Below are 57671 nucleotides of genomic sequence, written 5' to 3' on the forward strand. Positions count from 1 at the left end.
CCTTAGCGTGCCGGCCGACCCCGCGCAGCCCGCCGGGTGGCTTCAAACCGGGGTGTGGCGGCGGCCGGGGGGGCCCCGTGCGGGCGCGGCGCAACTGCTCGAACGCGCGATCGCCGTTCAGCCCGAACGGGCGATCTTCCACGCTGATCTGGGCCTCGCCCTGCAGGCGATGCACCGGCCGCAGGACGCGCTTGCGGCACTTTCCAGGGCACTCGCCCTGGCGCCCGCGTCCGCCGATATCCTGATCGCCCGCGCGAACCTGCTGCGCGATCTCGGCCGGCCGGCCGAAGCGCTGGACGGCTACGCTGCCGCGCAACGGCTGCAGCCGCAGCGCCCCGACGCGTGGGCGGGCCGCGGCGACGCGCTGCACCTTCTCGGCCGTCGTGCCGAAGCGCTCGCGAGCTACGACCGGGCCCTCGCGCTGCAGCCCGGTCAGGCCGCCGTCTGGTACAACCGCGGGACGTTGCTGCGCGGCCTCGATCGCCACGACGAAGCGCTGACCAGCTTGAACCGCACGCTGGAACTGGAGCCGGATTTCGTCGAGGCGCTAAACAACCGGGGCAACCTGTTGCGGCACTTCAACCGTCATGCCGAAGCGTTGGCGGACTACGACCGCGCGCTCGCGCTGCGCCCCGCGTATGCGGCCGCGCACGGCAACCGGGGCAACGCGCTACGCGAACTGAATCGTCTCGACGACGCGCGAAGCGCCTATCAGCATGCAATCGACGCAGCGCCCGGCGAGGTCATGCATTACCGCAATCTCGCCTCGGTCACGCGCCTGACGCGCGACGACCCCTGTTTTACGGCGCTCGCGCGCTTCGCGCAGCGCGAGGCGGAGCTCGGGCCGCAAGACCGTATCTATCTGCATTTCGCGCTCGGCGACGCGTTGATGGAATCAGGCGAACGCGACGCGGCGTTCGATCATTACCTGAGCGGCAATGCGCTGCAGCGTGCACGCCTGCGGTACGACGAAGCACAGACGCTCGCGGCTTTCGAGCGACTGCGGCACACGTTCACGCCGGCCCATCTGGAAGCGGTACGCGGCGGGGGCGATCCGTGCGACTCGCCGGTGTTCGTCGTCGGCATGCCGCGTTCCGGCTCGACGCTGATCGAGCAGGTGCTGTCGAGCCATCCGCATGTCTACGGCGCGGGCGAATGCGGGTTCTTTGGCGATGCGCTCCACGCGCACCTGCGGCATGGATCCCGCGCCACGCCTGGTCACGAGATCCCGTTCGGCGAACTGGACGCGAACGATTTCACCGCGCTCGGCGCCGATTACCTGTGCCGCATCCGGTTGCTGGGTGGCATCGACGCCGGTTATCGACGCGTCGTCGACAAATCGCTGCCCAACTTCATGAACCTGGGCCTGATTCACCTTGCGCTGCCGAACGCCCGGATCATCCACGCACGGCGGGATGCCGTCGACTGCTGCCTCTCGTCGTTTTCCCGATTGCTGACCATGATGCCGTTCAGCTTCGAGCTGGGCGAGCTCGGGCGCTACTACGCGGCGTACGAGCGGCTGATGGACCATTGGCGCGCGGTCTTGCCGCCCGGCGTCATGCTGGAGGTGCGATACGAAGACATGGTCGGCGACCTGCCGCGCGAAGCACGGCGGATGCTCGACCATTGCGGGCTCGAATGGGATCCGGCCTGTCTCGACTTTCACCGCACCGACCGCGCGGTCGCGACGGCAAGTTCGCTGCAGGTGCGCCAGCCGATCTACGCAAGCTCGGTGCGCCGCTGGCGGCCCGCGCCGGCACAGCTTGCACCATTGATCGAGGGGCTTGGTCTGTCGTCGGCGGACGGCGCGCCGTAGACGGCCGGCTTTTCGGGGCCACCCGCATCGCTGGATGCAGATGGCCCCCTGAGGTCAGAACGGCAGCTTCGCGTCCGGCTTCGCGGCGAGAATCACGCGCTTGAAGTCAGCCTGGATGCGGGCCAGCGCCGCGTCGTTGTCGGCCTCGAAGCGCATCACCACCACGGGCGTCGTGTTCGACGAACGCGCGAGGCCAAAGCCGTCCGGATATTCCACGCGCAGGCCGTCGATCGTGATGATCTCGTCCTCGCCCGTGAACTTCGCTTCCTTCTGCAGCTTCGCGATCAGCGCGAAGTTCTCGCCCTCCTCGAGCTTCAGTTGCAGTTCGGGCGTGGCGTGCGAGTTCGGCAGGCTGTTGAGCAGCTTGCTCGGGTCGGCCACGCGCGAGAGGATCTCGAGCAGGCGCGCGCCCGTGTACAGGCCGTCGTCGAAGCCGTACCAGCGGTCCTTGAAGAACACGTGGCCGCTCATTTCGCCCGCGAGCGGCGCGCCCGTCTCGCGCAGCTTCGCCTTCACGAGCGAATGGCCCGTTTTCCACATGAGCGGCACGCCGCCCTTCTCCTTCACCCACTTCGCGAGATTGCGCGTGCACTTCACGTCGTAGATGATTTCCTTGCCCGGGTTGCGCGAAAGCACTTCCTCGGCGAACAGCATGAGCTGACGGTCCGGGTAAATGATCTGGCCGTCCTTCGTCACCACGCCCAGACGGTCGCCGTCGCCGTCGAACGCGAAGCCGATCTCGGCATCGGTTTCCTTGAGCGCGCGGATCACGTCCTGCAGGTTCTCAGGATGCGCCGGGTCCGGGTGGTGATTCGGGAAGTTGCCGTCCACTTCCGTGAACAGCTCGACCAGTTCGCAGCCCATGGCCTTGAAGAGACGCGGCGCGAGCTCGCCCGCCACGCCGTTGCCGGTGTCGACGACGATCTTCAGCGGACGCGCGAGCTTCACGTCGCTCACGATGCGCGCCACATATTCGTCGGCGATGTCGTACTTCGTGTAGCTGCCCTCGCCCGCGTCGAAGCGGCTATCGACGATGCGCTGGTAGAGCGCCTGGATCTGGTCGCCATAGATCGCCTTGCCGCGCAGCACCATCTTGAAACCGTTGTAGTCGGGCGGGTTGTGGCTGCCCGTCACGACGATGCACGAATCCACCTGGCGCTCGCCTTCCGGCAGCTTCAGCGGCACGCTCGCGGCAAAGTAGCCCACCGGCGTGGGCACCATGCCCACGTCCACCACGTCGACACCCGCCTCGCACAGGCCGTCGGCCAGCGCGCGGATCAGGTCCGGCCCCGAAAGCCGGCCGTCGCGCGCGATCACGACGGCATCGCCGCCCTGCGCGCGCACTTCGCTGCCGAACGCCCGGCCAATGGCGCGGGCGGTATCCGTGTCGAGCGTCTTGCCGATCACGCCGCGAATGTCATAGGCCTTGAAAATCGATTGAGAGATCATGATGAGGCTCGCTTTCCATTGAAGTACGCGCTATTCGTAACACAGCCGGCCCGCGGTCTTCTGCAGGCGGTTACGAAAAGTCGAATCCGTTACAAACTATAATTGCCGTCTTTCGGCCGTCCGGCCGGACGTTGCACTCGACTTTGCACTGCCTGGCACTGTTTGGCCCTGTTAACCACCTATTTTAATGCCCCGCCGTTTCTCCCCGACGACAAAATTAATGTCGCAAAAAATCCTGCTGCCCGAGGGGCGCCCCCTGAGCACGCGGCGTGCCCGGCCGGGTAAGCCATGCTGAGCGTGAAACGCTACGCCAACCCCGACGTCGCCCGGGCCTTGAGCAATATCGTATGGCTCGGCCTCGAACGGGTCACGCAGATCGCAGTCGCCATCGTCATCAGCGGCGTGCTGGCGCGCGACTTCGGCCCGGACGTGTTCGGCAAATGGCAGTACGCGAACACCCTGCTGCTCGTGCTCGCGCCCATTACCTGGGTGTGCGGCGCGGAAATCCTCGTGCCGACCATCGTCAACCGGCCGCCGCAGGAGTTGGGCACGGTGCTCGGCAGCGCGTTCGCCTTGCGCATCGGCGTTTCGGCCGCCGCGCTCGTCGTCACCTGGATCGGCATCGCGGCGGGCGCGACCGATCCGCTCGTCGGGGCTATGCTCGCCGGGCTTGCCGTGACGATGCTGTTTCGCGAGCCCTTCGTCGGCGTCATCAACGCCTGGCTCCAGAGCATGACGTACAGCAAGCCGCAACTGCTGGCGAGCATGACGACCGCCGTGATCAAGGCGCTGCTCGTGGTCCTGCTTGCGCGGGCGGCGTTCCGGCCTGCCGGCTTCGGCTGGTTGTGGGCGCTCGAATCGGCCGCCATTGGCGCGGCGCTCGTGCTCTACTACCGGCGCCGCCACGGCGGCAAGCTCGGCTGGCACGTGGACCGCACGCTGTTCCGGCATTTCGCCACGGCCGGCACCGTGTTCTGGCTCGGGCTCATCTGCATGTATCTGTTCCTGAAACTCGACCGGCTCATGCTCGAACGCACGATCTCGTTCGCGGATCTGGGCCGCTACTCGGCCGCCCAGCAGCTCAACGAAAACTGGATCACGCTCGCGCTGATGCTCGCCCAGACCATCGCTCCCGCCTTCGTCTACCGCGTGCAGGAAACGGCCCGGCTCAAACGCAATCTGCTGCGGATCTTCGCGATGACGGCCGTACTGATGATCGCCGGCGCCCTCGTGCTCGACGCGCTGGCCGGCTTCATCATCGGCCGCGTGTTCGGGCCGGCCTATGCGGGCGCAACGGATATCTTCCGCTGGGCCGTGTGGCTCTCCGTGCCCGCGGGTATCGAGGCGATCGGCAATCTCGTCGTGCTCAAATACCAGGCCAGGTTCGTGCTGCTCGCGAAATGGCTGCTCGCACTCGCGGTAGCCTTTGCCGTGAACCTCGTGGCCATCGCACGCCTTGGCGCCTATGGCGCCCTCGTGGGACTCGCCGCCGGCTATGTTGCGGCCGCCTGCGTGAACTTCTATTACATCCGCCTCAAGCTCGCCTCATGACGAACACCCCCGGGACCCTGCGCGAGGGCGCGCTCGCCGACGTCGCTGTGCTGATGCCCGCGTATAACGGCCAGGCCGATGTCGAGCGCACGCTCGCGTCGTTCCGGGAAGAGGCGCCGATTTACGCGCTCGTCGTGGATGACGGGAGCACGCCCCCCATCGTCGCGCCCGAGGTGCCGGGCATGCGGGTCGAGATTCTGCGCATGCCGAAAAACGGCGGCATCGAGCGCGCACTGGAGGCCGGTATCGACGCGCTCGCCGCGCGCGGCTTTCGCTATGCGGCGCGTATCGACGCGGGCGACCTGGCCGTACCGCAGCGGCTCGCGAAGCAGCGCGCGCGCATGGAGGCATCGCCAAGGCTGGCCGCGCTGGGTATGTGGACGCAGGTGGTGAACCGCGCGGGGGAGCCGCTTTTCATGCTACGGCCGCCCGCCGATGCGCGGACGCTCAGGCGCACGCGTTTTCTTCGCTCACCGCTCGTCCATCCTTCGGTCATGCTGCGCGTGGAGGCGGTTCGGGCGGTGGGCAACTATCGCGTGAAATATCCGGCGGCCGAGGACCTCGACCTGTTTCTGCGGCTGATGGAGCGTTACGACTGCGAGAATCTGGCCGAGCAAGGGCTCTTCTACGAACTCAATGAAGGCGGGATCAGCGCCACGAAGCGGCGGCGTCAGATTGTTTCGACACTGCGGCTGCAACTCGCGCATCTGAATGTGCTGAACTGGCGCGACTGGGCCGGGGTTGCGAAGAGCCTGATGCACTTCGTGACGCCCTATGGGATGCTCCAGCGCGTCAAGCGAAGGATATTCGCGGCGCACCGGCGATGACCTCATCTGCTGCAGGCATTCTGGACAGAGATGAGTGTTAGTGTTTCACGGCAATTTTCCCCATGAGGCGGGAGGTTGGCGATGAAACGCAAAATCAGACGGTGGCCAGCATTAGACGCGCGGGCGCCGCGCCGATGTGTAATCCGTCGGTGCGGTTCGCCAGATAACGCCGGTTCAGTTCGTCCGGGGTCCAGCTGTTGCAGTGGCTGAAGCCCAGCGTGTTCAGCACCGCGGTCAACGCAGCGGGTTCAAAGAAGCTCTTCCACGGCTCGCCACGTTCGGCAAATTGTGCCGTCAACTGCTCCATGGCGATACGCATCATCGGGGGCAAGCTGGGCAGCGGTATCGCGTATTCGAATAACACTGCGCTACCTTTGGCGCAACCAGCGATGAAACGCAAGGTCTCGATGACCGCGGCCTCGTCGAGGTACATGGTCACGCCGAGCCAGCTAAACATGGCCGGCGCATTGGCATCGAAGCCGGCACGCGCCAGGCCCTCGGCAAGGCTGACGCTCTCAAAGTCGACCGGCACGAAATTCAGCGACGGCGGCACGGCGATTCCGGTCTCTTGCAGGCGCGCCTGCTTCCATCGCTGCATGGCCGGCAGATCGACCTCGAAGATACGACCCGGCGCGTCGGGCTGCCGGTACGCACTGGTATCAAGGCCTGCACCAAGGACGACATACTGGCGTATTCCGCGCTCGACGGCCTCGGCCCACACGTCGTCGGCGAGTCGGCTGCGCACGACCACCGAACTGCGCATCCCCAACGACATCGGATGGCGGAACCTGTCGAGGTTGTCACAAAGCGCTTGTGCCTCCGCCGCGCCGAGGATGGTCAACGCGACCGGATCGTCGAACACCAGCGGCCGATCCAGCAGTTGATGCGCAGCCCGCTGAGTTGCGACCATCAGCGCACTGGGCTTGGGTCCGGCGTTTTCCGGCGTCATGTCGTAGCCGGCAGCGTGCGCCTTGTGCAGATAGGCCAGCAACGTATCGTCGAAGCCGACTCCCAGTTGCAGATCCGGTTCGCGCGTCACGGCATCGCGCACACGCGCCTCCAGGACCGCGTCTTCGCCACAGAAGCTGTCGCGAAACAGTTGCTGCCAGCGCCTGACGATCGCCTGCACGGGCGCGGCGCCGGCTTCGACACCTGCCTCCATGTGCGCCCTCAGTTCCATCACCAGCGCCGGCCATGCTTGCATGCAAGTGTTATCGAGCTGGCGCCGCCGCACCTCGTTAGCCTGCGCCGGAGTCAGATACCTGGCGAACAGCGTGCAGCGCGCGTGCGTGAACGCTTCGTCGATCCATGCCAGCATCGCAGCCGTGACGCCAACGATGTGCTGGGCGCGTGGCTCGCCAATCTGCATCTTCATCAGCTTGGTGGCGAGCGTCGGGTCGTTGCGGGTCAGGCGTATCACGAGCCGGGTCCAGCGCCACGCCAGCGCCTCGGCCGCGTCGCTGTCAGCGGGCAGCGCTTGCTGCATGGCATGACGAACTTCATCGATCAGCTCGATCCATGACGGATCCGTCGGAGTGACCGTATCCGGCCCCGAGGCAAACAGCGTGTCGAGTTCTTCGTCGTTGAGGTGCCTTTGATACATATTCATCAGCTCCAGAGTGTTCAACCAGTCAGTCGCCGGAGTCTCGCTGCCGCTGGCGACCATGTCGACGAGGTGTTGCAGATGGCGACTCAGGCGCTGCGCGCGCAACGCCTGTGCGTCGAGCTCCGCGATCTGGCGTCGCAGAATCTGTAGCGGCGTGCCGACCAGTTGGCCATCCAGGCTGGCCTTGATGTCGGGAAGCGAATATCCGAAACGTTTCAGCGCCTCTATGCGATGCAGGCGGATCAGGTCATCACGCCCGTAGAGCCGCGCGCCGCCATCCGTCCGCTGCGAGGGTGACAGCAACCCGATTGCATCGTAGTGATGCAGCGCCCGAACACTCAATCCCGCCTTCTTCGCCAGTTCTCCGATCTTGAGTCGCATGGTTCATCCAGTCGTCGGGAGCCAACTATAGGACGTGACGTAACGTCAGGTGCAAATGAAATTGGCACATTCACGGGCACTTGCCCTGTGGGTCAGGAACGCGAGCCGGTTCAGATTGCGTATGCTGCCCGTCGCCCCCTGGCCGCATCCAATGCGCCGCGTTGACCCACTCTTGCGGCGACCGCTCAGAAGCCGGTTCTGGCAATTGATTTTTTCAAATCGCGCATAAATTACAGCGTTTAATGGTTCGTAAGAGTTCGTTATCGAGCCATGCACTGCTTCGGATAGACTTCCTCGTTCTACCTCATCAGATGGGTGGAAAAAACCCGCACTGGTCAAGTGACGCGTACTCGCGTCTCTTTTGTGAGGTAGGGGCAAGGTGGCTACACTTTTATCGGCGGAAAGCGACAACCAGCAGGACTTCCTTGAATCTGTCATTGCGGCACCAGCGGCTACCGCCGATACCGGCACGCTGATCGTCGTTCTCGGCATGCATCGCGGTGGCACGAGCGCCATCAACCGCGCGATGGTCACCATGGGCGCCGATCTCGGCGACCATCTGGGCACGCCCAAAGCGGGCGAGAACGACAAGGGCTTTTTCGAGGATCTCGATATCGTCGAGATCAACGAGCAGATTCTCGCAGCCACCCATAGCAAGTGGCACACGCTGGCGCCCGTGGATTTCAGCCGTATCGATCCGGCAAAACTGGCTGCCCTGCGAATGCGGGCCGCCTCGGTCCTGCGCGAGAAGTGCCGCAACAGGACATTCGCACTCAAAGACCCCCGACTTTCACGCCTGCTGGCTTTCTGGCAGCCCGTGTTCGATCAGGCTCAACTGCGCGTCGCCTACGTCATTGCCGTCCGCAATCCGGTCAGTGTCGGCCTGTCGCTGCAAAAGAGAAACGGCTTCGCACCAGAAAGATCGTACGCGCTGTGGCTGGGCCACATGGTGCCCGCGCTTCAGGCCACGCACAACAAGCTACGCACGGTCGTCGATTACGACGGTCTGCTGGACTCGCCCCTCGACGAATTGACGAGAATGGCCGGGCAGCTTGGTTTCGCGCTCAACGATGAGCGAGTGCGGACATTCGAGAGCGAATTCCTGGACCGAAATCTCCAGCACTGGCGGTGTGCAACGCACGACCTCGCGGGCATGCGCGCGGTCCCTCAAGAGGTGCGCGAGCTGTTCACGGCGCTTGTCGCAGTCAGCCGTATCGATCGGTGCGCGAATGTATGCGACCTCCCGATCAAGAACCCGTAAAAATTCCGGACTCTTATGCCAGAACTGCCGTATATGCAAATTCATTACCCGAGCGAACAGGGGGTAACTCTGACGAATATCGTCGATTCTCAACATTGGCCCAATGCACTCAACGTCATTGAATGTATTGAGCATTGCCAGGTAGATTTCAATGGCATCCGCACCTACGCTAGCGAGTTCCACGTCACAGTCAGTAACTATATATGCATTGGGTTCGCGAACTGCAAAAACAGCAGAAATCGTTTCATCAACGAGATTCAACTCATCCGCATGAGTAATAGGTGGGCGCCTGAAAACCTGTAACCCGTCTCGCTCCAGGTCATCAAGAATCTCAAGTGTTTGCCGGTCATCACTGCCATTGTCATGCACAAAAATTTCCAATGGAATTGATTGCCGGCGATAAGAGGCAATAGCGCGACATAGCATATCCCCTCTATTGTATGAAATTATAATAAGTGGCAACGGCTTGAAACTCTTCTCACCAGGAAGAGATTCTCGCCTCTCGTACCGTATAACTTTGTATTGCCTTCTTTCGCCAATTCCGTGTTGAAGATAGTGCGTAGCAGCGTCAACACCTGCCGCACGCACATCGGGATTCAGGCGCAGATACTCCTCAGGAGAAAAGTCGGATGGAAGTTGGTCCATAGGTACTCCAAAAAAATGAAAAATCATGATCTGCGGAGCAAAACCAATCACAATAAGATTAATCAGTCCGCGTGGAGCAGGCGCGATGAAAATAGATTAAATCTTAACGATACGCTCAAAAACAGACCAATATCCACCAATTTTCCGCAACATGCAGACAAAAGATGCCGCACTGACCAGAAAATAAGAATTTGCTTACTGGTTAAGTTAGCGCAGCGCCCCCCGCATGACCCATCAGGAGATCGATTCTTCATGTACGCGCCGATCTGGGCAAAGTAATCGATATTATGCCGGACACCAACTGAACACGTCGAAATCACTACTGCGTCGTTGGGGCATACGCCCGGGCCGCCAGCCGGGCGATGGATCCCGTCGTTGCCTTATTCCGCAGATATTCCGACCACGACGACGAAAAATCGCACCAGCCCGACTGGAGCCCTTGCCGATCTCCAGTCGGCATAAAATGTACCCCGCACTTCTCACGGGAGCCGACGCCACACCTCCCGCGCGGTCCCGAACCAAACCTTACGCCGTCACTCGAGTGAACCTTTCTGTCGATCCCGTTACCCGATCCCCCTCGCCACTGCACATTGCTCTCGTCTGCAACACCGCATGGGCGATCTATACCTATCGGCCGGGACTGCTACGCGCACTGACGGAGGCCGGCGCACGAGTCACCGTCATTGCCCCACGCGATCGTACGTTCGCACCACTCACCGCAATGGGGTGTCGCTGCATCGACCTGCCAGTCGCATCGAAGGGCACAAATCCCCTGAGCGATCTCGGCACACTGCGTGCACTCTACCGCCACTATCGCGCGCTTAGGCCCGACGTCGTTTTTCATTACACGATCAAGCCAAATATTTACGGATCGATAGCCGCGTGGCTCGCACGCTTACCCTCGGTGGCAGTGACAACCGGGCTCGGCTATGTATTCATTCAGAAGAGCCGCGCCGCGCGGATCGCCAAGCGGCTCTATCGCTTCGCTTTCCGCTTCCCACGCGAAGTGTGGTTTCTCAACCGCGATGACGAAGCGGCTTTCAAGGATCAGAACCTGCTCGTTCACCCCGAGCGCGCTCGCCTCCTGCACGGCGAAGGCGTGGACCTCGACGAGTTCGCCTTCACGCCGCTGCCCACGGGCGACACCTTCTCGTTCGTGCTGATCGGCCGGCTGCTATGGGACAAGGGCGTGGGCGAGTACGTCGAAGCCGCGCGTGCCTTGCGCGCGCGCTACCCGCATGCGCGTTTCCAGTTGCTCGGGCCGGTGGGCGTCGACAACCCGAGCGCGATTTCGCGCGAGGAGGTAACCGCGTGGGAACGCGAAGGAGTAATCGAATACCTCGGTGAAACCGCCGACGTGCGCCCTTTCATCGCCCGCGCGGACTGCGTCGTGCTGCCGTCCTACCGCGAAGGCGTGCCGCGCACGCTGATGGAAGCGAGCGCGATGGGCCGCCCGATCGTCGCCACCGACGTGCCCGGCTGCCGCGAAGTGGTCGAAAATGGCGTCAACGGGCTGCTTTGCGAGGCACGCGATGCGGCGTCGCTTACGGCGCAGCTGGCGGCCATGCTGGATCTCCCCCAGGCCGAGCGACAAAAAATGGCGGAACTCGGCCGAAAAAAAATCGAGAAAGAATTCGACGAACGTGCTGTGGTACAACGTTACCGCGAACTGGTTCGTCAGATCACCGGCATGACGTTCTGAGCGAACCGGACCTCATTCAAAATTCGGGAATTCAGCATGGCAACGACGACCTCCAAAGGCGCTATCCTCGTGACCGGCGGCGCAGGCTTTATCGGCTCGCATACCTGCGTGGAACTGCTCAACGGCGGCTACGAAGTGATCGCCGTGGACAGCCTCGTGAACAGCCATCGCGAGTCGCTCGCGCGCGTCGAGCGGATTACCGGCAAGGCGGTGACGTTTTACGAAGCCGACGTTTGCGACGAAGCCGCCCTGAACCCGATTTTTGAACAGCATGCCATTGCCGGCGTAATCCACTTCGCGGCGCTCAAAGCGGTGGGGGAATCGGTCGCCAAGCCGATCGAGTATTACCGCAACAACCTCGACGGCTTGCTGGTCGTGCTCGACGTGATGCGCAAGCACGACGTGAAGCAGTTCGTGTTCAGCTCGTCGGCAACGGTGTATGGCGTGCCCGAGCGCTCGCCTATCGACGAGACGTTTCCGCTCTCCGCGACGAACCCGTATGGCCAGTCCAAGCTTATCGCCGAGCAGATCCTGCGCGACGTAGTGGTCGCGGATCCGTCGTGGCGTATCGCGGTGCTGCGTTATTTCAATCCGGTTGGCGCTCACGAAAGCGGGCTCATTGGTGAAGATCCGGCAGGGATTCCCAACAATCTCATGCCTTATGTCGCGCAGGTGGCGGTGGGCAAGCTCGAAAGGCTGCGCGTGTTCGGGGACGATTATCCGACGCCCGATGGCACGGGCGTGCGGGACTATATCCACGTGGTCGATCTGGCGCGGGGGCATTTGTCCGCACTCGACGCGCTCGCGGCGCTCGATGCCGGATTCGTGGTGAATCTTGGCACCGGGCGTGGCTATAGCGTGCTCGAAGTCGTGAAAGCGTTCGAGCAGGCAAGCGGACGACCGGTTCCTTACGAAATCGTTGCGCGCCGGCCCGGCGATATCGCCGAGTGCTATGCGAATCCGGCAACGGCCGAGCGGCTTCTGGGATGGAAAGCGGAGTTCGGGATCGAGCGGATGTGCCAGGATCATTGGCGGTGGCAAGAGAAGAATCCGCAGGGGTTCAAATAACGGCCTCTCCACGAGAGTGCCCACTAACGTCGTGACCGGCACCAAACGATGCAACCGGCTTTACGAGCCGGCATCGAATGTTGCAGATTATTACATCGACGTTACAGGGATTAAATTCCCGCTACAATTTAACGGTTAGGCATCGTCGAATTGGAGCGGGTGCGGTGGAAACAACAACCCCAAAGGGAGTCGTAGTCTGGCTTACGGGCATGTCGGGTGCCGGCAAGTCGACCATTGCGCAGGCGCTGGTCAAGCGACTGCAAACGTTTGCTCTTCGCGCCACCGTGCTCGACGGTGATGCCCTGCGCACAGGTCTCAATTCGGACCTCGGATTTAGCGAAGCGGAGCGTACGGAAAACTTGCGGCGCGTCGCTCATGTGGCGGCGCTGTTCTGCGATGAAGGGTTTGTCGCCATTACTGCGACGATCTCGCCTGAATCGAAGCATCGCGACAACGCGCGACGGATCGTTGGGGATGCGGCGTTTGTCGAGGTCTTCATCGATACGCCGCTCGACGTGTGTGAGAAGCGGGATCCCAAGGGTCTCTACAAGCGCGCTCGCCGCGGCGAAATCAATCAGTTCACGGGTCTGAGCGCCCCATACGAACCGCCTCTCAATCCCGACGTAATCGTTCATACACAGAGTGCCGACGTTACCCAATGCGTCGATCGGATCATTGATTACCTGGTCCGTACGCACCGTATCCAACCAAAACTCAATCAATGGAAAGTGTCTTCCCAGCACCCGCACCTCAGCGCCCCACACTGATTGTCGTTCTGGGCATGCATCGAAGTGGCACCAGCGTAACGACGCGTGCCATGGAAACGATGGGTGCGAGTTTTGGCGACAACCTCATGCCGCCTGCGGCAGGCAACAACCCAAAAGGCTTCTTTGAAGACATGGACGTTGCCGGCCTGGACATCGAATTGATGAACGCGGTTGGCGTGGACTGGCACGCGCTACCCGATCCGGACTTCAACCGTCTTACAAGCGGACAATTCTATGACTTCAGGGCACGCGCGTTGGCGCTTCTGCGCGAAAAATGCCAGAGCGGTATTTTTGCGCTCAAAGACCCTCGAGTTGCACGCCTGCTCCCGTTCTGGCAACCCATATTCGACGAACTCGGCGCCCGCGTGCTTTACGTAGTAGCGTTCAGACATCCGCTCAGCGTCGCCCGCTCGCTCGAAGCACGCGATTCACTTACGGCCGAAAAGTCATATCTACTGTGGCTCGCTCATGTCGTTCCCGCTCTCAGGTACTCCAGCCGGGCGACCCGCGCGTTCGTCAACTACGACACAATGATGGAGGCCCCGCGCGACACGCTTGAGCGCCTAAGCGCGGAACTGAACCTTCCGCTGGATACGGATCGGCTCGAAGCTTTCGAACGCGATTTTCTGGAGAAAGGTTTGCGGCATACGTGCTTCGGCCCCGCAGACCTCGAGCAAGACGGTAACGCACCCTCGATCGTAAAATTGCTGTTTGGTGCACTCAAAGCGTTCGCCGAGGCTCCCTCGTCCGCGAACGCGCAATGCCTCGATGAAATGCTGAGTCGAGCAGAAGCTTTCCTCGCCGACACGGCACCTCTTCTGGCACGCGACTGGCAACGCGAACTGGATCTGCACACTACGCATCAGCACGTTGACGAGTTGGAGCACGCGGTAAGTACGCAGACGGTGCGCACAGCGGACATCGAGCGTGAGCTTGTCCGAGCCAACGGCTGCGTCACAGGCTTGGAACAAGAGCGGCAAACTGCACATGCGCGCATCGAAGTGCTCGAGCAGGATTCGCGATTGGCACATACGCGCATCGAAACGCTCGAACAAGATTCGCAGTTGGCGCATGCGCGCATCGAAGTACTCGAGCAGGATTTGCAGATGGCACACACACGTATCGAAACACTCGAAGAAAACGGTCGTACCCTGGAAACGGTAACAACGGCCCAGCAACGCGAACTAAATCAAGCCCTAACTACGCTGAGCGAGGTGCTCGGATCGACATCATGGCGTGTTACCGCACCACTTCGCGCCGTACGCAGGTGCTTTTCTCATTAAGCAGCATGGGGAATGGTGACGAATCGTCACCATTCCCCATTCTCTAGCGAGCTGCCCGCCCCCCTTGCACATTGACGCTCTGCAGATTTGGAGCAGTCGCCGGCTCATACTCGGGTACCCAACGACGCAGATCGCGTCGTACTTCGTCGTCGCCCGGTACACGGTGCTGCATAAGCCAAGGCAGCAACTCGTCCAGTAGATTAGACGGCACCTCGCGTGCTTTAGCTGTTCGCAGCTTTGGGTGAGGCGTACGGGTGGTCGTCTCATCGTCAGCGAGCAATTCTTCGTAGAGCTTTTCGCCAGGACGAAGCCCAGTGAATACGACGCGAATCTGCTCTTCCGAGAAGCCGTAGAGACGAATCAGGTCGCGCGCAAGATCGACTATCTTCACCGGCTTGCCCATGTCGAGAATGAATATTTCACCGCCGAGCCCCATACTTGACGCCTGCAGTACAAGTTGCGATGCCTCGGGAATCGTCATGAAAAAACGCGTAATTTCCGGGTGCGTAACCGTAATCGGGCCACCCTTCGCGATTTGTTGCTGAAACTTTGGAATCACGCTGCCAGCACTACCCAGCACGTTGCCGAAGCGCACTGTCTCAAACTGGGTGCGCTCGCTCGTCTGCTGCAGGGCTTGGCAAACCATCTCGGCAAGGCGCTTGCTCGCCCCCATGACATTAGTCGGATTCACCGCCTTGTCAGTCGAAATCAACACGAAATGTCGAACTTGATGCTTGATCGCCGCACGCGCCACCCGATATGTTCCCAGTACGTTATTGCGCAGGGCTTGCCACGCGTTGAACTCCTCCATCAGCGGCACATGCTTGTACGCGGCGGCATGAAACACGATATGCGGGGTATAGCGTGACATCACTTGATCGAGCAGCAGGAAATCTTTCGCATCACCGATGATCGGAATAATCGCCTGATCGGGAAAACGCTCACGGATTTCTTCGGTGAGCCGGTAGATCGCGTACTCGGACACGTCGAATGCGATAAGTTGCGCAGGCCTGAACTTCAGAATCTGGCGGCAAAGCTCAGAACCGATCGACCCTCCCGCACCTGTAACCATCGTGACGCGATCGCGCAATAACGCCTCAACGTGCGGCGTGTCGATCGAGACCGCATCGCGACCGAGTAAATCCTCCAGATCGATCTGGCGGATCTGGGAAAGGAAGCCTTGGCCAGGCATCAGCGCCGTGAGCGACGGTATGACCATTGCCTTAATGCCGGAGCGCACGCAGAGGGTAGCCAGGCGCCGCTGGGTTTCCACCGAAGCGGAAGGAATCGCGATAATTGCGTGCTCAACCTTGAGTGCTTCGCTCCAATGCGCCATCTCGTCGATTGGACCGAGCACCTTATAACCATAGACCTCGCGGCCCTGCTTTGCGGCGTCGTCGTCCAGAAGACCGACTAGACGCCATTCGCCCGAGCGGGACAACTCGCGAGCGAGGCTCGCACCCGCCCCTCCCGCGCCAAGCACGATTACCGGCTTACCCTGGCCGACGAGGCCGCCATACATATAGAACTCTTTGGCAGCACGATAAACAGCACGGGCACCGCCCATCGCAAGGAACAGCAGCATCGGCGAAAGCAGCAGCACGGAACGCGGAATAATCGGGCTCGGCTGGAGCATCACCGCGCCGATCATCGCCATGATGCCGCCGGCGGCGACCGCTTTCACTATACGAACGAGATCGGGAAGGCTCGCGAATACCCATAGGCCCCGGTACAACCCGAAGGCCCGAAACATCAGCGCATAAGTCGGCAGCACCCAGACGAGCGTCGTCCACGCCCCTCCGAAAAATTCAGCCGGAATGCGACCATTGAACCGAACGAGGTACGCGACAAGCCAGGCGGCAACAACGGCCACCAAGTCGAAAAGAAATGCACTGAACGACAACCACGTTGCCTTGGATCGAAACATCGGCGGCAAACCCTCGAAATTATTCTTTGTCAGCACTATGAAAGAGGAGCCAACGCCGATCGATGACAGCTCCCAAACATGCCAACACTCCGTACCATGCCGCAAGAATCGCCCATTGCTGCCATACAGGTCGCCTTAGCGCCCATAGGGCAACAATTATGCCCGCCAGCATAACGACGTACCAGTAGATCGCGGTGCGCGCGTGGCCGACGCCCGAGCGCACCATCCTTTGATAGTAATGCTCCCGGTGGGCCTGCCAGAATTTCTCACCACGTAACAAACGTTTCAATAATGTTACAGATGCGTCTGCAATAAAAGGGGAAAAAACAATTGCCGGAAACCAAAGCGGCCAAGTGCCCTCGCGCCATCCCCAGTAGCCGAGTGCTCCGGCCAGGAAACCCAGTGGGATCGAACCGGCATCACCCAGAAACAGCTTGGCCGGATGGAAATTGAACAGGAGGAACCCCAGTGCGGCGCCAGCAACGGCGGCACCGGATATCTCAAGCGCTGGGGACGATTGCGCGCTAATCGATGCGGCAGTCGCGTAGGCACCAAAGCCGAAGAGCGCCATCCCGCCAGCCAGGCCATCGGCGCCGTCCATGAAGTTGTACAGATTGATGAGCCAAAGCATCACAAAGCCGACGCCTGCCACCAGCCACCAACCGTAAGCGGTGGGGTAAAGGGCCAGGAGCACGACCACCGCCGCGAGATGGGCCGTAAAACGTACGCGGGCTGACAGACCTCGTCGATCGTCGATCTGCGACATCAACGCAAGTCCCACCGCCGCGAGCGCAATCAACCAGAGCGACGGCGCACACCAGAGAAGCGCGACCACGCAAACAGGCACAATGCCCCAGCCGCCAATGCGCGGCGTTGGGCGGGTATGCAGCGAGCGATGATTGGGTACGTCAGTGGCAAGGCGCCACGCAAGACCCGTGGCGAGCAGCAACCACAGGATCAGCGCGCACGCGGTAGCCGTGGCCACCGTCGTCCATCCCGCTGCGCTCCATAAACGAATTACAAATTGCATGACGAGATTACTCTCGAGAGTGACGAGCGCGATACCAGGCCCCGGTCGCGGCGAGCCCTTCGCGGGTCGAGCAAGGCGGCCGCCAGCCCAAGACTTCGCACAGCCTCGTCGTATCGAGTTGCAGGCCGCCGGTAAGGCGGCTGATCTGCGCAGTACGGCCGGTCAGCCACCCGGCTGCCCGTAGCACGGACACTGGCACGGGAATGAGGGACGCAGGCCGGTCAAGGGCCTCCGCTACCATGCGCAACAGTTCGGACACCGACGGCGCATCGTCGTCGGCAACGTGAAAGCAACCGTGTGCTGCCCGTGGATCCAGCGCGCAGCATAGCAATGCGTCAGCCAGATTTTCGACGTAGAGCACGCTGCGGCGCGCGGAAACCGTGCCAAACGGAAGCGGCAGCTGCCGCCAGACCGCATCCATCATTCGCAGGAAGTTCGCTCGCACGCCCGGTCCATAGACGAGCGGCGGACGAACGATGACTACATCAAGACCCGTCGACACAGCAAGCTCGATGAGCGCGCGTTCCGCTTTCAGCTTCGAGCGGCCATAGGGATCATCCGGACGAGGCGTGGCGTCCTCCGCAAGCGGTGCACCAGCGTCGAGTTCGGCGATCGCCTTGACACTGCTCACAAACACGAAACGCGACACCCCATGCTTGCGAGCCGCCTCAGCCACGCGAAGCGACCCTGCGACGTTGGTCGCATCGAATGCCGCTTGCGGATCCGCAGCCTCCTCGCGCATCACATGCACGCGAGCGGCGAGATGTACGACGCAGTCCGCTTCGAGGCCGGCCGGCCACGCAGAGGTCAGACCATCGAAGTCCGGCCTGTCATACACCCATTCCCGCACGCCATCGACACATCCCCCCGGCCGACGCACCAAGCCTGTGACGGCGTGGCCTCGCGCAAGCGCGAGCGTGCATAGCACACGTCCGACGAACCCGTTCGCGCCGGTTACGACGAGGCGACTCAACACACCCTCCATCCGAAGCGGTTGAAAAACTTGAATGCCGATGTGACAAACATGCGGATATGCGCACTCCCCTTGCGGGCTGCCCCCCCTCCGTAGTGAACGACGCGGACCGACGGCACATAGACAATCTGCGCAACCTCATGGGTACGTAGACTGAGATCGTAATCCTCGAAATACAGGAAGTAGCGCGGATCGAAGCCGCCGAGCCGCTTCAGCACATTCGTGCGAAACAGCATAAAGCAGCCGCTGACGATAGGTGGATCCCAGAATACGTCGAGGGCGTTGATCCTGTCCCGCAGCTCATATCGAGCAAGGCGCCGAGCAAAGCGCCGACGGATGCTGGCCGGCATGAAACCACGTATGAACAGGTCGGCAAGCGACGGATACCGTCGGCAAAGGTACTGTTGTTCCCCATCCGTATCGCCAATCCAGGGCGTCAGAAGCCCTGCTTCTGAATGACTCTCAAAGAAGTCGCATGCGTTCACGAGCGCCGACGGGTCGAGGTCGATATCAGGATTCAACACCAGATGCAATGCACTCGCCGCACGCTCAATAGCAAGGTTATGGCCTGGACCAAAGCCGACGTTGCCATGTCCCGACAGAATCTCACAGGCCATGCGCTTTGCGCGGAGTGCCGCGAAGGCATCCGGTTCCGGACCTAGTCCCCCGTTATCGATCAAGTAGAGCGTGGCGTGCAGATCGGGGCGTGCAGCGCGTAGCCTTTCGCACGCAGTCCCAAGGCTCATGAGCGTGCGCTTGAGTTGCGCGCGGTCCGGCCGATAGACGACGATCGAGACAGACAGGCCGTCGGCTCGGGGGGATCGCGCGCTTTCAATATTCATTGACAATTTGGCTGCGTGCCTGTTCAGGGCGATGCTCTCGCTGGAGGTTTCTGTTGCGACGCGCAAGTTTAGTTATATTTTACTGCAGGACCGACCTGGCCCCCGGGTCTCCCCTGGGCACTCTTTTGCTCGTGCGTTAGCCGATGTCTCAGGAGGCTATCCGAAACCTTTCATGAAGCTGGCCGATCAAGAGAGCCTGTTACTCAAAACGTACCGTCGGGTGGCAGTTGTAGCTGACATGGCGAACGAAAACGCAGAGATCCTGACGGTCGCCAACCGCTACTACTTGATGTTGTCTGCCAACCGCTTGTCGAGGGCCAGAGCCGCTTTGTGCAAGCTATTGAAGCGGCCGCCAGACTGGCAGGGCTGCTGCCCACTTTGGCATCCTGCCCTCTGCCCTGGAAACCGACTTTGGCTAAATCGAGGCAGGCAGAACCCTGGATAGCAGCAAACGTGTGCTGCGCTTCGCCGAGAAACACAACTTGGAGAAAGCCCCCAAATATCTCCTGGGTCGCCGTTCGCGAACTGTCCACATCCGATGCCGACGAGATGGGCTGAAGCGCGTGGGCGGGGCTTGCTGTCCCGGGCTTGTACCGCGAATTGGGCATCGGCACAGCGATGTCTTATAAATAGCGTTCGCAATACGGCGGTAGGGACGTCCCGCTGATGACACAGATACCGGAGCGGAGTGCCCAACACTTTCACCTTTCAATCGTAGCCGATATCAGCGGCGCGGGATGCTTCTGCGATTGCTTGGATAGACATGGTGTTCCTCTCTTCAGTTTCCACAAATGAAGCTGCGCCTGCCGACCGAGCTGAAGGACTGGCTGACTGCGCTGGCGAACAAGAACGGCCGCCCCCTGAATGCACGGATCGTGAGACGCTTGGAAGAGAGCTTGGAGCGGGAGAAGAGGCGCGCAAAGCGGCAATTTTGATTCGTGGCGTGCCGCCGCATTTCCATTGTCCGGTTTTTGATCCACCTAGAAGCTCTTTCGGGCCAACGCCGGCATTTTGGACATTGATCAACGTTGATACAAGCATAGCGACGAAACAGACTCTGCTACGGTTTTGTTTCCCTGTGTAAAAATTGGTCATATCCTGAAATAAACGTACCGGATGACCTGACTTTCGATTTCGACGCAAAGTACTACAAGAGCCATTACGACGATCTGGCCCATATATCGGATCAAGGTGTGTTCCAGCATTACATCGGTCATAGGCACTGGGAGGCTCGTGCGCCAAGCGGCGTTGCAACGCGCGAAGATTTGCTCTTGCAGATTCCTCAAGATGTGCCTGTCCTTGAGTTAGGTCCCTTCAGTGGTGATCCGCACCACCACGATGGGTCTATGTAGCTTGCGCTTCGTGCTTATCGACATCTGTTAGCCATGGCAAACGCACACGAGGAGGGAAGTTTGGGCGGAAATCACCCCCGCTAACGGTCAAATTCGGATTGTAGAAGGGATCGTGCTTGATCATGTCGGCCCAGATTCGCCGAAAATTGTCGCACTCCTGGAGGAACTGGCGGCGTCGCCCCTCGTTCGTCGGTAGCCCTAGACTTGCCGATTCGTGATGGTAAAGAAGCGCTCCAGGTGTCCAAACGTTCGCGTATCCAGTCTTACCGAGCCGGAGGCCAAGATCAACATCGTTGAAAGCAACTGCGAAGTTAACGTCGTCAAAACCACCAACTTCAAGAAACACCTCACGCCGCATCAGCATACAAGCCGCCGTCACCGCAGAGTATCGCTGCGTGCATGCAGCCCTGCCAAAATACCCGAACGTGTCGCCACGCTCACCGACATGTGGATGTCCTGCAAGACCGCCAATGCCAACAACTACACCGCTGTGCTGGATTGTCCCATTCGGATAGAGCAGTTTGGCCCCAACTGATCCGACTTCCGGACGCAATGCGTGCCCAACCATTTCACCGAGCCAATTTGCCTCGATCACCTCGATGTCGTTATTCACGAATGCGAGCAGGGGAGCGTCGGTTTGCGTAACCGCCCAGTTATTCAGAGCTGCAAAGCTGTATGGTTTCTTATAGTTGATTAACCGTACGCTAGCCTCCCGCACAATCTGCTCAAAATACGCCATCGTATCGTGTTCAACGCTATTGTTATTCACGATCACGATTTCATAGTTCTTGTATGTGGTTTTTTCGATAATGGAGGTTACCGCGACACGGAGCAAATCAACCTTATCCTTCGTCGGAATGATTATTGCAACCTTCGGCTCTGGCTGAGCGACAGGCCATGTCACCTGGTAGTAACCGAGATGCTCTTGCCTCGCGATCGTCGCATTGCGGCCTGTGCGAAAAAGATGATCGCGAATAGCTCGCTCCGCAGCCTCGTATGGATAAAGCTTCTCCGTCGTGGCCAAAGCGACCGATCCGCTGATGGCCCGCCAGTGATAAAGTATAAATGGGATATGCCTGATACGCTCAGGCGTAGTCTGCTCGCTGAATCGCAGCGTTACGTCGTAATCCTGGCTGCCATTGAATTCGCTCCGAAATCCGCCAATCTCGCGGAGAATCGATATTCGATAGACAGCCAGATGGACAACTGCGTTTTGAGACAGCATCAAATCATAGTTCCAGTCCGATTTGAACCAAGGTTCATAACGCTTGCCCTGCTCATCAATCTTATCCTCGTCTGAGAACAGGAAATCGAGCTCCGGCTGCGCATTCAATTCCGCCGCCACCATATAGAGAGCATGAGGTGCGAGTTCATCGTCGTGATCGAGCAGTGCAGCAAATTGCCCTGTGGCTAATTCGAGCGCCGAATTAGTGGCCTCCGCTATATGTCCGTTGACTTCCCGTCGGACGTAGCGGATCCTCGCATCTTTTCGTGCATATTGCTCGCAAACGTTCCGCACGTGCGGCTGCGGTGACGCATCGTCCACCAGGCAAAGCTCCCAATGTTCGTAGATTTGCTCTCGCACTGAATCGATACAGCGACGCAGAAATACTTCTGGCGTGTTGTAAAGAGGGACCAGCACTGAGATGAGCGGTCGATTCGTAAAACTTCCGATATGCGCTGAGATTTTTGCGACGTCATCCAACGACAGCGTATCGTATAGCGCAATCCAATCGCCATAGTCGTTGGCCTGCGAACTCGTCTGCACACCTTCGCCCGTACGATCTCGAAGTGCGTGCCGCAGTGCCCCGACCACGCCACGCCGCTTGACGAGGCCCGCTGCATGAACTGCATATGGCCAGATGAGCTTCGGATGCTTGCGGAGTATGTCAAGCAACGGCTTGGCCCGACGACGTGCCAAAGAGAAACGAGAAACTGGTTTAATGGAAAAGCGCCTGATTTTGAAACGCCCCAAACCGCTCATGGGATCCAGCCGAATTGAACGAATATTTGTAGGTATGGGAAGTATTGCACCGTCCGAGTCGAGCAGACGCATCGGAAGATCCCGTGTAAGGTCCTGGGAAAAACCGGTGCCCACGTCGAAATAGAGGGTCGGGCCCAGGCTTCCGCTCTCCACCTCGACGTCGAGACGAACTTGATTCCACCCTGTCGGAATGGGTGACGTGCCAAATTCCAGCAGGAAGTATGGGTCCGCGCCGGTGGAGACCCACCACCCGTCCTCCCGAGTCAAATCGTTCGCTGGTTTGAGAGTCGGTTCAATCATGACGTGCAATTCCGGAGTCACTGGTTATGCGATTCGATAGCTGCGCGAGGTAGCTCGGCAACCAGACTACGCACCGTCTCGACGAAGCGTTGTGGTGAACAATCTGTCGCTACTCGCGCAAGCGCGTTGCTTCTCACTGACTCCCAAAGCGCTTGATCTGTGTACAGACGCACACACGCATCTGCAAAGGCTTCTGGCTCATCCTCCGCGAGCAGATCCACGCCCGGCTCCCAGTCCAATTGCTCCGCAATAAGCCCTGTGGCCACAACCGGAACTCCATGCGCAGCAGCCACGTGCACTTTCAACGGAATGCCTGCCGCAATCCGGGTGGGTGCAATCACAACACGTGCGTCGTCATACCAAGGTGTCAAGTCATCCACTTTGCCGACCAGACGTACCGTACTATCCCTCAACGCCAGCACGGCGGAAGCGCGGTTATGGCCTACGATTTGAAGCTTGATCTCTGGGCCGAGCCTTTCTACCACGCGCGGCCAAATCTGCTTCACAAACCAGCGAAGTGAGTCTGCGTTTGGAGATTTGTCGTCGTGAATCCCACCGACAAACAGAAAATCAGAACGCTGAGCAAAAGGTCGCTTCGTCGGAACGGGTTCAGCTGAATGACCCAAGACGTATACCGGCCCGACACCACGCATCTCGAATTGCCGCTTTTCCGCTTCGGATACGGAAATAATTGCTTTCGCAGGCTCTGTCAGCGCAATCTCGTCGGCAATCAGCTTCCTTGCTTCGCCCTCCGAAACCACATCACCCTGCAATTTCCTCTCGAGAAGCAAACGTGCGGAAAATAGCGATTCGGCATCGTAGACGACGGCCGCGTTACCCACCCATTTGGCGCTGGCGCCATTGGATGCCTTGAGAAAAGCTTCCATGTTATGCGGCCGACAAACGACAACCGCATCATAGTAGCCCGCCCTCCCCAACAAGAACTGTGATAGATCCTGCGCTGAATGACCACGCATCACCTCGATGGAAGCAGGCACGGTCCGCCGAATGGCCGCCCAGGTCTCATCATGGTGAAACATCGGAAACAGCGTCAGCTCCGCACCAGTTTGTTCAAGCGCGCAAAGAAGTTCGCGCGATCGCGGATACCCGGAGCCCAGATTTTCATGCGGAACCCGGTCTTCGATGAAGAGTACCCGCCGCTTCTCATTACGAGCGCGCCTCACCCAGAGCATCTTTTCCAGCGCGACATCCTGCTGTTTTGCGAGCCAGTCGACATGACGCTCGCAAAATATTGCATGATTACGCTGCTGCAATTGAAGGGCCTGCGCGGAGCTCGAAGAACTGCCAAACTCATAGTGCAGAATGACGACATCTGGATCGAACACGACGCGATATCCCGATTCCCACAACCTCAGACAGTAGTCGGTCTCTTCATAATACGCGGGTGCATACCGCTCATCGAACGCATTCAATTCCTCGAACAAGGCACGAGGGGTAAGCAGAAAAGCACCGGAGCAATAGTCGACGTCCCGACGGAACATGAACTCAGGGGCATCCGGTGCCGCTCCACGCCCGTAGCCAGTGCACGCGCCATTACGCCACACAACGGAACCCGCCTCCTGAAGCAATCCATCTGGCAAGATGATGCGACCGCCCACAGCACCAATGTCGCTGTTTGCTTCGCAAAGTGACACAGCGGCCTCGAGCGCCCCAGGCAGCAGAAGAGCGTCATTGTTCAGGAAAAGCAGATATTTTCCACGCGCGTCCTTTGAAGCACGGTTCGCACCCCTCAGAAAGTGCAGATTTTCTCTGCTGCGAATGATCGTCGCGCCCTCGATTCGATCGAGCAATTTTGACGTTGCGTCACTCGAACCGTTGTCCAATATGATCACTTCCGCCCGGACGGTGCTATCGTTCAGCACCTCAGCCACCGAAGCGAGGCAAGCGTAACTCAGTTCGGCGCTGTTATAAAAGACCAGCAGAATACTGATATCGGGAGACGGTTCACGCTTGAAGCGCAGCATTCCGCTGGAAGTCAAAAAAGCATCCAACCGCACCTTGAATCCCGCTCGCATCGCCGATTTTGCGTTTCCATTGCCAAGCGCGTCCAGCGCAACTCCTTCCGCTATCGAAGACTCCACGGCACCCGTTGTCCCGGCAGCCAAAGTTGCGCGCGGCCTCGGCATTCTCAACCCTCGGAGCCGACTGATCGTCGCCCGCATTGGCGCCGTAACCCGCCACGACGTCGAGTTCCGAAAGGACTCAACGATCCGATTTCGCTCGCGTAATTCGTCCTCGATCAGGCTATGAATTTCGCCTTCATGCACATTGCGCTGAGATGCAAGTTCCGCCTCAAACTCTTTGCGCCGCGACGCAAGCTCCTCATCATATTTCTTGCGCTGCGACGCAAGCTCCTCATCAAATTTCCCGCGCTGCGACGCAAGTTGCGCCTCCAGATTCTTCAAGCTAGTTGCCAACTGATCGGCTTGCTCAACTTGAGAAGCCAGTGCTGACTGCTCGTCCCTTGCACGAGCCAAGTCTGAGGTCAGGGCTTCGATGCGTTGGTTCAACTCGCCGCGAAGCGCCTCATTGCTTTGCGTCGCTTGCACACGGTTGTCCAATTCACCCCGGGTCGCCAGGACTTCCTGCGACAAGCGCGCAATCTCACCCGAGAGGTTGTTTACGTGTCTGTTGAGGTCGATCACCTGAGCTTGACGTCTAAACGCTTCGCCGCGCGCCGTGAACAATGTGCGAATCTTCGAAGCCGCCTCAGAAATTGCGCCGAGTTCCACAAGCTTGGTAATGTGCGGTGCGCACTCCTTTCCCACACAAAGAACCCCAAGACCCTCGGAATTATCGAATTCGAAGGCTGGATATTTCGTTGACAATTCCTGCCAGAGCTTCCAAACACCAAAATTACGCTCGCGGACGTTAATGTCGTGAAAAAGAACAACTGCTCGGTCTGAAAGCGCGTCGAGCCAGGTTTCGAAATCGTGCTTAACTGCCTCATACGTGTGCAAGCCGTCGATATGCAGAAGATCGATCTCACCATGTGGCTGACTGGGGAAGTATCCTCGAGCCTCGTCAAAGGTCATGCGAAGCAGTTTCGAAAAGCCAGCATAATGAAGCTCATTGAATTTTGAAATATCTCGAAAGACATCCTCTTCGTACTCCCCAGCATGCTCATCCCCCTCCCAGGTATCGACGGCAAAGCAGCGCGTCGACAGGCCAATCTGGGACACTGATTGACAGAAGGCAGAGTAGGAGTTCCCACTATGTGTTCCTAGTTCGACCAGGATACGTGGACGTATCGCCTTCACGAGCCAGAATGCAGTCGCGATATGACCTGTCCACGCCCCAGGGGAGACAAGTCGGCGGGGATCCCAAAACAGTTCTCCTTCGATCCCTAATGCCGTAATGATTTCAGGAAGCGAATATTGATCGACTAAATTTTGCACTGGACACCTTTCTGATCAGACCAGGATCCCATCGCCCTCTCAGCGAACGCGACTAGCTTTCCTGTCGATTTGCTCGACCCTCCCCCGGAGGGAGGAAATGCTCACGATATTTTGACATCGCGGCCGTAATTGTCCTCGAAGCGAACAATATCGTCTTCGCTAAGGTAAGAACCCGACTGCACCTCAATCAACTCAAGAGGAATTCTTCCGGGGTTCTGAAGACGATGCTTCGCACCAAGCGGGATGTATGTGGACTGGTTTTCAGTAAGCAACAATTCCCGCCCCTCGTTGAAAACACGCGCGGTACCCCGCACGACAATCCAGTGTTCTGCGCGATGGTGATGCATCTGAAGACTGAGCGAAGATCCGGGATTGACGATGATGCGTTTGACCTGGAAGCGCTCCCCCCGATCGATGCCTTCGTATGATCCCCAGGGACGGATTACCTTGCGGTGAGTAACCGACTCGTGACGCCCCAATGCGCTGAGGCGCTCGACGATCCGCTTGACTCGCTCCGACTGATCACGGTGAGCAACCAGCAGAGCATCGGCCGTCTCTATGATCACCAGATCCTTGACGCCGATGGCTGCAACCATCCGGTGTTCGGCGCGAATGTAGCTGTCAGTTACATCGTCGATCAACACGTCGCCGAATATTGAGTTGCGGTCGGCATCCTTCAAGGATATCTCCGCGAGCGCCGCCCACGAACCAATGTCGCTCCAGTTAAGGCCGCGCGCCGCAACCATGACTGCATTTGTGGTTCTCTCCATGACCGCATAGTCGATCGAGATATTCGGGCTTGCCTGGAACGCCTGCGGATCGAGCCGAATGAAATCGTCATCTCGCTTTGCAGCGTCCATGGACTTCCGAACCTGCTCGAGAACGGTCGGCTCGAAGCGTGCGAGTTCGTCCAGATAGACCGAAGCCTTAACCATGAACATGCCACTGTTCCAGTAGTGCCCACCGTTCGCCAGAAATCGTTCAGCGGTCGCCGTATCAGGCTTCTCGGTAAACGCATCGACGTGCCACGCACAGTCACTTCCGGGCAAAGCTTCGCCACAGCGTATGTAGCCGTAGCCCGTGTGAGGTTTCGTCGGTTCGATGCCGAAAGTGACCAGATTGCCGTGTGCGGCGATGTCCCGCGCAGTACCAGCGAGCTTTGCAAAAACAGTCTCTTCGAGAATGACGTGATCCGAAGGCAAGATCAGCAGCAGCGCATCGGGATCCAATTCCATCGCGAGAAGTGCAGCAGCAGTCACGGCTGGGGCAGTATTCCGCCCCACCGGCTCGAGCACAATCGCCGAAGGTTGCACGTCGATACTTCGCAACTGGTCCGCTACCAGAAAGCGCTGCTCCGTATTCGTGATGACGATCGGTGCCGCAACATTCTCCAAACCGTGTAGACGCCGTACCGTCTGCTGCACCAGCGTGTCGCTCCCCGTGAGTTTCAGATATTGCTTCGGATATCCGCCGCGCGACATGGGCCAAAGGCGCGTACCGCTGCCACCGCACAAGACAACAGGGAATACGTTCACGTCAACTCCATAAAAGGGCAATGCTTAAAACAGTTGGTGCGTTTCCGATGTTGGCACCAACGGCTTCACCCTGGGAGGCCAAGCCAGATCAAAATCGTCACGATCCAATGTGAGATTAGGACTATAGAAGGGATCGTCCCGCAAACGCTCCTTCCAGCGCTCATGCATATAGCTAGCCTCTCGCTCCAGGCGCGCCCGCCGCACTGGATCAGCGTCCTCGCCGCGTGTGGCGGATTCATGGTGGTACAGTTCTGCAAACGGGCTCCATACATTGCGGTAACCCGCCTCCCCAAGGCGCAGACAAAAATCGACGTCGTTATAGGCAACGGCCAGATCCTTTTCGTTCAGCCCGCCCACTTCCTCATAGACTTCCTTGCGCACAACGAAGCATGCTGCTGTCACAGCAGAAAAGGCGCCTGTCAGCGCCGCGCGCCCGAAATAGCCGCGCGCCGCACGAGGAAAATGCTTACCCACATTGCCGGCCACTCCAGCTATCCCAAGCACAAGACCGGCATGCTGAACCGTGTCGTCCGCGTAAAGTAACTTTGCGCCCACCGCCCCAATGTCCGTCTGCATCGCCAGACTGACCATCTCGGTCAGCCAGTCCGGAGAAATGACCTCGATATCATTGTTCACGAGGGCAACCAGAGTCCCGGCCGCCAGCGCCACTGCTGCATTGTTTAACGCAGAATAGTTGAACGGCCCATCGTCGCGCACCACCCGGATGCGAGGATTCTCCGCGATAGCCTCAAGATAGCGTAACGTTTGATCATCATCGGACCCGTTGTCCACCACGACCACTTCGAAGTTCCGATAAGTCGTTTTCCGCAAAATGCTGTCGATGCAGCGACGCAATAGATGAAGCCCATTACGCGTTGGCACGATCACGCTCACGAGTGGAGCCTCCACTGGGAGGGCCTTTCGCACACGATATCCGTACCCTAAATACTCAACGTGCCAGTCCAAACCCCTCCGCGCAAAGTGCTCATTGAGCGCCCGCTCGCCGGCTACGGCAGCATAGGGCTTTGCCTCCGTTGTAGAGGCGGTGCTAAGCGCATGCACACGCCAGTGATATAGCACTCGCGGAATATGCCGAATCGCCGTGGCGTCCACGCGCTCGATGCAGCGTAATGCGAGATCGTAATCCTGCGAACCTTCGTAGCCCACCCGGAAGCCACTAATCTCCTCCAGCAATGCTTTATGGTAAACCCCGAGGTGGCTGAACATATTCTGCGAATAAAACAGCTCAGGATTCCACGCGCATTTGAAATACGGGTCACGCCGCACGCCAGACGCATCGATCTTGTCTTCGTCCGAGTAAAACATCCGTGCCGACGGGTTCTGCGCAATTGCCTCAGCCACGCAATACAGCGCATGCTCGGGCAACAGATCATCGTGGTCAAGTAACGCCACCCACTCGCCGCTCGCCAATTCAAGCGCGCTGTTCGACGCCGCTGAAATATGGCCATTGGTGTTTCGAAACACTACCTTGATACGCTCGTCCTCACGGACATAGCGCTCAATTAGAGGACGAATGGCCGGATTTGTAGAGACATCATCCGCAATACATAGCTCCCAGTGCGGATAGAGTTGAGCAAGCACCGATTCGATGGCTTCAGCGAGCCATTCTGGCTTAGGGTTGTAGACCGGCATGATCACCGAGATTTTCGGTGCGCGGTCTAGATTAGTGACACGGGTGCGAATAGCATTACGCGTCGCATCGTCAGTCTGGTCGTATAGTCGCACCCACTTTGCATAATCATTTTGACTGATACCTCCCGGCGCGCCCGCCCTCAGCCAGACCAACTTGTCCCTCACCCCGGCGAAACCCTCACGACGATATACGCCATACGCCTTGCGCATAACTGCGCCGATGCTCCCTCCACCGGTAACCCGACTCACGATCGAACGTACATCCGATAGCTTCAATTTACTTCGTACCCTGTCGAGGCATGATAAAGACCACATATGAGTCCCATCACGAGCCGTTGAGCCGTTATATGCGAGCCGCCGGCTATTCATTCGTCGCTCGTACCGCTAGCACAATCGCAAACATATCCGCAGCTGGTGCGCTACGTAGAAACAATCACGCCATCGCCACCTCGTATTGCGAAACGACGTCCTCCACTGGTCCGAACGCGCGAATACGCCCGCGCTCCATCCACAGCACCTTGTTGCAGACCTTGCGGATCTGGTTGTTCGAATGCATGGCCAGCACGACGATCTCAGCCCGGCTATGGAGATCCGCGAGCCGCGCTTCCGCCTTGTGCATGAACGAAACGTCGCCCACACCCATCACTTCGTCGAGCAGCAGGATTTCGGCATCCACCGCGGTCGAGACAGCGAACGCAAGGCGGACTCGCATCCCGCTCGAATAGGTACGAATCGGCAGATCGAGATAGTCGCCGAGTTCGCTAAACTGAGCGATCTCGCCCTGCTTTTCGCGAATCTCCGCTTCGGTCATGCCAAGCAGCAAACCGCGCAGCCGGATGTTCTGCATGCCCGTCGAGTTCTCGTCCATGCCAAGGCTGATATCGAGCAGCGGAACGGCCCTGCCTTCGCACGTCACGGTTCCACCAGTCGGCGGATAGATGCCGGCCATTACGCGCAACAGCGTGGACTTGCCTGCGCCGTTGTGGCCGATTAAGCCGATGCGGTCACCGCGCTCGAAGCGTAGCGTCACGTCGTCAAGCGCACGCACGACAATGACACCGTCATTATCTTCCGCGATTCGATTACGGCGTCCCATGCGCAGCACCTGCTTTTTCAACGAGCGGCCCTGGACGTCGTAGATCGGCAAATCGAGGGTCACGTTCTTCAGTTCTACATAAGCCATAACGTGTCCTCAAATCCAGTATGGAATACGCTTTACATATCGACCGGTGAGCCATAGCGAAAAGGTCCAGCCGATCACCGCCATGCCGCCCGCCACACCCCACGTCAATGCGCTTGGCGCCTGGCCGATCAGCGGGCCGCGCACAAGATCAAGCAGATACGCTAGCGGATTCCACTCGACGATGAACTGAAAGCGGCTCAGCGCGTTGGGCCGGAAAATAATCGGCGTAACATAGAATGCCACCTGAAGCAGCGCGCCAATGATCTGCGGCAGATCGCGAAAGCGCGCCGACAACAGGCCTGCCAACATCGCAATCCACAGGATGTTGAGGATGTAGAGCAGCAAGCCCGGAATGAAAAGGGGCAACGTTGTCCAGTCCTTCACGCCGAAGATCACCAGTAGTGCGATAATGATTACGGCGTTGTGCGTCATCACGATCAGGTTGCGCCACATGACCTGGAGCATGTAGATAAGCTTCGGCGTAGCCATCTGCCGAATGTAAGAGCCGCTATTGATATACGCGACGCTACCGTCCTGGACCGTTTGTGAGAAAAGCGCCCACATCACAAGGCTTGCTGCAAGAAACGGCAGGTAGTCGTGCATGTTCTGGCCGAACAGTGTCCCATAGACGACACCGAGCGAGCCGATCATTACGCCCATGCTGATGGTCAGCCAGAATGGACCGACGCGCGAACGCGCATAGCGTTGTCGAATTTCCAGCCAACCGAGCAGCGTCCACAACCGCCATGAAACGACGCTTTGTTTGAGGTCAGCGAGTGCGAGAGTCAGCATGCGAGCCTTCAAGAATTACAGATAACAAAAGAAAATTCGCAGCGAACGCTGCGTCAAAGGGCACCGCTGCGGCCGGTCAGTCCATGCCAGATTCCGAGCAGCGCCATTTTCAGATGCTCCGCGCGCTGCGACATGAACAACCCATAAATCACAAGGCGCCCCGGTAATTTCACCAACTCCGTGGACTTCCAGCTCCATGGCATGTAGCCGCGCTTCATCAGCGCAACAGCGTTGCGAAACTGATAATAATGCCGCAATGCGCTATGACCCGGATAGGCGCGGCCGAGCACCCGTACGGGCTCACCGCCCAGCGAATGCGCGAGCCTCAGCGCGGGCGCGCCCAGCACCGAATAACCCCTCTTGCGCGCACGCGCGCACCATTCGAGATCAACAAAATCGATGAACAATGCGTCGTCCATCGGACCAATAGTCGGCCACACGGCGAGATTAATGCACGACCCCGACGTGATCAGGAAATCGACCTCAAGCGGACGGACCCCGACGGGAGCGATCCGCTGGAGCCGCCACATTCCGAATCGCACGAACGGTGCAATGCCGCCCAGCCTGCCGTCCTCGTAAGCTGGGCCGACGAGCGCCACCTTCGCACCGCGCGCAAGCTCATTCTCCATGGTTTGCGGCAACGCGCGCAGCAACTCGTCCGAAGGCTCGCTATCCTGATCGAAAAGGATCGCGTGCCTGCAACCGCATGCGATCAATGCCTCGACGCCCTGGTTGATCGCGGTCGCAACGCCGAGATTGGCACCGTTCGCAAGATACTGAACGCGTGGGTCTAGCCCGAGTGCGGCGGCGTCGCACACCTGCTCGGTGTTATCGACCGCCACGCAAGGGCCGAAACTGGCTAGCCGGTTCGCCCGCGCAACACATCCGGCGTCGGGACGGTAGAAAACGATGACCGTGCCGGTCCCGGCATCGTCAACCACACTTGCATCCATCAATCAATCTTCGAGGCAAAGACGCAGCGCCTCATCCCACATCGGCAGTCGCAGTCCGAAAGCTTGCGCAAGCTTGTCGCCCGCGAGCCGCGAATTCGCCGGCCGCTTCGCCGGCACCGGGTATTCCGAGGCAGGGATCGGCAGCACCTTGGGAGCCTTGTCGCCCATCACCATGTCAAGAATGGCCTGCGTAAAGCCGTGCCACGACGTCGCGCCGCCGGCCGTCAGGTTGTAGATGCCCGAGCGCTCGTGCCACCACTGCGCATTGCCGCTGCGCCGCGCCACCAGGCCTTGCGCGACAATATGCGCGGTCGCCGTCGCGATCGTACGCGACCAGGTCGGCGCACCAATCTGGTCGGCCACCACGCGCAACTCGGGACGCTCCGCACCAAGCTTGAGCATCGTCAGCAGGAAGTTCTTTCCGCGACGGCCATAAACCCAGCTCGTGCGCAGCACGAGGTACGCGCAACCGCTCGCCGCGATCTCCTGCTCGCCTTCGAGCTTGGTGCGGCCATAGACGTTCTGCGGGTTCGTGACGTCGTCTTCCGCATACGACGCGTTTTTCGTACCGTCGAATACGTAGTCGGTCGAATAGTGGATCAGCGTGGCGCCGCACTTCGCAGCCTCTTCGGCAAGCACGCGCGGCGTTTCGGCATTGAGCCGCCGCGCCATAGCCTCGTCCGACTCGGCCTTATCCACGGCGGTATAAGCCGCAGGATTCACGATGATCGACGGCTTCGTTGCACGCACTACTTCGCGCACTCGATCAAGATCCGCGAGATCGAGCGCCGAGCGATCAAGACCGATCACGCGCCCCAATCCCTGCAAGCTGCGCAGTAACTCGAACCCGACCTGACCGTTGATGCCCGTGACGAGAATCGTCGGCTGCTTGTCCATCACACCCTCACGCATAGACTTCAGCTTCCGCCAACCGCTTGCCCGCTGCATCCTTCGCCGCGAGCAACGGCTCGAAGTCGATCGGCCACTCGATACCGATCTCCGGATCGTTCCACACGATGCTGCGCTCGAACTCCGGGAACCAGTAATCGGTCGTCTTGTAGAGGAACTGCGCCGACTCCGAAAGCACGACGAAGCCGTGCGCGAAACCGGGCGGCACCCATAGCTGACGATGATTGTCGACGGACAGCGTCACACCCACCCACTTGCCGAAATTCGGCGAACTGCGCCGGACATCGACCGCAACGTCGAACACCTCGCCCTCGACCACACGCACGAGCTTGCCCTGCGCGTGCTCGATCTGATAGTGCAGCCCGCGCAGCACGCCCCTCGCCGAACGCGAATGGTTGTCCTGAACGAATTCGACGCCAGGTTCGACCAGCTCGGCGAATTCGCGCCCATTGAAGCTTTCGAAGAAAAATCCTCGCGTATCGCCGAACACCTTCGGCTCGATGATCTTGACTTCGGGAAGCGCTGTAGCAGTTACCGTGATGGCCATGCAACCTGATCCGTGAGAATGTTCAACAAATACTTACCATAGCCGTTCTTCGCGAGCGGCGCCGCCAGCTTCTTTACCTGCTCCGCGCCGATCCACTGGCGGCGGTAGGCAATTTCCTCCGGGCAAGCGACCACGAGGCCCTGACGCTTTTGCAGCGTCGCAATGAACGTCGCCGCTTCGATCAATGAATCGTGCGTGCCTGTGTCGAGCCATGCGTAACCGCGGCCCATGATTTCGACGTTCAACGCACCGTCTTCCAGATAGCGCGAGTTGACGTCGGTGATCTCCAGTTCGCCGCGCGGCGACGGCTTGATGTCGGCCGCGATGTCGCAAACGCGGTTATCGTAGAAGTAAAGCCCCGTCACCGCATAGTTCGACCGTGGCTTCACGGGTTTCTCTTCGATCGAAATCGCGCGAAAACCCTGATCGAACTCCACCACGCCGTAACGCTCTGGATCATGCACGTGATACGCGAACACCGTGGCGCCAGCCTGCTGGGCATCTGCGCGTTCCAACTGCTTAGCCAGATCGTGTCCGTAGAAGATGTTGTCGCCCAGAATCAACGCCGAAGGATCGCTACCCACGAAATCCCGGCCGATGACGAACGCCTGCGCAAGCCCGTCCGGCGACGGCTGCACCGCATACTGGATGTTCATGCCCCACTGGCTGCCGTCGCCGAGCATCCCTTCGAAACGCGGCGTATCCTGCGGCGTCGAAATGATCAGCACGTCGCGAATGCCCGCGATCATGAGCGTCGAAAGCGGGTAGTAGATCATCGGCTTGTCGTACACCGGCAGCAGCTGTTTCGACACCGCATGGGTGATCGGATAGAGCCGCGTGCCGGAACCGCCAGCCAGGATGATGCCTTTGCGTGCCATCGCTCCCGCCTTTACGCGCGCTGCGCGTAGTTCGTTTCCACCCACTTGCGATAGTCGCCCGAGGCGACTTCGTCGACCCATTGCTGGTTGTCGAGATACCAGCGCACCGTCTTCGCAAGACCCGTTTCAAACGTTTCCGCCGGCTTCCAGCCGAGCTCGCGCTCGAGCTTGCGCGCGTCGATCGCATAGCGCCGGTCGTGACCGGGACGATCCTTCACGTAGGTGATCTGGTCGCGGTACGAACCCGCGGCCTTCGGACGCTGTTCGTCAAGCAGGTCGCACAGCGTATGCACGACCTCGAGATTCTTCTTCTCGTTCCAGCCGCCCACGTTGTACGTTTCACCGAGCTTGCCGCGCGCGAGCACCTCGCGAATCGCGCTGCAATGATCGCCCACGTACAGCCAGTCGCGCACGTTCTGGCCATCGCCGTACACGGGCAGCGGCTTGCCGGCCAATGCATTGGCGATCATCAGAGGAATGAGCTTTTCCGGGAACTGATACGGGCCGTAGTTGTTCGAGCAGTTCGTGGTGAGCACCGGCATGCCATAAGTGTGATGCCAGGCGCGCACGAGGTGATCCGAACCCGCCTTGCTCGCCGAGTACGGGCTGTTCGGCGCATACGGCGTGGTTTCCGAGAACTGCGGATCGGTGGCCGATAGCGAACCGAAAACTTCGTCCGTGGAAACGTGCAGGAAGCGGAACGCAGCCTTGTCGGCGTCGTTCAGGCTGCTCCAGTGCTGGCGCGCGGCTTCAAGCAACGTGAAAGTTCCGATCACATTGGTCTGAACAAAATCAGCCGGGCCGTGGATCGAGCGGTCGACGTGGCTTTCCGCCGCAAAGTGCAGGACCGCGCGCGGCCGATGCTCGGCGAACAGGGCATCGAGCGCCTCGCGATCGCAGATATCCACGCGGGCAAACACGTGCTTCGGATTGCCTTGCAGCGACTTCAACGTTCCCAGGTTGCCGGCGTAGGTCAGCTTGTCGACGTTGAGGATGGCCTCGTCGGACTGACGGAACCAGTCAAGCACAAAGTTGGCGCCGATAAAGCCGGCACCGCCCGTCACCAGAATCATGGAACTCCCTTGCAAGCGTTGAAGCAGGTCTACTACGCTGCCGCACAATCTGCAGCCAGCCATTTGAAAGTCTGCTGTAAAAAACCTGGCCCTGGCCAGCCGATCAGTCGAAACTTATGCGGTCAGCATGTCGAGACCCGATTTTCGAAGCAGTAATTATAAGGCGAGCCCGAACGAAAGCCATACCACTAACATCTTGAAACAGCTTGACAAATTACCGATTCAGCACGTTGCATACCTGGTTCGGCGGCTACGGATAGCCGCTTGCAGTCAGCGGGAGCGACACGGCTTTCATTTTCCTGTGTTACCGTCTGCGCTGATCAACGCAACAGACGCCACCGGTTTCCGCTTCGATGACCCAGCCTCAGCCGCACCCGGCCCCACTCGCTTTCGGCGACCTCCAGGGGTGCCGCGACTCGTTCCGCGAACTCCTTGCCAAAGCCGCTCCTTCACCCAGCACACCTCTGTGGTTTGCGGGCGACCTGATCAACCGCGGCCCCGATTCGCTCGCCACCCTGCGCGACGTCATCGCTCAAGGTGAACGCGCCACCGCCGTGCTCGGCAATCACGATCTGCACCTGCTCTCGGTATCGGCTGGCATTCGTAAATCGAAGAAAGGCGACACGATCGACGACATCCTGAACGCGCCGGACGCCGCCGATCTGCTCCACTGGGTACGCCACCGCCCGATCGCGCACTACGAGCACGGGATGCTGATGGTGCACGCGGGCGTACTGCCGCAATGGGACGTCGATCTCACGCTGGAGCTCGCCCACGATCTGGAGAAGGCACTGCAACGCGACAACTGGCAAGAGACGCTCGCTGGCCTCTACGGCAACGAGCCGAATCGCTGGTCGAAGGATCTGAAGGGCATCGACCGGCTGCGCATCACGTGCAGCGCGCTCACCCGCATGCGTTTCTGCAACGACGATGGCGCGATGGATTTCAGCGCGAGCGGCGGGATCGACTCCGCGCCAGCCGGCTATATGCCGTGGTTCGACGTGCCGGGGCGCAAGACGAGCAACGCCACCGTCGTGTTCGGTCACTGGGCCGCGCTCGGCCTCACGTTGCGCGACAACCTGATCGGACTCGACTCCGGCTGTGTCTGGGGCAACCAGCTTTCGGCAGTCCGCCTCGAAGCCGATCCCGCGCGCCGCACGCTCACCCAGGTCGAGTGCCCGGGCTGCCGTACCATCGACTCGTAACGCGCCCCTACGACACCCACTCCACCCCCTGCCGTCCGCCAGCGTCCGCCCGCCCCCGCAACTTCTCCAGCGCGGCCTCCACCGCCGCCTGCGCCTGCGCCGCCAGCTTGCGGCGGTCGCCTTCAGGCCGAATCGGCTCACCCACAAAAACGTGCGCGGTTAGCGGCGCAGCCTTCAGCATCGCGTCCAGCGCCTGCTTGAGCGACACGTCGTCGATATACGCCGGCGCCACCGACTGCTGCCCCCGCGCGTCCTCGTAGAGGATACAGATCGGCTGCACCGGCTGCCCGGCTTCCACCGCCGCCTGGAACAGGTTCGTGTGGAACGGCTTGACCGCGCGGCCATCCGTGGTCGTGCCCTCGGGAAACACGCACATCAGCTCGCCGCGCGTGAGGCGCTCGGCAAGCTCGTGCATGATGCGCTTCGCGTCGCTGCGCTTCTCGCGCTCGACGAACACGGTGTCGAGGTTCTTCGCGAACCAGCCGATCAGCGGCCAGTTGCGGACCTCGGCCTTGGAGACGAACGGCGTCGGTCGCCAGGCGTTGATCACGTAGATATCGATCCACGAAATGTGATTGCTGACGACGAGCGCGCCCGCGTCGAGCCGCGCCGCGTCGTTGTGCACGACGAGTTTCATGCCGCACAACGCGAGCATCTTGAGCGACCATGCGCGGTTCAAGGCATGACGCTCGTCGGCGCTGGCGCGCGGAAAGCGCAGCGCGACGGTCCACGCACCGTGCGCCAGGTGGGCCAGCAGTCGGGTCTTGCGTACGAGAAGACTCATGGTCAACAGACGAATACGATATCGATTGGTCTCAGCAGGTACCGTCGGGTACCTGCGTGCCGCGTGCGGCGGGCGCGCAGGCCTCAGTGGCGCTCGAAGCCGATGCGCCCCGCGACTATCGTCGCGCGCACCACGGCAGGCAGTTCGTAGCCAAGGAACGGCGTGTTGTGGCCCTGGCTCTTGAGCGCCCGCGGCTCGACACGCCAGTGCGCGCGCGCGTCGAACACACAGAGGTCCGCATTGTCGCCCACCGCGAGGCGTCCCGCGTCCACCTTCATCACGGCAGCCGGTGCCGACGTGACGCGCGCAAGCGCCTGCACGAGCGGCACGCCCGCCTCCTGCGCCCACTTCACGGTAAGCGAAAGCAGCAATTCGAGACCCGTCGCGCCCGGCGTCGCCTCGGCGAAGGGCAGCAGCTTTTCGTCGTCGTCCACGGGTGTGTGGACGGAGCAGATCGCGTCGATCGTGCCGTCCGCGAGGCCCGCACGGATCGCTTCGCGGTCGCGCTGCTGGCGCAGCGGCGGGTCGAGCCGGAACTGCGCGTCAAAATAGCCGATGTCCATGTCGATCAGATGCAGGTGGTTGGCGCCCACGTCGCACGTCACCGGCAAGCCTTCAGCCTTGGCGGCGCGCACGAGCTCGACGCCCGCCGCCGACGAGAGGTGCATCACGTGCACGCGCGCGCCCGTCACGCGCATCAACTCGAACAGCGTGAAGAGCGCGATGGTCTCGGCGCTCACCGGCACGCCCGAAAGACCGAGCCGCGACGCCAGCGCACCGCTCGCGGCCACGCCGCCCTTCGAAAGCCAGGCATCCTGCGGACGCAGCCAGACTGCGTAGCCGTACGTGCTCGCATACTGGAGCGCGCGCAGCAATGCCTGCGTGTCGGCGATCGGCCGGTCGGCCTGCGTGAAGCCGATGCAGCCGGCCTCGGACAACGAGACCATTTCGGTGATCACCTCGCCCTTCAAGCCCACTGTCAGCGCGCCGAGCGGATAGACGCGGGAGCGCTCGAGCTTGCCGACGCGGAAATTGAGCATCTCGATCAAGCCCGCTTCGTCGAGCACGGGATCGGTATCCGGCGGGCAAACGAGGCTCGTCACGCCGCCTGCCAGCGCCGCGGCCATTTCCGATTCGAGCGTCGCCTTGTGCTCGTAGCCCGGTTCGCGCAGCCGCGCGCACAAATCGACGAGGCCGGGAGCGATGTGCAGTCCGCGCGCGTCGAGGGTTCTTTCGGCCTGGAAGCCGGCGGGCGCCGCGCCCAATGCGGCGATCTTCCCCGCCGCGATATAGACGTCCTGCTGCTGTTCGGTGCCGGAGGCGGGATCGATCAGCGTGCCGCCTTGAATGTGGATCTTCATGCGCTGCCCTTGTTGTTCTCGCCGTCTTACTCGTTGTTGCCTGCCACGATGCCCATCACGGCCATGCGGACCGCAATGCCGAAGCTCACCTGATCGAGGATCACTGACTGCGGGCCGTCCGCCACCGGCGAGTCGATCTCGACGCCGCGGTTCATCGGCCCCGGGTGCATCACGATCGCATCGGGGGCGGCAAGCGCGAGGCGCTCGGGCGTGAGCCCCCAGCTCTTGAAGTACTCCTGCGCAGAGGGCAGCAGCGCACCGCTCATGCGCTCGTTCTGCAGGCGCAGCATGATGATGACGTCGACGTCCTTCAGCCCTTCGTCCAGGTTATGGAACACGCGCGCGCCCATCTGCTCGAGGCCGCCCGGCAGCAGCGTGCGCGGCCCGATGGCGCGCACTTCGGGCACGCCGAGCGTCGTGAGCGCGTGGATGTCCGAGCGCGCGACGCGTGAATGCAGGATGTCGCCGACAATCGCCACGCGCAGATTCGTGAAGTCGCGCTTGTAGTGGCGGATCGTGTACATGTCGAGGAGGCCCTGCGTCGGGTGCGCGTGGCGTCCGTCGCCGGCGTTGATGACGTGCACGTGCGGCGCGCAGTGTTCGGCGATCAGATACGGCGCGCCGCTCGAAGCATGGCGCACGACGAACATGTCGGCATGCATGGCCGAGAGGTTGCCGATCGTGTCGAGCAGCGACTCGCCCTTGCTCGTCGACGAGGCGGCGATGTTCAGGTTCAGCACGTCGGCCGAGAGCCGCTTCGCCGCGATTTCGAAGGTCGTGCGCGTGCGCGTGGAGTTCTCGAAGAACAGGTTGAACACGGACTTGCCGCGCAGGAGCGGCACCTTCTTCACCTCTCGGTCGGTGACGCTCACGAACTGCGCGGCCGTGTCGAGAATATGCGTGACGATCGAGCGCGGCAGGCCTTCGATCGACAGCAGGTGCTTGAGCTCGCCGTTCTTCGTGAGCTGCGGATTGCCCTTCAGGAAGCCGTAACGAAAGCGTCCGCTTTCGGCGGCATCGGCGCGGGCGGCCTGGTCCGGGGTGGGCTGGGTGTTCATCGTAGGGGTCCTCTGGATGCAGGGCCGGGTTCGGACGAAAGATGCGCTTAGGGTGCCTTCGCGAGGCCGCCTGAAACGCTAAAAAAATCAGGCGACGCCTTGCGGCTCGATGGAAAAGGCGAAACGGCCATCGTCGCCGCGTTCGAGCACAAGGGTCGAGCCGGCAGGCAGGTCCGCGCTGCCGCCCGCGAAGCGCGCGGCCACCGGCAACTCGCGGCCGCCGCGATCGGCAAGCACGGCGAGTTCCACCGAGGCGGGACGGCCGTAGTCGTACAGTTCGTTGAGCGCCGCGCGGACGGTGCGGCCCGTATGCAGCACGTCGTCCACCAGCACGATGCGACGCCCTTCCACGTCGAACGGCAGCGAGGTTGGCTCTGCCTGGCTGTGCAAACCTTTTTTCGCGTAGTCGTCGCGATGCAGCGCGACGTTGACGACGCCCCAGCCGCTTGCGCCCAGGTCCTGTGCCAGCCGCCCGGCAATCCACGCGCCGCCGCTGTGGATGCCCGCGAGAGCAACGCCGTCGGGCCCACCGAAGGCATCCGGGGGATACGCGGCGCGGATCTGGTCGAGGACGGCGCGATATAGCGCCTCGGCGTCTAGCGTGTCGCGGGTAGTCATGGCGTGGAGGCGGAACGTTCGTCGAGGTATTGCTGGAGGATCACGCAGGCGGCTTCGGCATCGAGCTCGTCAAGGCCGTCACCGCGTTCGCGCAGGCGCGCCTCGGCATCGACCGAGGAGTAGCGCTCGTCCACCCACACAACGGGCAGGTTGAAGCGGCCATTGAGCTGGTTGCCGAAGCGTTTGGCCTGCTGCGTCATGGCGTGCGGCGCACCGTCCGGATGCGACGGCAAGCCGACCACGAGCAGATCGGGTTGCCACTCGCGCAGGAGCGCGCCTACGGCTTCGAAACGGTAGTCGCGGTTGCGGTTCTGGATCACGGTAAGCGGGCGGGCGCTCTGCGTGAGCGCGTTGCCGAGCGCCACACCGATGCGCTTTTCGCCGTAGTCGAACGCAAGCAGGGTCGCCTCCGCGGCACCCCGCCCGGCGGCCACGCTCATGCGTGACCCGCCTCGCCCGAGAGCATTGTCGACGAAATGCCGAGCAGCGCGAGGGCCGCTTCGAAACGCTCTTCGGCAGGCACGTCGAAGACGATCTTCGGATCGGCCTCGACGGTGAGCCAGCCGTTCCGCGAGATTTCGTCTTCGAGCTGGCCCGCGCCCCAGCCGGCGTGGCCGAGCGTGAGCAGGAAACGTTCGGGACCCTTGCCGTTCGCGACGGCTTCGAGCACGTCCTTGGACGTGGTCATTTCGAGGCCGCCCGGCACCGACATCGACGACGTGTAGTTCGTGCCCTCTTCGGGCGCGTGCAGCACGAAACCGCGCTCGGTCTGCACGGGGCCGCCGAAATAGACGGGCACGTGCAGCAGCGGTTCGATTTCGAGCTTGAGGTCGATGCGCGAGAAAAGCGCCTGCAGATCGATGTCGGTAGGACGATTGATAACGAGGCCAAGCGCGCCGCGCTCGGAATGATCGCAAAGGTAGACCACCGTTCCTGAAAACGTGGGATCCGCCATGTTGGGCATGGCGATCAGGAACTGGTTGGTCAGATTGATGCGATCGTTACTCTTGGACATGGTTTGAATTCTAGCAAAGACGATGCGAAATGGCGGACAGCCGCCGGCGCACTCAAAGTGGCTTGGCGCGGCCCTGCGCGCCGTGGCGCCAGGTGGCCACGCCCCTTTTTTTGTTGCAGCGCGTTTCGCTCACTCTAACATGCGGACCTCTTGCGTCCGCCCCGGCGATAGCCGAATCCGCACCGGGTGGCACCGGGTGGCATCAGGCAGCGATCGGGTCCGATATCCCGTCCAGGACAGCTAGTGCGGAAGAGGATCGGCCTCGCCCGCGGTGCCTGCCTGGCGTGACGGCGCAGCCGCAATCGCCTCGCCCAGCGCGCGCACCGCGCTCGTCGCGTCGGGCTGCGGCACCCCCGCTGCGATCTTGTGCAGCATAGCGCGCAGCGCTTCGCTCGCATGCTCGATGGCAGCGGCGTCCGGCGCCGCGACAGGACTCGCGGCTCGCTCGGCCTCACCCGCCTCTTGCGGCACCGCGTGCGCGGTGCGCCGCCACGCGAGGCCCAGCGCGTCCGCGAGCAAACCCACATGACCCAGCCCGAGCGCCCACGCTGCCGCGCCGAGGCGGTAGGCCGCCTCGGCCGCGAGCAGCGCCTGCGCGGCATCGCGCGGCGCACGCCTTGCGTGCGTACGCGCGTGCCCCTCCAGCTCGACCATCGAGGCATCGGCGGTCTGCAGGAAATCGTCGTACGCATTGGCGTTCACCGCGAGCGCGCCCAGCTGACGCGTGGGGGCAACGTGCGATGCCACGGCGTCGGCCTGCGCCGCCCCCACCTCCCAGAGCGCCTCGGAAGCCTGCGTGCCCGCCACGTGCCAATCCACTGTCACGCCGTAGTCATGCAGCAGTTCCACGTCGGCGGTATCTTCCGCGGCTGCGCCGAAGAGCGCGTAGTCGCGCCATAACAGCGCGAGCGTCGCCCGCACGAGCGATTGCGGCGCAACGCGCAGACCATGCGCGTGATCGCCCAGCAGCAGATTGCAGCGGGCGTAGAAACGCCGTGCCTCGTCGTCGCCCCAGACGGACGCGCCGCGGCGCAGCGCATGGGCACAGGCCAGCGCGAGGCGCCAGTAGTCGTAGGGGTCGGAGCTTGCGAGCTCGGCGAAACAGGTATTCATTTCGTCGAAGGCCGCACTCGCCCACGCGGCCGCGGCACGGTTGCCGCTGGCAAGCCGCGTCTTGAGCGCGGGCAATAGCGCCGCCTCGTAGCGGGCGCGCAGTTGGGCCAGCTTGTGGGCCGGTTGCGCGCGCAGCGTGGCAGCCGCAACCGGCCGGCCGAACAGCGCCACGTCCTCGTAATGCAGCGAGACGCCGGGCGTATGCTCGGCAAGCACGCCGAAGAGCGCATGTTGCTGCGCATACAGCGCGGGCGAGCAGCTCAACTCGCGCAGGTTGTGGCGTTCGAGCGCCGCCAGCAGATTCGCGGCCGCGTCCCGGAAGAGCAGGTGCACACCGGCGTCGGTATCGTCGTCGGGTGCGGGGCGTGGCAGTTGGCCGGGCGGGGTCACCACGCGCGCCGGCGCCACCATCGCGAGCGGCGAAGCGAGCAGCAAGGTATCGGCGAAGCGTGCCGCCGCGAGCCAGCCCGCGTCGCGCAGCGTACGCGCGGCGCGGCGCAGCGGCGTGGCCACGTCGCCGTGCGCGTCGAGCGCGGCGAGCACTTCGGCAAGCGCCGTCTGGGCGAGCGGCACCCGGCCGCCACGAGGATTGGGCAGCGCTTCGAAATGAGCGACGAACGTTGAACGAAGACTCATGAGCGAACGCCGAAATCGGTTGTGAACCTCGCGGTCGTAAACCTCGCGATTGCGAACCTGGCCCACGACCGTCGTGGGCGGGCGGACTGGGCACGAAACATGCCGCAGCCGCCCCCGACGCGCGGAAAGCGCGTCAGATCTGGACCATCTCGAAGTCTTCCTTGCGCGCGCCGCACTCGGGACAGGTCCAGTTGATCGGGACGTCCTCCCAGCGCGTGCCGGGGGCAATGCCCTCGTCCGGCAAACCGGCTTCTTCGTCGTAGATCCAGCCGCAGATCAGGCACATCCAGCTTCTATATTCCATTCTTATGCCGCGTCGAAAGGTCGAAAAATCGGTCAGAAAACAAGAGCCATGATGGTACCGTGTTGCCGATTGTGTGCCTAGCAACCGTGCCTCGGAATCGTCGTGTGTCAGGGGCGCGCTTTACGATGAGGCGTCGGAGCGGCGTGCCGCTACGCAAAAATCCCCGCTCCGCCCATGCCATCCGTCCCCAGACGTGCGGATAAGCCGCATAATTGGAGCGTCGGCGCGACTCGCGCCACGTGTAACTGCACACTCGCCACCTCCATGCCCAGCGACACCCCTCCCATCGTCCTTACTTTCGGCCTTTCCGATCCGACCGGCGGCGGCGGCCTGCAAGCCGACCTGCTCACGCTCGCCAGCATGGGCTGCCACGGCGTCAGCGTGCTCACCGGCTACACGGTACGCGACTCGGCGGGCTGCGACGAGGTGACCGGCCTCGACCCCGAAGTCGTCGCGACCCAGGCGCGCATGCTGCTGGAAGACATGCCGGTGGCCGCCTTCAAGGTAGGCGCGGCAACGCGCGCCGAAGTCGTGAGCGCGATCGCCGAAGTCGTGGCCGACTACGACGACATCCCGCTCATCCTCACGCCCGACTTCACGCTCGACGACGAGCACGTGCTGGCCGCCGACGAACTGCGCGAGACGATTGCCGATCTGCTCGCGCCGCAAACCACGCTCCTGATCGCCGACGCCGCGACGCTGCTTGCGCTGGCCCAGCCCGACAGCGACGCGGAAGCGCCCAGCCTCGACGCCGCGATCGCCCACCTGCTCTCGACCGGATGCGAGTACATCCTTGCGATGGAGACCGGCACGCATCGCCTCGTCAACACGCTCTACTGCGAGGACGGCCAGTTGCGCCAGGATCTGTGGGACCGCCCCGCGCAACCGCTGATGGGCCTTAACGATACGCTTGGCGCCGCCATCGCGGCGCTGCTCGCCAACGGCCAGGAACCGCCCGAAGCGGTGCGCGAGGCGCAGGAGTATCTCTATCAGGCCGCGCAGAGCGCGTTCAGGCCCGGGATGGGCGCGTGGATTCCGGACCGGTTCTTCTGGGCGCGGAGCAACGACAGCGAAGACGGCGAGAAGCCGTCGGGCGATGTGGGAGAGGCGCCACCGCCGGCTGGCGAGGCTCAGCACTGATTGGAACGTTGCGCCGCCGGTCCGCGGTCGGTAGCGCAAAATTCAGGCGTAAAAAAACCCGCATCTCTGCGGGTTTTTTGTCTGGGCAGGAAACACGCCTCGCAGCGTGTTTCCCTGCACTTCGATGTAATCGCGGCGCGAGCCGTTCTTACATGTCCATGCCCATGCCGCCCATGCCGCCGGGCATGCCGCCAGGCATCGGAGCATCTTCCTTCGGCACTTCTGCGACAGCGGCGTCCGTCGTCAGGAGCAGGCCTGCGACCGAAGCTGCGTTTTGCAGCGCGGTGCGCGTGACCTTCGTCGGGTCGACCACGCCGGCTTCCACCAGGTCGCCGTACTCGCCGGTCGCTGCGTTGTAGCCGTAGTTGCCGCTGCCAGCCGCAACCGCTGCCACGACGACCGAAGCTTCTTCGCCGCCGTTCGTGACGATCTGGCGCAGCGGCTCTTCCATGGCGCGCAGGACGATCTTGATACCGGCATCCTGGTCTGCGTTGGCGCCCTTCACGCTGGCGATTGCCGTGCGTGCGCGGATCAGCGCAACGCCGCCGCCGGGGACGATGCCTTCTTCAACGGCAGCGCGGGTGGCGTGCAGCGCGTCTTCCACGCGTGCCTTCTTTTCCTTCATTTCGACTTCGGTCGCAGCGCCAACCTTGATCACTGCCACGCCGCCTGCCAGCTTGGCAACGCGCTCTTGCAGCTTTTCACGGTCGTAGTCCGACGTCGCTTCTTCGATCTGCGTGCGGATTTGCTTGACGCGCGCTTCGATGTTCGCGGCCACGCCTGCGCCGTCGATGATCGTCGTGTTTTCCTTGCCCACTTCGATGCGCTTCGCTTGACCGAGTTCGTTCAGCGTTGCCTTTTCGAGCGTCAGGCCAGTTTCTTCAGCGATGACCTGGCCGCCGGTCAGGATCGCGATGTCTTCCAGCATGGCCTTGCGACGGTCGCCGAAGCCCGGAGCCTTGACGGCGACGGTCTTCAGGATGCCACGGATGTTGTTGACGACCAGCGTTGCCAGAGCTTCGCCTTCGACGTCTTCGGCGATGATCAGCAGCGGACGGCCAGCCTTCGCGACTTGTTCCAGAACCGGCAGCAGATCGCGGATGTTCGAGATCTTCTTGTCGAACAGCAGGACGAACGGGCTTTCCAGCACGGCGACTTGCTTGTCCGGGTTGTTGATGAAGTACGGCGAGAGGTAGCCGCGGTCGAACTGCATACCTTCGACCACTTCCAGCTCGTCTTGCAGCGACTTGCCGTCTTCGACGGTGATGACGCCTTCCTTGCCGACCTTGTCCATCGCTTCAGCGATACGGTCGCCGATCGACGAATCGCTATTCGCCGAGATCGAGCCGACTTGCGCGATTTCCTTGTTGGTCGTGCAGGGCTTGCTGATCTTGCGCAGTTCTTCGATTGCTGCGGCGACGGCCTTGTCGATGCCGCGCTTCAGGTCCATCGGGTTCATGCCCGATGCGACGTACTTCATGCCTTCGCGGACGATCGACTGGGCCAGAACCGTAGCCGTCGTCGTGCCGTCGCCGGCGTTGTCGCTGGTCTTGGAAGCCACTTCCTTGACCATTTGCGCGCCCATGTTCTGGAGCTTGTCCTTGAGCTCGATTTCCTTCGCGACCGAGACACCGTCCTTGGTGACCGTCGGGCCGCCGAACGAGCGCTCGAGGACCACGTTGCGGCCCTTCGGACCCAGCGTGACCTTCACAGCGTTGGCGAGAATGTTCACGCCTTCAACCATCTTGGAACGGGCGGAATCGCCGAACACGACGTCTTTAGCTGCCATCTTTTAACTCCTTGAATTCTGGGAAATTTCTCGGCGCGGCGATGAACTTACTTGTTCACCACGGCCATGATGTCTTCTTCGCGCATCACCAGCAGTTCGTTGCCGTCGACCTTGACGGTCTGGCCAGCGTACTTGCCGAACAGGACGCGATCGCCAACCTTCACGTCGAGCGCGATCAGGGCGCCCTTGTCGTCGCGCTTGCCCGGGCCGATGGCCAGGACTTCACCTTGATCCGGCTTTTCTGCCGCTGCGTCCGGGATCACGATGCCCGAAGCGGTCTTGGTTTCTTGATCCAGGCGCTTGACGATCACGCGATCATGCAAAGGACGAAGGTTCATGGATGGATCCTCTCTTGATTAGGACTTGAAGACAGTCAAGAACACCTGACTGGCGAGCGGGCCAGCCAGAGAATTGTTAGCACTCTCGTGCAGTGAGTGCTAATTATATGGACGAGGAGTGACAAATTCAAGAACGGGGGCGGATGGTCTTGGTATTGTCGAGATTCACTCAACCTGGAACTTTGTTCACTTAAGCTGGAACTCAACACCAAGAGGCAGCCCACGCAGAACTCCATTTCCCCCGAAAAAACAATGCCTTAACCCCCACACTTGCTATGGTGGGCGGTCAGCGTCCAAGAGGACGCACGTCGTTTTCCCAATGGACAAGACCGCCATGCACGCCAGGTAAGGCGGACGTCCCTGGGGGAAATCCCGATCTCTACCCAGAAAGTCCGACCCAAATATCTAGGAGGGAGGACTGGAGCCCAGCTTCCGCCTCTGGCATGGCAGAGATGCCCCAACGGCCGGCCGCGTACCGGCGCAGCAACGAACAGGCCACCCTGACCTCCGCATCCGCGCGCGGAAGGCCGTCACGGAGTAGCAGTCGGCAGGCGTGCTTCCGCGTACTTTTTGTTCCGCCGCACCGTAAGCAGGTTGTTTTCTGTCGCGATGGAGGCAATTTGCTCCAGATATGAATCCTGCGCCGAACAACCTTCGTGGAAGCCCCCAATCCCGTCCGTACAACCCCGAACAGCGTCGCTCCCGGCCTATGGTAAAGTCGATTCATACCATTCCGGTATCGATTCTCAAAACTAGCTGCAATCGTGACCAAACCTAGCTTCCAGCCCGTCGGCGGTGCACATGCCATTGAAATGATGGCGATCGGAATTGAGTGGGCAACTCCGCTCACTGAGACGCAACTCGGAGATCTGCAGAAGGTCTACGACAGCGCGCCCGAGATTCGCGACTTTCTTCCTAGTCATGCCCCGCTCCAAGGTTTTTCAATACAGCATGTCGCACAGTTCGATGCTGCGAAGCAACAGCCCCAGATAATTTCGCCGCCGCAGTTTGTGACACAAATTTCCGGCTTCGATATGAGTCAACTTGACTCGGCTGGAAAGGTTTCGTGGGTGACGTCGGTTCGCCCCCCGGTCTTATCCTGCACCTGCAGCGTCTACGACCGTTGGAAGAACGTCAAACCGAAGTCCCTCTCTATCCTGCAGCCGTTTATCGACGTGGTACTGAGCGCCGGTGTAAAAATCCGCGCCATTGGCTTGCAATATCAGGATGCTTTCCGTCTGCCAGATGGAATCTCTCAAGAGGTCTCCAAGGAACTTTTCCGTCAGGACGGACTTTGGCTTCCACGCCACGTATTTAACGAACCATCGTATTGGCACTGCCATCAGGGCTGGTTCTCAAAGGGTCCAACCGAACGTCGGATTCTGAACAACGTAACGACTGACATTTCTGACGTAAATGGCGCTTGCTTCGCCCGTCTCGGCGGCCAACATCGCGTCTTCTCTACGTCGTTTGACGCGAAAGACCCAATCGATATACAGGGATCTGACATTGACGAAATGCTTGACTTTCTGCATGAGCAAAACAAGCAGGTAATCAATGGCATCCTGAGTGATGTTGCACTTGAATCCATCGGTTGTTCTGTGGGGGACGCATGAGTGTCAATTTCGATCTACCAGACCCTGCCGGCTATTTCTACGGGACGCCGACAACTAGCTTGCTCCGTAGCGATCAAACGTCGACGAGCCAAACATCCGTTTTAGTTGTGAGCGAATATTTCGTCTCGCGCCTGCAGCCGACCGCAGAGTCATATGTCAACTATTTTCAGTCGCCACTTCAAGAGATCCAGATTCGACTGAATCAATGGCTCGCTGACTTAGGAAGCCAGACTCAACTGCAGTGCGAAGATTCAGCACTCTATGTCGCACCTGTAGCCAGGATTTCGCCTGAATTCTTCGACGGGTACAAGCCTTTCTTCAGGGCCATCGTTTTGTATCGCGCACATTTAGCAAATTCGGATGACGAAGATACGACGCCACCATCGGAGGCACAGATGAGCGCTGCCTACTTGGGGCTCGCAAACCTCATGCTTGCACTTGTGCCTGCGCCGTCCCCGATGCTGTTGGAGAACGGAACAATTGGAGGCTACTGGCGCCGCGGCAGGAGCTACGCAAGCATTGACTTCGAAGTTGATGGAGAGCACACCTGGGTCGAAACCGATGGGGAAGAACTAAGGTCTGGCACGTGGAAATCGCCAGAGGGGCCAATGCCATTAGCGTTGTTCAATGAATTAATCGCACTTGCGTCGTGAGTCTGCCGATGAGTTTTTACGATCTCGACACGTCGCCAGACACGACACGCGCAGAAAAATTAGTTGCCAAAGATGCGGATGGAAGCAAGCAGCACGAAAAAGTGTCTGAGCATGCCCCTAGTCACGTTGACGATGCAGAGCTTCTAGCACGGAGTCTAGAGTTCCCGTCTAAGTTTCTTGATGGAGGGGGATTGAATGACTCCCTATTCCAAGATGCGTACACTCATGGCGCGTCAGCGCAACGCCTACCAGAAGGTTGGGTAACGCACGAGGTATGCGTTCATAAACGGTTCGAGAACCGAGCGATAGCGCGCCGCGCGGGATCAGACGGAAAGCGGGCGAAACCCGATTTCACCTACATCGGGTCATTCCATATGACCGCAAGGGAATTGCGTGACACCCAATTGCCCGCTGAGCAGGTGAAACGAGTGCGAGTATATGATGCCGGTACTGATCCTGCGGATCCACTTCACGCCGAGATTATTGCGGACGCCACTGGTCTAGAAAAACTGCAGCGACACGAATTGCGGGTTCAACTGATGAATTTGGCGCAAAAGCGTGGCTTATACGTCTCTCCGTTTCTTAATGAAGAAGGGATGCGCAGGGCTACAAGCAGTCAGTGTGCGCTAGTGCAACCTTCAGAGCAAACTTTGACGACCGATGAGCAGGCAATAGTGAACGTTGCAAAAGCAAGTTCAGCTACCGCCTTACCCTCTTCTGGCGACATTGCCGCTTGATCCAAGTATGAAGTTCTAGCGCGGTAAAAGGAGGCGCGGGCGCTGCCTCGTCACTTGCGGAGGCTACCGACACGCCGACCGCCGTGCTCGCACTGTCCGATTGCTTATTCGCTGCGCTCAGCCCTCGGCTTGCCTGCGAACCTTCACATTCCGACGACGGCAGAATGACTAGGCTGCCGCGCTTGCCGGCGCGTCGGCAAACTAATACCAGAACGCAATCGCCGCACGCCCAAAGTGCATAACACCTTGTAACGCGCCTCACAGAATTAAACGACCTAACCAAATCGCAAATTTGCAATTTGCAAAGAAAATCCTCATTTTGATCTCAGCACAAGAATCAAAGAGAAATACATCTTGATAGGAAGAAAATATTTACCTACTCTACCAGCAGATTTCTGCACCCGAGCGAATAAACGATATGACACCGTTCTCGGTCGTACTCCGGACTCTGCGGGCTCGATTTGAACTTGGACAGGGACAGTTTGCAGAACGCCTTGGTTATCGCCAAGCGTACATATCGGCGCTCGAATGTGGCACAAAGCTACCAAAGGATCAGTCGCTAGTGCCAAAGATAGCGAGGTTACTAAATCTGGCACCTGATGAAGAAGCTAACCTTCAGCATGCCTTTGCTATCTCTCGCCGCTTTGACTTCCCACCTGCCGGAGCTCCGGTAGATTCCTACGCACTATGTGCCCAGCTATTCGAGATGCTTCCCATACTATCGCATGGGGACATCCGCTTCATCCGCGGTGTGCTTGACGGTGTTCGACAAGGAAAGGCACACAATTCTGCGTCAAAGCTGAATCGCGGCCCGGCAACCGCACAGGAGATGCCGATGTAGAAATAAAAACGCCGCCTAGCCCCTGAGGACGAGACGGCGTCGCGCGCATCTACAGATACACGCCCTAGCAAGCTCAGTATCGGTGCCGTTCGCGACCATGTCAAGTCCTCTTCAAGCTCTTCCCACGTCGGAAGCGGATATCTTTCGCTTGGAGAAAGACCATGCCTGGTGTCAGAAAGGTGGTCACGCGCTCGCCCTATCGACGCGTCGGCCTCGTCGCATGTCCCTGGTTTCAACCCACCGCCATCGAGTACGAGAGCCTGCTCGAGCGAGATTTCCTTCGTCTGGCCGTCCTCGATCTAGAAAATTCCGCCATATCCGCGCAGCCGTTTACCATGGACCTCGGAGAATTCGGCAACTACACGCCGGATTTCCTGCTAGACCAAAAGCACGGCAAAACCGTCGTCGAGGTAAAGCCGAGCGTACACGCAGCTAATCCCAAACACAGCGCGCGCCTCGAATACGCGGGTCTCGTCCTTGCTGACAAGGGCTATCGATTCCTGGTGGCGACGGAACAATACATCCACGCCGATAAACGTCACGAACGAGCTGGAATCCTGCTCCGCCACGCCCGCAGCCGCCTGCCTACTGGAATAACCATCGGCGTACTGGCAATTGCATTTCGCCATCGCAAAGGTATCGCGATCGACGAGTTATCTCGCGCTGCGGAAGTCCCCATATCAACGGTTCTTCACCTCATAGGCCGGCGGCAACTACGCGTAAGCCCATCGCTACATTTTGATGATGCCCAATTTGTATATCCGATCGGGGGCGATGATGGCTGTCTACATACTTGAACGAGGGCTCGTCCTGCGGTGCGGCAACGCTCAATGGCGGGTGCAGCGAGTCGTGGATGATCGGCATGTTCAACTCGAGCACGCCGAAACCGGCAAGATCCGCACCGAGACAATCGCGCGCCTTACCGCCGACATTACAGTCGGCAAATTCGAAGTCATACGCGACGCTGACGCACTCGGTGGTAAGGGCACGCTGGCCACCGAGCGCAACCTTGTCTGCGTGGCGTCGATCCCTGAACGCTATCAGCACGCGTATGCACGCGCAAATGACTACCTGCGTTATATGCGCCGCCGTGGAATCTCAAAGGGCCAGCGCTCGCGCATCACCGAAGCGATTGAGCACTTCGCCACGTCGATCCGGGACAATCAACCGCCCAGCACATCAACGGTCATGCGTTGGATGCGCTTGTTTGAGAGTAACGCCGGCAACCCGAGCTGCCTTGTCTCTGGGCACGTGCGCCGCAGACGACGGGAACGCATACCTCCCGCAGTTCGAAATGTAATCGAGAAGGTGCTTGCCCGATATTACTTTAGAAAAAGTGGATCGTCTCTGCGCCAAGTACACGATCGCGTCATTCAAGCGCTCAACGAGGAAGCCAAGGCAGGCCGAATGCCCCTCGGGGTTGCCAATGTAAGCTCATCGACCGTGCGTCGCATCGCGTACGAAGTGCCTCCATTTGATCGAGATCGCCTACGCCTCGGAACAGCCGAGGCTCGACATAAATGGCGATCGTCGAAGCCTGGGATCTACGCGACGCGCCCGCTCGAGCGCGTCGAAATGGACCACACGCTGCTCGACATCTGGGTGATCGATGATCGCTGGGGTATTCCCTTGGGACGGCCAACAATCACGTTTCTGGTTTGCGGCTACAGCAGCTATATCCTGGGCTTCTACATTTCGTTCGAAGGCGAAACGCTCGCCCGGATCTTGCAGAGCATAAAAATAGCAGTCCAGCCGAAAGATGCGATCACCACCGCTGCAAAGCTATCGAATCGATGGCACGCGATGGGGCTGTGGGAAACACTCGTTGTCGACAACGCCCTGTCGGTCCATTCAGACCGACTACGCCTCATCATGAACGAGTTGTGTTCCGATCTCGAGTATTGCCCCGTTCGTATGCCGTGGTTCAAACCGACGGTCGAGCGCAGCTTGGGAGAATTGACACGCCAGCTACCTGCGCACGGGCGGCCGCAAAAACCCGGGCGCCAGCCGGATCCGATTGATCCCGGCGTGACAGCGTGCATCACGTTTTCTGATCTGTGTCACGGCATATTGCAATGGGTGGTTGACGTCCATCCCTTCGAAATCAATCAGCGGAAGATGAGTCGTCCGGTTGATCTTTTTCTGGAGGGCCTGAATGCTTGCCCGGCGCCCGCTTTCGTCGACAACTATTCGAGCCTCGATGTCCTGGCAGGCCCGCGTAAAACGGTTGCCGTTCGGCATGACGGCATCGTCCACGAATGGCTGACCTATACCGGCGACGAGCTCGCGCAGATGCGGCGCGAAATGGGCACAAATTTTCGAGCGACAATGACCTACAACCCTTACGACCTCGGCTCGATCTTCGTACAACATCCCCACACTGGGGCATGGGTATCGGTGCAGGCAAAAGACCAGGAATATGCGACCGGCCTTTCCTCGACACAGCATCGACTAATTCGCGCCGCAGCGAAGCAGAGGCTGACGCTTGCAAATGCACCCGACCTGCTGCGCAAAGCCAGGCTCGAATTGCAAGATGGCTGGCTAGCAGCGTTTGCTTCGGGCAAGCGCATCAAGCGTGCACCCCGCGATTTCTCCCTGTTTCAGCAGGTCAGTGCCGTGTCGATCGCACCGGCATCGTCACCACATCGACGGCCTCCGCCACCTGAGAAGTTCGCCTCCGACGAGGAAACCATCGAACTGAAAAGACCCATTCCTTCGTTCGAAACGTTTTTGGAGGATGCGAAATGATCTACAGTGAACAAGCACTTGTGGTCGGCTCTCGCATTGCCGGTATTCGCGTCCATCACACGAGATTTAAGGAGGCTCTGGAGGGCATCGGTCGCGTTGTGCAGTTAGGCAACCACTTTCGTCATCCGGTCGGAGTCAGCATCATTGCACCCGCGGGCTCCGGCAAGACTCTTTTGATCGATTCCGTGCGAAGTAACATCTGCGAATGGACATTTCTGACACCCAACAGCGTGATCGTTGCTTCGCTTAAGGAGGCCCCAACTGTCAGCCAGATCCAGGAGGATCTGTTAGCAAATTTCAACTACGCCATACCGCCACGATCAAGGCCGAGGACCAATGCCGCATTGTTCAATGTCCTTGTCGACGCGATCGAACAGCACAATATCCGGCTGATCGCTCTAGACGAATTCCAGCACGTGTTTCTCGCCCGTAAGGTAGAGGTTCATGCAGCAATCATTGACTGGACCAAGCGGCTGATGTCTCGAACGGGGTGCCCGATTTTGCTATCGGGAACCGAAACGCTGAGATCGATAGAAAGGGCAGACCCACAACTCTCCACTCGAATACCGACAGTCATCACCCTCCCTGCCTTCGACAATGACGAGGACTGGCGAGGCATCCTCCAGGCGTTCGCATCCGCGGTGCCGGACATCGATCTATCGTCGCTGCGCACCGATTACGCCACCGCCATCTTCAAAGCCACCAAAGGCACCATGCGCTTGCTGAAATCCCTCATTATCGAGTCCTCGATGATCGCGATTGACAAGAGCGAGCGGGAGGTGACCCGGAGCCACTTGAGCTTGGCATTCCGTCGCGTGTTCGGCACTGACACTAGTTCGGCGAACCCGTTCGAGTAATGTGATGTTCGTCGAGGCAACCGTTCCATACCCGCGGCAAGACGAAATTGATGCCGATGAGGACGGCGTCGGCTTCGCTTTGCGGATGGCGACGCTCAATGGAATTACGTTCAACGAGCTCGCCCGGCGGCTGGCCTCGCCGGGCCATTTATACCTTCCCGCCAATTCCTCCGGCGCCATTGCGCTCATGTTCGGCTGCACGCCAGTGCGACTTCGCAGTGCCTTTGTCACTCGATACTTTCGCGGCGAGGCGCATGGAGCCCGCTTCCTTGGGCACGACTTTCTTCGCCCATACCATCTCCGGCAAACCCGGCCTCAGTTGTGCCCTGCTTGTATCCGGCAGCATGCGCGAACCCTTGCCGCATGGTCGGTCTGTCTCGTTACGGCATGCCCGACACACAAGTTGCGTCTGCTAGATCGGTGCATTTGCGGGCGCCCCGTTAGCTGGAGGCGTCCTTCGATCGACATCTGCGAGTGCGGCCGCCTTCTGACCGATGCGGATCAACCCGTCCAGCGCGGCGACCCGCGAGAACTAGCGGTCAGCAGTCAGATCATGTACCTCCTCGGCGTGGCTCATTTTCGCCTGCATCCGTTGGACGAAGCACTCAGCATGTTCGATGGCCTGTCGGTCGATACATTTGCGCGGCTACTTTGGATATTCGGTGCGGTCGACAGCAATGTGGGCCCTCGCGAATCACATGCAGCGAATCGATTGTTGTCTACGAATGAAGCCTCTGCACTTTGCTGTCGTGCTTACGACCAACTAATTCGAGTCATCGAGTCAAAAAGACACGCGACTGGTGCTGCCATACATCGCGCCGCGCTGGAAGCGCTCCGACTTGATTGCGGATCTCTTGCGGACGTTCAACTCGTCGAATCCATATGCTCTCGGCTGATTGGCAAACGCGTCTGCGACCGTAACCGCTCGCCGCGTCGCAACGAACGGCAGTTACTTCTATTCGACGAGTAAGATGAGTAAGAGGCCACCCAGCATCCTGCTCGCGCCCCTGCCATTCGACGACGAGTCCCCCGCTTCATGGATAATCCGCACCTGTCAGATGCACGCGGTCACATATCACGAGTTGCTCGGATACCTCGGGATACCCCGGCGCCGCGATCCCGATGTTCAGTTGCCAATCGATCATCTTTGCCGTATTGGAAGCAACACGCGCGTTGCTGAGAAACGCCTGCGTTCGCTTGGGAGCGTATTCAAGAGCGTCCGCGATTTTCCACGCGTGAAGACGCTCCTGAACTTTGACATCCACGGCGAGCCGAGCTATCGAGTATGCGCGTTATGCCTAGCGGACGATGAGGTCCCATATCTACGAATTCAATGGCGATTCAAGGACTGGAAGTATTGCCCCGTCCATCGCAATGCGCTCATGGAGCGCTGTCCGGAATGTGGCGTTTCTATCATCAGCACCAAGGTCAGTCTCGGCCACTCTCCCAACGGAGACCTATTGGACATATCACACTGCTACCTTTGCGGACACTCAAGAGCTCATAGTGGTGCAGCCTGCCCTTGTGCAACCATTGATGATCGAGAACTGGCAGTCCAGAATTTCCTGGTATCTGCAGTGTTGCACGGGCACTTCTTCATCGAAGGGTTCGCCAAGCGGTTCGACCTCGACTTCCTCCTATGGCTACGAGGAAATTATCAGTGGGATGGCCCGCGGGTTGCGCCGACAAACTCTGCAACGGCAGATGCCCGTGCGATATAGATCGCCGGTTGCTTTGCATCAGTAATGCAGAGTATATGACTGAGCATGGTCAGCCATCCGGAGAACCGACCGTTGCAGCCAGCCGCCTCCCCCTCAAGCCGCATGTATGCGACTGGCTCGAATAGCCGTTGCTGGACAGCCAGGACCGGCACTTCGCGACCCTTAGCCGCCGCTCGCACTTGTCCGACTGCAACGGCCGTTTCTGGAGTGCTGCCGCCACATCCGCACTTCGCCGAGCACTTACTTCCACAGTGCGCTCGAAGACCACACTCTGACCCAGCGTGTGGCTGACATCGGTTTCGACAGCGAATTCACCGACGCTTAACCGATGGTCGGCGGCGCTTGACGCAAAGGCCGATATTCGTGGTTGGGCGAGGCGTAGTCGATGTACTGATCAGCCGCGTTCGTCATCCGTAGCAATAGGCGCTGGAACAGCCCCCTCAGCAGCTTCATGTCCCGGATCGCAGCCACCTCCTGACCCTGCGGGATCGGCGTGCCATGGGCGGCTTTGTTCCGTCGGCGCCACGCGGCGTCCTCGTCATCGCCCAGCTCAAGGTTCAAGGCGGCCATCACGTCTTTCAGCCGCTGACGCTGATCAATGCCATTGAAGGTAGGCAGCTTATTCTTCAAGGCCATCTTCGCCTCAAGGCAGATGTTGCCGCCGTCGATGACGTCGCTGAGTGCAGTCTTGAGGATCTTCCATTCGTCTCGGGTGGCCCAGCCCTCTCGCACCTTTCCGGGGTTGGCTTTGGTGTAGGCACTCTGCAAGCCCTCGATCGCCGCGCCGAAGTGAGCGGGCGCGATGTGCGGAGTGGCGGCGCAGGCATGCCAGAAGGCCCAGTGCAGGTTCGCAAGATCTAGGGAGTCGAACGCCGTCACAAATGCCTGGATCGCCTGTGTCAGTTGTGGGGCGCCAAGCTCATTCAGGAAGCGGTCGCCGAGCGGCGCGAGCTGGAGAGTTTCAATGTCGAAGGCATGGCGGCGCAGGCTGTAGGCGCTCCGTGCGAGCGTGGACACGACGTTCCATTCGGCATCGTAGTGGGTTGTGCCGAGATCGACCAAGTACACGCCCATCGCGAAAGAAAGGCCTGTGCGGACCTTCTTTCGAAACTCGTCGTCTGGGGCGCCATCGTAGACGATGCACCCCGGCTTGATGGCGCCGGGGCGGTCTTCTCTGTCGAGCGCGCAAACGTAGAAGGTCGCGCCATCCACCGTCACCTTGGCAGAGTTCCACGAGGTGCTGGAACGGTCGGTATCGCTCGCGATAGTGATGCCGTCGTTCAGAGAAATTCTTCGAGTGGTGATGGTTCTGGTAACCACGCCGGAAGCCGCTGGCCAAACGTATGGGCTCGTGGGCAGGTTTTCGAGCCAGTCGATGACGTATGCCGCGGGCGCCCCGGACGGGTTGTTTGTCTTGGCGACATCGACCCG

Annotated in this window: 48 protein-coding genes and 2 pseudogenes (1 of these 50 cut by a window edge); 21 read left to right on the plus strand and 29 right to left on the minus strand. The window is 60.2% G+C overall.

Annotation, left to right across the window (positions count from 1 at the left end; translation table 11 throughout):
- Positions 1-1816 (plus strand): tetratricopeptide repeat-containing sulfotransferase family protein (locus V8683_RS19810; RefSeq protein WP_462880668.1); only part of this gene is annotated, 1816 nt, incomplete at its 5' end.
- Positions 1817-1870: 54 nt separating this feature from the next.
- Here V8683_RS19810 and V8683_RS19815 read toward each other — a convergent pair.
- Positions 1871-3265: a phosphomannomutase/phosphoglucomutase gene (locus tag V8683_RS19815; protein WP_411190382.1), complete on the minus strand. Its 1395-nt coding sequence runs from the start codon at positions 3263-3265 to the stop codon at positions 1871-1873.
- 288 nt (positions 3266-3553) lie between these two features.
- Between V8683_RS19815 and V8683_RS19820 the strand changes: the two genes are divergently transcribed.
- The gene (locus V8683_RS19820) at positions 3554-4816 is read left to right on the plus strand and encodes an MATE family efflux transporter (protein WP_411190383.1); all 1263 of its coding nucleotides are present in this window, start codon (positions 3554-3556) and stop codon (positions 4814-4816) included.
- Positions 4813-5643, plus strand: coding sequence for a glycosyltransferase (locus V8683_RS19825; RefSeq protein WP_411190384.1), 831 nt, complete (start codon positions 4813-4815; stop codon positions 5641-5643). Before V8683_RS19820 ends, V8683_RS19825 begins: the two co-directional genes overlap by 4 nt.
- A 94-nt stretch (positions 5644-5737) precedes the next feature.
- Here the strand turns inward: V8683_RS19825 and V8683_RS19830 are convergent, their stop codons facing one another.
- The gene (locus V8683_RS19830; RefSeq protein WP_411190385.1) at positions 5738-7630 is read right to left on the minus strand and encodes an SAM-dependent methyltransferase; all 1893 of its coding nucleotides are present in this window, start codon (positions 7628-7630) and stop codon (positions 5738-5740) included.
- A gap of 379 nt (positions 7631-8009) precedes the next feature.
- On the opposite strand from V8683_RS19830, the gene V8683_RS19835 reads away from it, so the two are divergent.
- Positions 8010-8891, plus strand: coding sequence for a sulfotransferase family protein (locus V8683_RS19835; RefSeq protein WP_411190603.1), 882 nt, complete (start codon positions 8010-8012; stop codon positions 8889-8891).
- A 294-nt stretch (positions 8892-9185) separates the two neighbouring features.
- Here V8683_RS19835 and V8683_RS19840 read toward each other — a convergent pair.
- Positions 9186-9563, minus strand: a pseudogene (locus tag V8683_RS19840) (glycosyltransferase family 2 protein); the annotation flags it as partial.
- A 436-nt stretch (positions 9564-9999) separates the two neighbouring features.
- On the opposite strand from V8683_RS19840, the gene V8683_RS19845 reads away from it, so the two are divergent.
- The 4 genes from V8683_RS19845 to V8683_RS19860 all read left to right on the plus strand — a co-directional run bounded on the left by V8683_RS19845 (position 10000) and on the right by V8683_RS19860 (position 14356).
- On the plus strand, positions 10000-11238 hold the full coding sequence (locus V8683_RS19845; RefSeq protein ID WP_411190386.1) for a glycosyltransferase family 4 protein: 1239 nt from the start codon (positions 10000-10002) through the stop codon (positions 11236-11238).
- Between the two features lie 36 nt (positions 11239-11274).
- Positions 11275-12306, plus strand: coding sequence for a UDP-glucose 4-epimerase GalE (gene galE, locus V8683_RS19850; protein WP_411190387.1), 1032 nt, complete (start codon positions 11275-11277; stop codon positions 12304-12306).
- A gap of 77 nt (positions 12307-12383) precedes the next feature.
- Complete coding sequence (cysC, locus tag V8683_RS19855) at positions 12384-13073, plus strand: adenylyl-sulfate kinase (RefSeq protein WP_411190389.1); 690 nt, start codon at positions 12384-12386, stop codon at positions 13071-13073.
- A gap of 50 nt (positions 13074-13123) precedes the next feature.
- Complete coding sequence (locus tag V8683_RS19860; protein ID WP_411190390.1) at positions 13124-14356, plus strand: sulfotransferase family protein; 1233 nt, start codon at positions 13124-13126, stop codon at positions 14354-14356.
- 43 nt (positions 14357-14399) lie between these two features.
- Here the strand turns inward: V8683_RS19860 and V8683_RS19865 are convergent, their stop codons facing one another.
- The 4 genes from V8683_RS19865 to V8683_RS19880 are packed head-to-tail and all read right to left on the minus strand — an operon-like array spanning position 14400 to position 19128.
- A complete protein-coding gene (locus V8683_RS19865; RefSeq protein WP_411190391.1) occupies positions 14400-16283 on the minus strand; it encodes a polysaccharide biosynthesis protein in 1884 nt (627 codons plus the stop codon).
- A 19-nt stretch (positions 16284-16302) separates the two neighbouring features.
- On the minus strand, positions 16303-17313 hold the full coding sequence (locus V8683_RS19870) for an MraY family glycosyltransferase (protein WP_411190392.1): 1011 nt from the start codon (positions 17311-17313) through the stop codon (positions 16303-16305).
- Positions 17314-17320: 7 nt separating this feature from the next.
- Positions 17321-18286: a UDP-glucose 4-epimerase family protein gene (locus V8683_RS19875; protein ID WP_411190393.1), complete on the minus strand. Its 966-nt coding sequence runs from the start codon at positions 18284-18286 to the stop codon at positions 17321-17323.
- Positions 18283-19128: a glycosyltransferase family 2 protein gene (locus V8683_RS19880; protein WP_411190394.1), complete on the minus strand. Its 846-nt coding sequence runs from the start codon at positions 19126-19128 to the stop codon at positions 18283-18285. The genes V8683_RS19875 and V8683_RS19880 overlap by 4 nt, the downstream gene beginning before the upstream one ends.
- 791 nt (positions 19129-19919) lie before the next feature.
- On the opposite strand from V8683_RS19880, the gene V8683_RS19885 reads away from it, so the two are divergent.
- Complete coding sequence (locus V8683_RS19885; protein ID WP_411190395.1) at positions 19920-20063, plus strand: Arc family DNA-binding protein; 144 nt, start codon at positions 19920-19922, stop codon at positions 20061-20063.
- Between the two features lie 409 nt (positions 20064-20472).
- Here the strand turns inward: V8683_RS19885 and V8683_RS19890 are convergent, their stop codons facing one another.
- The 11 genes from V8683_RS19890 to rfbB form a co-directional block, all read right to left on the minus strand.
- Positions 20473-22764: a glycosyltransferase family 2 protein gene (locus V8683_RS19890; protein WP_411190396.1), complete on the minus strand. Its 2292-nt coding sequence runs from the start codon at positions 22762-22764 to the stop codon at positions 20473-20475.
- A 17-nt stretch (positions 22765-22781) separates the two neighbouring features.
- Positions 22782-26183 carry a class I SAM-dependent methyltransferase gene (locus V8683_RS19895; protein WP_411190397.1) on the minus strand — a complete coding sequence of 1134 codons (3402 nt, stop codon included), beginning with the start codon at positions 26181-26183 and terminating at the stop codon, positions 22782-22784.
- 101 nt (positions 26184-26284) lie between these two features.
- A complete protein-coding gene (locus tag V8683_RS19900) occupies positions 26285-27718 on the minus strand; it encodes a mannose-1-phosphate guanylyltransferase/mannose-6-phosphate isomerase (RefSeq protein ID WP_411190398.1) in 1434 nt (477 codons plus the stop codon).
- Between the two features lie 24 nt (positions 27719-27742).
- Positions 27743-29581 (minus strand): glycosyltransferase family 2 protein, encoded by a 1839-nt coding sequence (locus V8683_RS19905; RefSeq protein WP_411190399.1) that lies wholly within the window; start codon positions 29579-29581, stop codon positions 27743-27745.
- A gap of 223 nt (positions 29582-29804) precedes the next feature.
- Positions 29805-30554 (minus strand): ABC transporter ATP-binding protein, encoded by a 750-nt coding sequence (locus V8683_RS19910; RefSeq protein ID WP_411190400.1) that lies wholly within the window; start codon positions 30552-30554, stop codon positions 29805-29807.
- A gap of 9 nt (positions 30555-30563) precedes the next feature.
- Positions 30564-31346 (minus strand): ABC transporter permease, encoded by a 783-nt coding sequence (locus V8683_RS19915; protein WP_411190401.1) that lies wholly within the window; start codon positions 31344-31346, stop codon positions 30564-30566.
- Between the two features lie 53 nt (positions 31347-31399).
- A complete protein-coding gene (locus tag V8683_RS19920) occupies positions 31400-32299 on the minus strand; it encodes a glycosyltransferase family 2 protein (RefSeq protein ID WP_411190402.1) in 900 nt (299 codons plus the stop codon).
- Positions 32300-32302: 3 nt separating this feature from the next.
- A complete protein-coding gene (rfbD, locus tag V8683_RS19925) occupies positions 32303-33196 on the minus strand; it encodes a dTDP-4-dehydrorhamnose reductase (RefSeq protein WP_462848851.1) in 894 nt (297 codons plus the stop codon).
- A 7-nt stretch (positions 33197-33203) separates the two neighbouring features.
- Positions 33204-33755: a dTDP-4-dehydrorhamnose 3,5-epimerase gene (rfbC, locus tag V8683_RS19930; protein WP_411190404.1), complete on the minus strand. Its 552-nt coding sequence runs from the start codon at positions 33753-33755 to the stop codon at positions 33204-33206.
- On the minus strand, positions 33740-34633 hold the full coding sequence (rfbA, locus tag V8683_RS19935) for a glucose-1-phosphate thymidylyltransferase RfbA (RefSeq protein ID WP_411190405.1): 894 nt from the start codon (positions 34631-34633) through the stop codon (positions 33740-33742). The genes rfbC and rfbA overlap by 16 nt, the downstream gene beginning before the upstream one ends.
- A gap of 11 nt (positions 34634-34644) precedes the next feature.
- Positions 34645-35706, minus strand: a complete 1062-nt coding sequence (rfbB, locus tag V8683_RS19940; RefSeq protein ID WP_411190406.1) for a dTDP-glucose 4,6-dehydratase — start codon at positions 35704-35706, stop codon at positions 34645-34647.
- 353 nt (positions 35707-36059) lie between these two features.
- On the opposite strand from rfbB, the gene V8683_RS19945 reads away from it, so the two are divergent.
- Positions 36060-36911, plus strand: a complete 852-nt coding sequence (locus tag V8683_RS19945; protein WP_411190407.1) for a symmetrical bis(5'-nucleosyl)-tetraphosphatase — start codon at positions 36060-36062, stop codon at positions 36909-36911.
- A gap of 7 nt (positions 36912-36918) precedes the next feature.
- Here V8683_RS19945 and V8683_RS19950 read toward each other — a convergent pair whose 3' ends face one another.
- The 8 genes from V8683_RS19950 to V8683_RS19985 form a co-directional block, all read right to left on the minus strand.
- Positions 36919-37695: a lysophospholipid acyltransferase family protein gene (locus V8683_RS19950; RefSeq protein WP_411190408.1), complete on the minus strand. Its 777-nt coding sequence runs from the start codon at positions 37693-37695 to the stop codon at positions 36919-36921.
- A gap of 83 nt (positions 37696-37778) precedes the next feature.
- Positions 37779-39056 (minus strand): dihydroorotase, encoded by a 1278-nt coding sequence (locus V8683_RS19955; RefSeq protein ID WP_411190409.1) that lies wholly within the window; start codon positions 39054-39056, stop codon positions 37779-37781.
- 26 nt (positions 39057-39082) lie between these two features.
- Positions 39083-40114: an aspartate carbamoyltransferase catalytic subunit gene (locus V8683_RS19960; RefSeq protein WP_411190410.1), complete on the minus strand. Its 1032-nt coding sequence runs from the start codon at positions 40112-40114 to the stop codon at positions 39083-39085.
- An 87-nt stretch (positions 40115-40201) separates the two neighbouring features.
- Positions 40202-40732: a bifunctional pyr operon transcriptional regulator/uracil phosphoribosyltransferase PyrR gene (pyrR, locus tag V8683_RS19965; protein WP_411190411.1), complete on the minus strand. Its 531-nt coding sequence runs from the start codon at positions 40730-40732 to the stop codon at positions 40202-40204.
- Positions 40729-41172, minus strand: a complete 444-nt coding sequence (gene ruvX / locus V8683_RS19970) for a Holliday junction resolvase RuvX (RefSeq protein WP_411190412.1) — start codon at positions 41170-41172, stop codon at positions 40729-40731. Before ruvX ends, pyrR begins: the two co-directional genes overlap by 4 nt.
- Positions 41169-41747 carry a YqgE/AlgH family protein gene (locus V8683_RS19975; protein WP_411190413.1) on the minus strand — a complete coding sequence of 193 codons (579 nt, stop codon included), beginning with the start codon at positions 41745-41747 and terminating at the stop codon, positions 41169-41171. Before V8683_RS19975 ends, ruvX begins: the two co-directional genes overlap by 4 nt.
- Before the next feature lie 240 nt (positions 41748-41987).
- Complete coding sequence (locus tag V8683_RS19980) at positions 41988-43496, minus strand: hypothetical protein (RefSeq protein WP_411190414.1); 1509 nt, start codon at positions 43494-43496, stop codon at positions 41988-41990.
- Between the two features lie 133 nt (positions 43497-43629).
- Positions 43630-43800 (minus strand): rubredoxin, encoded by a 171-nt coding sequence (locus V8683_RS19985; RefSeq protein ID WP_008342674.1) that lies wholly within the window; start codon positions 43798-43800, stop codon positions 43630-43632.
- Between the two features lie 264 nt (positions 43801-44064).
- Here V8683_RS19985 and V8683_RS19990 point away from each other — a divergent pair, with 264 nt between their 5' ends.
- Positions 44065-44940: a hydroxymethylpyrimidine/phosphomethylpyrimidine kinase gene (locus tag V8683_RS19990; RefSeq protein ID WP_411190415.1), complete on the plus strand. Its 876-nt coding sequence runs from the start codon at positions 44065-44067 to the stop codon at positions 44938-44940.
- A gap of 148 nt (positions 44941-45088) precedes the next feature.
- Here the strand turns inward: V8683_RS19990 and groL are convergent, their stop codons facing one another.
- Positions 45089-46729, minus strand: coding sequence for a chaperonin GroEL (gene groL / locus V8683_RS19995; protein ID WP_411190416.1), 1641 nt, complete (start codon positions 46727-46729; stop codon positions 45089-45091).
- 47 nt (positions 46730-46776) lie between these two features.
- Positions 46777-47067, minus strand: coding sequence for a co-chaperone GroES (gene groES, locus V8683_RS20000; RefSeq protein WP_028202123.1), 291 nt, complete (start codon positions 47065-47067; stop codon positions 46777-46779).
- Between the two features lie 764 nt (positions 47068-47831).
- Here groES and V8683_RS20005 point away from each other — a divergent pair.
- The 10 genes and pseudogenes from V8683_RS20005 (at position 47832) to V8683_RS20050 (ending at position 56240) form a co-directional block, all read left to right on the plus strand.
- Positions 47832-48683 (plus strand): TIGR04255 family protein, encoded by an 852-nt coding sequence (locus tag V8683_RS20005; protein WP_411190418.1) that lies wholly within the window; start codon positions 47832-47834, stop codon positions 48681-48683.
- The gene (locus V8683_RS20010) at positions 48680-49336 is read left to right on the plus strand and encodes a hypothetical protein (RefSeq protein WP_411190419.1); all 657 of its coding nucleotides are present in this window, start codon (positions 48680-48682) and stop codon (positions 49334-49336) included. Before V8683_RS20005 ends, V8683_RS20010 begins: the two co-directional genes overlap by 4 nt.
- Positions 49337-49344: 8 nt before the next feature.
- The gene (locus tag V8683_RS20015; protein ID WP_411190420.1) at positions 49345-50073 is read left to right on the plus strand and encodes a hypothetical protein; all 729 of its coding nucleotides are present in this window, start codon (positions 49345-49347) and stop codon (positions 50071-50073) included.
- Positions 50074-50491: 418 nt separating this feature from the next.
- Positions 50492-50914 carry a helix-turn-helix domain-containing protein gene (locus V8683_RS20020; protein WP_411190421.1) on the plus strand — a complete coding sequence of 141 codons (423 nt, stop codon included), beginning with the start codon at positions 50492-50494 and terminating at the stop codon, positions 50912-50914.
- 161 nt (positions 50915-51075) lie between these two features.
- Complete coding sequence (locus V8683_RS20025; RefSeq protein ID WP_411190422.1) at positions 51076-51711, plus strand: TnsA endonuclease N-terminal domain-containing protein; 636 nt, start codon at positions 51076-51078, stop codon at positions 51709-51711.
- Positions 51689-53662: a Mu transposase C-terminal domain-containing protein gene (locus tag V8683_RS20030; RefSeq protein WP_411190423.1), complete on the plus strand. Its 1974-nt coding sequence runs from the start codon at positions 51689-51691 to the stop codon at positions 53660-53662. Before V8683_RS20025 ends, V8683_RS20030 begins: the two co-directional genes overlap by 23 nt.
- The gene (locus V8683_RS20035; RefSeq protein ID WP_411190424.1) at positions 53659-54519 is read left to right on the plus strand and encodes a TniB family NTP-binding protein; all 861 of its coding nucleotides are present in this window, start codon (positions 53659-53661) and stop codon (positions 54517-54519) included. The genes V8683_RS20030 and V8683_RS20035 overlap by 4 nt, the downstream gene beginning before the upstream one ends.
- 4 nt (positions 54520-54523) lie before the next feature.
- Positions 54524-54919: pseudogene (locus tag V8683_RS20040) on the plus strand (TniQ family protein); the annotation flags it as partial.
- A 153-nt stretch (positions 54920-55072) separates the two neighbouring features.
- On the plus strand, positions 55073-55489 hold the full coding sequence (locus tag V8683_RS20045) for a hypothetical protein (RefSeq protein WP_411190604.1): 417 nt from the start codon (positions 55073-55075) through the stop codon (positions 55487-55489).
- An 88-nt stretch (positions 55490-55577) separates the two neighbouring features.
- Entirely contained in the window at positions 55578-56240 is a 663-nt protein-coding gene (locus tag V8683_RS20050; RefSeq protein ID WP_411190596.1) for a TniQ family protein, read from the plus strand.
- A gap of 321 nt (positions 56241-56561) precedes the next feature.
- Here V8683_RS20050 and V8683_RS20055 read toward each other — a convergent pair whose 3' ends face one another.
- A protein-coding gene (locus tag V8683_RS20055; RefSeq protein WP_411190425.1) for a hypothetical protein crosses the window boundary here: on the minus strand, positions 56562-57671 show its 3' portion. Its footprint extends 324 nt past the window's final position; only the last 1110 of its 1434 coding nucleotides appear in the window; the start codon falls outside the window, past its right edge; the stop codon is at positions 56562-56564.

Source organism: Paraburkholderia sp. AV2 (assembly GCF_054968425.1).

Coding starts and splice junctions, on each gene's coding strand:
- V8683_RS19950 (WP_411190408.1), bottom strand. CDS start 37,695: ATGAGTCTTCTCGTACGCAAGACCCGACTGCTGGCCCACCTGGCGCAC.
- cysC (WP_411190389.1), top strand. CDS start 12,384: ATGTTGCAGATTATTACATCGACGTTACAGGGATTAAATTCCCGCTAC.
- V8683_RS20050 (WP_411190596.1), top strand. CDS start 55,578: ATGCACGCGGTCACATATCACGAGTTGCTCGGATACCTCGGGATACCC.
- V8683_RS19815 (WP_411190382.1), bottom strand. CDS start 3,265: ATGATCTCTCAATCGATTTTCAAGGCCTATGACATTCGCGGCGTGATC.
- V8683_RS19985 (WP_008342674.1), bottom strand. CDS start 43,800: ATGGAATATAGAAGCTGGATGTGCCTGATCTGCGGCTGGATCTACGAC.
- V8683_RS19825 (WP_411190384.1), top strand. CDS start 4,813: ATGACGAACACCCCCGGGACCCTGCGCGAGGGCGCGCTCGCCGACGTC.
- V8683_RS19845 (WP_411190386.1), top strand. CDS start 10,000: ATGTACCCCGCACTTCTCACGGGAGCCGACGCCACACCTCCCGCGCGG.
- V8683_RS20030 (WP_411190423.1), top strand. CDS start 51,689: ATGATGGCTGTCTACATACTTGAACGAGGGCTCGTCCTGCGGTGCGGC.
- V8683_RS19960 (WP_411190410.1), bottom strand. CDS start 40,114: ATGAACACCCAGCCCACCCCGGACCAGGCCGCCCGCGCCGATGCCGCC.
- groES (WP_028202123.1), bottom strand. CDS start 47,067: ATGAACCTTCGTCCTTTGCATGATCGCGTGATCGTCAAGCGCCTGGAT.
- V8683_RS19975 (WP_411190413.1), bottom strand. CDS start 41,747: ATGTCCAAGAGTAACGATCGCATCAATCTGACCAACCAGTTCCTGATC.
- ruvX (WP_411190412.1), bottom strand. CDS start 41,172: ATGAGCGTGGCCGCCGGGCGGGGTGCCGCGGAGGCGACCCTGCTTGCG.
- V8683_RS20010 (WP_411190419.1), top strand. CDS start 48,680: ATGAGTGTCAATTTCGATCTACCAGACCCTGCCGGCTATTTCTACGGG.
- rfbD (WP_462848851.1), bottom strand. CDS start 33,196: ATGGACAAGCAGCCGACGATTCTCGTCACGGGCATCAACGGTCAGGTC.
- V8683_RS19820 (WP_411190383.1), top strand. CDS start 3,554: ATGCTGAGCGTGAAACGCTACGCCAACCCCGACGTCGCCCGGGCCTTG.
- V8683_RS20020 (WP_411190421.1), top strand. CDS start 50,492: ATGACACCGTTCTCGGTCGTACTCCGGACTCTGCGGGCTCGATTTGAA.
- V8683_RS19955 (WP_411190409.1), bottom strand. CDS start 39,056: ATGAAGATCCACATTCAAGGCGGCACGCTGATCGATCCCGCCTCCGGC.
- V8683_RS19905 (WP_411190399.1), bottom strand. CDS start 29,581: ATGCGCAAGGCGTATGGCGTATATCGTCGTGAGGGTTTCGCCGGGGTG.
- pyrR (WP_411190411.1), bottom strand. CDS start 40,732: ATGACTACCCGCGACACGCTAGACGCCGAGGCGCTATATCGCGCCGTC.
- V8683_RS20025 (WP_411190422.1), top strand. CDS start 51,076: ATGCCTGGTGTCAGAAAGGTGGTCACGCGCTCGCCCTATCGACGCGTC.
- V8683_RS20035 (WP_411190424.1), top strand. CDS start 53,659: ATGATCTACAGTGAACAAGCACTTGTGGTCGGCTCTCGCATTGCCGGT.
- V8683_RS20045 (WP_411190604.1), top strand. CDS start 55,073: ATGTACCTCCTCGGCGTGGCTCATTTTCGCCTGCATCCGTTGGACGAA.
- V8683_RS20015 (WP_411190420.1), top strand. CDS start 49,345: ATGAGTTTTTACGATCTCGACACGTCGCCAGACACGACACGCGCAGAA.
- rfbC (WP_411190404.1), bottom strand. CDS start 33,755: ATGGCCATCACGGTAACTGCTACAGCGCTTCCCGAAGTCAAGATCATC.
- V8683_RS19860 (WP_411190390.1), top strand. CDS start 13,124: ATGGAAACGATGGGTGCGAGTTTTGGCGACAACCTCATGCCGCCTGCG.
- V8683_RS19910 (WP_411190400.1), bottom strand. CDS start 30,554: ATGGCTTATGTAGAACTGAAGAACGTGACCCTCGATTTGCCGATCTAC.
- V8683_RS19885 (WP_411190395.1), top strand. CDS start 19,920: ATGAAGCTGCGCCTGCCGACCGAGCTGAAGGACTGGCTGACTGCGCTG.
- V8683_RS19890 (WP_411190396.1), bottom strand. CDS start 22,764: ATGATTGAACCGACTCTCAAACCAGCGAACGATTTGACTCGGGAGGAC.
- V8683_RS19830 (WP_411190385.1), bottom strand. CDS start 7,630: ATGCGACTCAAGATCGGAGAACTGGCGAAGAAGGCGGGATTGAGTGTT.
- V8683_RS19980 (WP_411190414.1), bottom strand. CDS start 43,496: ATGAGTCTTCGTTCAACGTTCGTCGCTCATTTCGAAGCGCTGCCCAAT.
- rfbB (WP_411190406.1), bottom strand. CDS start 35,706: ATGATTCTGGTGACGGGCGGTGCCGGCTTTATCGGCGCCAACTTTGTG.
- rfbA (WP_411190405.1), bottom strand. CDS start 34,633: ATGGCACGCAAAGGCATCATCCTGGCTGGCGGTTCCGGCACGCGGCTC.
- V8683_RS19990 (WP_411190415.1), top strand. CDS start 44,065: ATGCCCAGCGACACCCCTCCCATCGTCCTTACTTTCGGCCTTTCCGAT.
- galE (WP_411190387.1), top strand. CDS start 11,275: ATGGCAACGACGACCTCCAAAGGCGCTATCCTCGTGACCGGCGGCGCA.
- V8683_RS19945 (WP_411190407.1), top strand. CDS start 36,060: ATGACCCAGCCTCAGCCGCACCCGGCCCCACTCGCTTTCGGCGACCTC.
- V8683_RS19870 (WP_411190392.1), bottom strand. CDS start 17,313: ATGCAATTTGTAATTCGTTTATGGAGCGCAGCGGGATGGACGACGGTG.
- V8683_RS19920 (WP_411190402.1), bottom strand. CDS start 32,299: ATGGATGCAAGTGTGGTTGACGATGCCGGGACCGGCACGGTCATCGTT.
- V8683_RS19865 (WP_411190391.1), bottom strand. CDS start 16,283: ATGTTTCGATCCAAGGCAACGTGGTTGTCGTTCAGTGCATTTCTTTTC.
- V8683_RS19915 (WP_411190401.1), bottom strand. CDS start 31,346: ATGCTGACTCTCGCACTCGCTGACCTCAAACAAAGCGTCGTTTCATGG.
- groL (WP_411190416.1), bottom strand. CDS start 46,729: ATGGCAGCTAAAGACGTCGTGTTCGGCGATTCCGCCCGTTCCAAGATG.
- V8683_RS19880 (WP_411190394.1), bottom strand. CDS start 19,128: ATGAATATTGAAAGCGCGCGATCCCCCCGAGCCGACGGCCTGTCTGTC.